The sequence below is a fragment of the Flavobacterium aquidurense genome (assembly GCF_002217195.1).
In the GTDB taxonomy this organism is placed as follows: Bacteria; Bacteroidota; Bacteroidia; order Flavobacteriales; family Flavobacteriaceae; genus Flavobacterium; species Flavobacterium frigidimaris.
The window spans coordinates 1-57,671 of record NZ_MUGR01000046.1; the positions used below are offsets into that span (position 1 = coordinate 1).

Below are 57,671 nucleotides of genomic sequence, written 5' to 3' on the forward strand. Positions count from 1 at the left end.
TTTTGTTTTACAAAATCCTGCAGTTATGTGGGAGCCCCGATGACTATCGGGGCCTGTCATCTTTCGTTTGAAAACCCTGTTTCTAACCAAACGGGGTTTTTTGTTTTAATTGGTTTACGGTTTTACCTTTATTTAACCGCAAGGCACACAAAGGAGTTTGAATTGTTTGTAAATGTTAAGTTTGCAAAGACTAGTAGTCATAACACTTTAGAATTTTAAAAATTATATTTCTAATTACCCGTAAACTGCGTTAGGGATGGCAGCGGTATCCTTTTGTGGAAAACTAAATTTTTTCGGTGTAAACCGATAAGCCTATCGCAAAAGATTTAGCGGACAGCCCAGCCCGCACGCAGGGAAACGCCCAAATAAATTTACATATAATTAGCTTGTACAAAAATACATTAGAACTTAAGGTCAGAAACGAAACCCTGAGAATGTGTTATTTGAAAAAAAGTAGCTACTTATACGGATAAAGCAATTCTCAGCGAAGTGCTGTTATACTAAAAAAAATGATTCAAAATAATTCGGGGCAACATCAAACATTCGTCTTTTTTCATTAGAATTTCTATCTTCGATTGAATTTTAATTTGTAAGTATGAAACTTTACATTGTAATTTTATTGTTTATAGGTTTTTCGGTTAGTGCACAAAAGCATGATGTGCAGAAAACTATTGAGATTTTCTTTGACGGGTTTCATCAAAAAGAAACGGCAAAAATGCAATCCGTTTGTTCTTCTAAAATTATTTTGCAGTCAATTAGTGAAAGTGAGACGAAAGGCAGTAAATTATCTGATGAAACAGCGGGGGAACTATTTAAATCTATTGCTTCAATTCCGTCAAATGTAAAATTTCAAGAAAAATTTTTAAGTTACAATATTCAAATAGATGGAACGATGGCTCATGTTTGGGCGCCTTATGAATTTTATTTGAATGATAAGCTAAGTCACACGGGTGTTAATACCTTTACTTTGTTTAAAGAAAAAGGGAATTGGAAAATTATCTATTTAATTGATACAAGACGTAAATAAATTTTTAAATTACTTCATTAAGATAGTAATGACAAACATCTGTCAACAAACACTCTTCGCATTTAGGTTTTGGCCTGCAAGTCTCTCTTCCCAGAAATGAAATTACCATTCCAATTTCTGACCAAATTGATTTTGGTAACGCTTGCATAAGATCCTTTTCGACTTTATTACCATCTTTATTTTCTTTTATTATTCCAATTCTTGGTGCTACACGAATTACATGTAAATCTGCAATAATACCTTCGGCAGGTTGATGGGTTTCTCTTAAAATAACATTTGCAGATTTTCTGCCAATACCTTTTAACGCTGTCAATCCTTGCATTGTCAAGGGGATATCTTCATCATTTTTGATGGTTTTAGCAATTTCAAGAAGCCATTGTGTTTTGGTTGGATAATTCCGAACCTTACTTATATAGGGAATAAAGGTCTGTGAATCGGCTTCGGATAAACTTTTGAGTGTTGGGAATTTTGCAAATAAAGCAGGTGCAATAGTGTTGATATTTGCATCAGAATCCTGGGCAGATAAAACGACCATGACCAATAACTGATAAGTATTTTTGTAATCTAACGGATGATTTTTTCCTTTATATTTTTTTAGAATGGGATTTAACTTAGTTTCCCAATCTGATGTTTCTCGAAATAAATTCATCTCGGTATCGTTTTAAATTCAATTACAAAAATATAACTATCACAAAATTAAGTAGTTTTGATGAAATCAAGGATCTTTTTTATAACATTTTGGTTACCAAGTATTTTTCTGTGTCCTAAACCTTCGGTCAAAAATAAAGTTCCATTTTGTAAGTGTTTATGAATATGAATTCCTGCTTCGGCAGGCACTTCAGGATCATCTTTATCATGGATTACCAAAACTGGAATTTGAATTTTTTGAGCCGCACGATAAGCGGAAAAATCATCCATTTTTACCTGGTACTTATCCTCAAATAGAAAACGAAGACGTTCGCTGAATTTTTGGTTCAATCCAAGTTTGAAAATAAATTCATCTAAAATATCCTGTACAATGTCTCCGCTGCCAATAACAATAGCTTTTTTTACTTTTAAACCATCTTTGACAGCATTTAGGACAGACATTCCACCTAGTGAATGTCCAATCGCAATTTCGAAAGGCCCATATTGTTTTTCTATTTCCAGAATAGAGGCAATAAATTCAGACATTATCGTTGTATTTCCTTCTGATTTTCCATGTGCGGGAGCATCAAAACTTACAGTCGAATAGCCATTTTGCAAAAGTGCATCTGCTATTTTGAATAACTGTGTTCCGCGGCCGGACCAACCATGGACTAATAAAATTTTCTGTTCACTTTTTCCATACTGGTACGTCAGGATACTTTTATTAATGACGGGTACCATGATTCTATTTTTGCCACTTTTGTTATCCATTTCATACTCTCGTTTAGGAATTTTATGTTTTATAGGAGTTGTAAAAAGCTTTGCGGCAAATGTTGTAGCGAACTTAGGGGATATAAAAGCGAGTATTTTACCAGAAAGTATAATTACCTGTGGAATTTTTAATGATTGAGTAGGATTAGTAACCTTTTTTGCCATATTAATAAATTTTTTCTGAAGCTGTAATTTCACTTATTTTTTCCTAAATTTAGGAAACATAAAAGTAAGATATTAATGAATGCTTACTGAAAAAAATAATTCACAGATTAGTTTTATTAATACGTTTATAAATTTCTACATGGAAATATTTCATATTAGTGCAGAATGCTATCCTATGGCTAAAGTTGGCGGTTTGGCTGATGTTGTTGGGGCATTACCAAAATATCAAAAGAATGCAGGTCATGAGGTTCGCGTTGTTGTTCCTTGCTATGACACAAAGTTCAGGAATGAAAATGATTTTGAACGCGTTCATCAGGGAAGTATATCTCTGGGTGACTTTGATTTTCCGTTCAGTATCTTAAAAGAGATAAACGATAAGTTAGGTTACGAATTGTATCTGATAGAAATAGAGGAATTGTTTAACCGTTCAAACGTGTATGGTTATGAGGATGATATAGAACGATTTTTATCGTTCCAAATAGCTGCTTTAGATTGGATTTCGAGTAGAAATACTATTCCTGATATTATTAATTGTCACGACCATCATACCGGATTGATTCCATTTATGGTTAAGTATGCGTATAAATATGAAAATTTAAGATCAGTCAGAACAGTAATCACGATTCATAATGGTTTGTATCAGGGATGGTTTGGTTTTGATAAATTACATTATTTACCTGAATTTGATTTAATACACGTTGGTTTTTTAGAATGGGATCATTCTATTAATTCTCTGGCAGTAGGCGTAAAATGTGCACATGCAGTTACGACTGTATCACCAAGTTATCTGAATGAAATTAATATCTCGGCAAATGGGTTAGAAGCCTTGTTCAGATCTGTAAGAGATAAATCAAAAGGAATTTTAAACGGAATTGATTTTGAAGTGTGGAATCCGTTTAAGGATCAAATGATTGCTGAAAATTATTCGGTTGAAACGTCAGAAAGTGGAAAGCAAAAAAATAAAGAAAAATTATGCGAGCAATTTGATTTAGACCCTGCAAAGCCATTATTTAGTTTTATAGGCCGTTTATTCGAAGAAAAAGGGGGAGATCTGTTGCCTCAGGCTTCTGCTTTGGCTTTATCTGAAAATTACGAAAATATTAATATCCTGATTTTGGGATCGGGAAATTCTGCTATAGAAGAACAATTAATTCAATTGCGAAATGATTATAATGGCAATTATAGTGTTTTTATTGGTTACAATGAAGAGCTGGCGCATTTGATATACGCTGGTTCCGATTATATTTTAATGCCGTCGAGAGTCGAGCCTTGTGGTTTAAATCAGATGTATGCTTTGCGTTATGGTACAATTCCAATCGTGAGGAGAACGGGAGGTTTACGCGATACTGTAATTGATTTTGGTGATAACGGAAATGGAATTTGTCATGACCAGGCCTCGGTAGGAGATATCTGTTATTCAATAAATCGTGCAGTAAAACTATATGACGATAAAATAAATTTCTATAAAATAAGAAAAATGGGAATGGGAATTGACCATTCCTGGGAGCGCGTTTGCCAAGAATATATCGAGATATACACCTTAATAATTGAGAAAAATGAAGTTTAAAAAGAAGAATGTAGTTGCCATTATTTTAGGAGGAGGACAAGGATCACGTTTGTACCCATTAACAGAAACCAGATCAAAACCGGCAGTTCCAATTGGCGGGAAATACCGATTGGTAGATATTCCGATTTCAAATTGTATCAATTCGGATATTTTTAAAATATTTGTTCTGACGCAATTCAATTCGGCATCTTTGAATGCGCATATTAAGAACACATTCAATTTTAGTATTTTCAGTCAGTCATTTGTAGATATTTTAGCTGCAGAACAAACTCCTGATAATCCAACATGGTTTCAGGGAACTGCAGATGCTGTTCGACAATGTATGTCGCATTTTTTAAAACACGATTTCGATCACGCATTGATTCTTTCCGGTGATCAGTTGTATCAAATGGATTTTAATGAAATGTTAGAAGCTCACATTGCTGCAAATGCTGAGATTTCTATTGCAACTTTGCCGGTAAACGCAAAAGATGCGCCGGAATTTGGAATTCTAAAGACAAATCACGAAAGTTGTGTTGAAGCTTTTATCGAGAAACCTGATGCATCTTTATTGCCGCAATGGGAGTCTGAAGTGAGCGAGCAAATGCAGGAAAAAGGTAAAAAATACCTTGCTTCTATGGGAATTTACATCTTTAATAAACCATTATTAGAAGAATTAATGGCGAATCCGGAGACAAAAGATTTCGGAAAAGAAATTATTCCGCATGCTGTTGGAAAACATAAAATCCTGAGTTATCAATATGAGGGATATTGGACAGATATTGGGAATATTGAATCATTTTTTGAAGCTAATATTGGTTTAACTGCGGATATTCCTGAGTTTAATTTATTTGATAATGAGAATAAAATTTTTACAAGACCGAGATTACTGCCTCCGTCTAAATTTAGAAATTCAATTATAAATCAATCTTTAATCTCTGAAGGCTGTATTGTTAATGCCAAAGAAATTAAGAGTTCTGTAATTGGTATTCGTTCCAGAATTGGAGTAGGTACTGTTCTTGAAAATTGTTATGTCATGGGGAACGATTTTTATCAGGATCTTGATGAGATGAATCATGAAAGTACGATTAATAAAATTCATGTGGGAATAGGTGAAAATTGTTTTATAAAGAATGCTCTGGTCGATAAAAATGTTCGTATTGGAAACAATGTTCATATTAATGGAGGAAAACATTTGGACAATTTTACAAATGAGCTGTATAGTATAAAAGACGGAATTGTTGTTATTAAAAAGGGAGTTGTTCTATCGGATAATTTTAGAATTGAATAAAATACATTAATTGTTGCCTTAAAAACCAAATATGAATAAAGTTATCACGCATTCTCTTTTTACTGATTTTGATATTGATTTATTCAAAGCAGGCAAACACTTCAAATTATACGAAAAGTTAGGAGCGCATTTAGTTGAAGTTAACGGAGTAAAGGGCGTTTATTTTGCAGTTTGGGCGCCAACAGCACAATCTGTTTTGGTTGTTGGTGATTTTAATTATTGGACAGAAGGTGAACATTTGTTGCAAGTGCGTTGGGATTCTTCCGGAATTTGGGAAGGATTTATCCCTGATATTACAAAAGGTTCTTTGTATAAATATAAAATTCAATCCAGTATAGACGGAGTTGTAACTGAAAAGGCTGATCCTTTTTCTTTATACTGCGAAAAACCACCTCATACAGCATCTGTTGTCTGGGATTTAGATTATAATTGGAAAGACGAAAACTGGATGCAATCGCGTAAGGAGAAGAATGGTCTTGATAGACCATACTCTGTTTATGAAGTACACTTAGGTTCATGGAAACGCGGTGATAATAATCGTTTCCTGACGTATCTTGAACTGGCGGATGATTTGGTAAATTATGTAAAAGAAACGGGTTTTACCCACGTTGAATTTATGCCTATAATGGAATATCCTTATGATCCGTCGTGGGGTTATCAGTTGACAGGCTATTTTGCTCCGACTTCACGTTTTGGAAAACCACAGGATTTTATGGTGCTGGTTGATAAATTGCATCAGGCCGGAATTGGAGTAATATTAGATTGGGTTCCATCGCATTTTCCTGATGATGCCCACGGTTTAGGTTTTTTTGACGGATCACATTTATACGAACATCCGGATCGCAGAAAGGGATATCATCCGGATTGGAAAAGCCTGGTTTTTAATTATGGCCGTAATGAAGTTCGTGCTTTTTTAATTAGTAATGCTGTTTTCTGGCTTCAGCATTATCATGCTGATGGTTTACGCGTTGATGCTGTAGCTTCGATGTTGTACCTTGATTATTCGAGAAAAGAGGGAGAATGGGAACCGAATATTTATGGAGGCAGAGAGAATCTGGATACTATTAGTTTTCTTAAAGAGTTTAATGAAGTAATCTACGCTAATTTTGATGGAGTCCAGACAATTGCTGAAGAAAGCACTTCGTTTCCTATGGTTTCGAGACCCACTTTTACAGGTGGTTTAGGCTTTGGAATGAAATGGATGATGGGCTGGATGCACGATACACTAAAGTACTTTCAGAAAGAAACGGTTTATAGAAAATACCATCAAAACGATTTGACGTTTTCGATGACGTATGCGTTTACTGAAAATTTCATGCTTCCATTTTCTCATGATGAAGTCGTCTATGGAAAAAAATCGATTGCCAATAAAATGCCCGGCGACGAATGGCAGAAATTTGCTAATTTAAGACTCCTATATGGTTACATGTTTACTCATCCCGGAACAAAATTATTGTTTATGGGATCTGAATTTGGACAGAGCGACGAATGGAATTTTGAAAAAAGTTTAGACTGGCATTTGTTGCAATATGACTATCATTCCGGTATAAAAAAACTGATTACAGATTTAAACCAATTGTATAAATCGCATCCTGCATTGTATGAAAAACAGTTTTCGGCAGAAGGTTTTGAATGGATCAATTATTCAGATCATCAAAATGCGGTTTTATCTTATATCCGAAAAGGGAATGATCCTGATGAAAATGTGATCGTGGTTTGTAATTTTACGCAAGTAATTCGGGAAAATTATAGAATCGGAATTCCGAAAAAAGGCAAATTAAAAGAGATTTTTAATAGTGATGCAGTACTTTATGGTGGAAGCGGGATAGGAAATGCTAAAACTTTAAAAATTGAAGCGATTGCTTATGACGGAAGAGATCATTCTGTCGCATTAACTTTGCCTCCTTTAAGTGTTACAGTTTATTCGTATTCATAAAAAAATCAGCAGTTATTTATTGCGGTAACAATTTGTCAGTTTTAAGTTTTAAAATTGTCGAATTGTTATTTTTTGAGCAATAATTTAAGAGTCGTTCAGAAAAAACGTTTTCGTGAATAAACCTTTTATTGATAGCGGTTTAGGAGGTTTTTTTGTATGTTTGAAAGAGAGACAGAGTTAGAATAATTAATTTATTTAGTGTTATGATTACAAATACATCATTAGAATATAAAGGAGATTTATATCCTTCAAAAATTGTTTCGTTTGAGCATGAAGGAGATTCAATTTTTTTTAATACAGACAACAAAGTAATCTTAAAAGTTACTATTCTCAGAGACAGTTTAATTCGGTTTCGTTTTACTACAAAAGGATATTTCAGCAACGATTTCTCATATGCAATTGATAAAACGCAGCTTCATGGTTATAATTTTTTAGAACTTACAGAAGAAGAAACTTATTTTCAGATCAGGACGAGCAAGGTAAAATGTAAAATTCAGAAAATTGATCTTCGTTTGTCTATTTATGATTTAAACGATGTTTTAATTCTCGAAGATGAACTTGGTTTTCACTGGGAAGAGAGTTATGAATATGGCGGAAATATTGTCAAAATGAGCAAGTCTTCCAAAGACGGGGAATGCTTTTACGGACTGGGAGATAAAGCCACTCAAATGAATCTAAAAGGCAAAAGACTCGAGAATTTTGCTACAGATCAGTATGCTTATCAAAAAGAGCAAGATCCGTTGTATAAGGTTGTTCCATTTTACATCGGTTTACAGAACAAACAATCTTACGGTATTTTCTTCGATAATACGTTCAGAACTTTTTTTGACTTTTGTCAGGAAAGAAGAAATGTTACGAGTTTTTGGGCTGAAGGCGGCGAAATGAACTATTATTTTGTTTATGGGCCTCAAATGCAGGATGTAGTCACGACGTATACCGATTTGACGGGAAAACCGGAATTACCTCCATTATGGGTTTTAGGATATCACCAGTGCAAATGGAGTTACTATCCGGAGAGTAAAGTAAAAGAAATTACTTCAAAATTCAGAGAGTTAAAAATTCCTTGTGATGCCATTTACTTGGATATCGATTATATGGAAGGATTTCGATGTTTTACCTGGAACAAGGAATATTTTCCTGACCCAAAACGAATGGTAGCAGAATTAGCCGAAGACGGCTTTAAAACGGTTGTCATTATCGATCCCGGAATAAAAATAGATAAGGATTACTGGGTGTATCAGGAGGCCTTAGAAAAGGATTATTTTTGCAAAAGAGCTGACGGTCCTTATATGAAAGGCAAAGTCTGGCCGGGAGAGTGTAATTTTCCTGATTATACAAATCCCGCAGTCAGAGAATGGTGGGCTGGATTATTTAAAGAATTAATTTCAGATATTGGTGTAAAAGGAGTTTGGAACGATATGAATGAACCTGCCGTTATGGAGGTGCCCAATAAAACTTTCCCAATGGATGTTCGTCATATTTATGACGGAAATCCTTGCAGTCATCGAAAAGCACATAATATTTACGGTACTCAAATGGCAAGGGCGACGTATCATGGAGTGAAGCGATTTGCTTATCCTAAACGTCCTTTTGTAATAACACGCTCGGCATATTCGGGAGCACAACGTTATACATCCTCCTGGACAGGAGATAATGTTGCTACTTGGGAGCATTTATGGATTGCGAATATTCAGGTGCAAAGAATGTGTATTTCCGGAATGGGATTTACAGGTTCTGATATTGGTGGTTTTGCTGAACAGCCAACCGGAGAATTATATGCACGCTGGATCCAGTTAGGTGTATTTCATCCTTTTTGCAGAACACATTCTTCCGGAGATCATGGCAATCAGGAACCTTGGGCTTTTGATGAAGAAGTGATTAATATTACCAGAAAGTTTGTCAGTCTTCGTTATCAGTTATTACCTTATTTGTATACCATGTTCTGGCAATATATCGAAGAAGGAATTCCCATGCTGAAACCATTAGTATATTATGATCAGGATGACACGCAAACGCATTATCGTAATGATGAATTTATCTTTGGAAATCAAATATTGGTATGTCCAATCCTTGAACCTAACGCTGTAGGTAGACGTATGTATATCCCAAGAGGTGAATGGTATAACTATTGGACGAATGAATTTTCTACTGGAGGAAAAGAAGTTTGGGTAGATACTAAATTTGATGAAATTCCACTTTTTGTAAAAGCGGGTGCCGTAATTCCAAAATATCCGGTTCAGCAATATGTTGGCGAACTTGAATTTGATGAATTAACGCTTGATTTATATTTTAAAAACGGTAAAGAAAAATCAGTAGTTTATGAGGATGCGCAAGACGGCTATGATTATAAAAAGGGACGTTACAGTTTTTTATCTTTTAGAACAATTGGCAAAGAAAAGGAATTAATCATTCAGCTTCATAAAGAAGGTAAATATGATACACCTTACAGCAAATACAAAATCAACTTAATAGGTTTGCCATTTAAAGTGACAGAGATCGAACTAGACAATGAAAAAGTAGTATTTGATTCCGCTGCTTTTGAAGAGAATCACTTCTTAATTGTTGATAAAGAGTTTAATGAACTTCATATTATTGGAGAGTAAGTAAATTTTGGTATTTTCTTATTTAATTATGTAAATCATAAATTAATAATAATTGTATTTTTGTGTGTTTCAAAAATATATCGATCATGAAAAAACAATTAATATTAGGGATTTTCACAGCTGTTTTGATAGCTGGTTGCGCTACTAATCCCGTTACAGGAAAGAAAAACCTTAATTTCGTTTCAAACAGCGAATTGTTTCCTTCCTCTTTTCAGCAGTATAATACTTTTATAACAGAAAATAAAGTTATAACAGGAACTGCGGATGCCAAAAGGGTAGAAACTGTCGGAATGAGAATTAAAGCTGCCGCAGAAAAATATTTGACATTTTTAGGTCAGTCGCAATACTTAAAAGATTACCGTTGGGAGTATAAATTGGTTGATAGTAAAGAAGTGAATGCCTGGTGTATGCCTGGCGGGAAAATTGTTGTGTATTCGGGAATTTTACCTATCACTCAGAACGATGCAGGTTTAGCGACTGTTATGGGACATGAAGTGTCTCACGCATTAGCGAATCACGGAGCACAAAGAATGAGCGCTGCACAGTTACAGCAAATCGGCAGTGCTGCATTAGACGCTGCAACCAGCAACAAATCTGAAGCAACAAGACAAATATTTGCTCAGGCTTACGGAGTTGGTTCTGAAGTAGGAGTGATGCTGCCGTTTAGCAGAAGTAATGAAACTGAAGCAGATAAAATAGGATTAACCCTAATGGCAATTGCAGGTTATAATCCGGATGATGCCATTGCATTCTGGACGAGAATGTCAGCTAAATCAGGCGCTGCAGGTACACCTGAATTCATGAGTACACACCCGTCTGACGCAACAAGGATTGCTAATATAAAATCGTTGATTCCGGAAGCAAAAGCTACAGCATTAAAAGTGGGGATTATAAAATAAAGAACATTATATCATTCGATACAAATTATTAAAGCTATTCTTTTTAGGGTAGCTTTTTTTATGTAAATATTATTTTAAAGTGTTGATAATTTATTAATCTACGATTTATCAGATTTTTATTTGATTATCACAAAAATTGGATAAATTCGTAAGCTGTTAACAAAACCATTTCTATGAAAAACTTACAAAAAGGAGATAAAAAATTATTAAATGCCTGGGCTTTTTATGACTGGGCAAATTCAGTTTATACACTAACAATTGCATCTGCAGTATTTCCTATTTTTTATGAAGCTTTATTTGCGGACCGTGATCATTATATTGATGTTTTTGGAATGCATCTAAAGAATTCAGCTTTAATTAGTTTTATCACGGCGATGGCATTTTTGGTTGTTTCTGTTATGTCTCCATTATTATCAGGAATTGCTGATTATGTTGGGAATAAAAAATCGTTCATGAAATTTTTCTGTTATTTAGGAGCTACATCCTGTATCGGATTATATTGGTTTGACCTGGATAATATTTATATTGGACTGGCTTTTTATTTTTTGGGACTAATTGGTTTTTGGGGAAGTTTGGTTTTTTACAATTCTTATTTACCGGATATCGCTTTTGAAGAGCAACAAGACAGTATTAGCGCTAAGGGATATTCGCTTGGTTATATTGGAAGCGTAGTTTTATTGCTGATCAATCTTGCAATGATCATGAAACCAAAGCTTTTTGGAATCACGGGAACAGACGGCGAGGCAGCAATGAAAGCCATGAGGTATTCGTTTGTAATGGTGGGTGCCTGGTGGATATTGTTCAGTCAGTATACGTATTATTATTTACCAAAGGGAAGAAAAGAACGCACTGAAAAACTAACAAAAACAGTTGTGTTTAATGGCTTCAAAGAATTAAAGAAAGTTTGGGCATTGCTACAGCAAAATATCCCATTAAAACGTTATTTAGGAGGTTTTTTTGTTTCAAGTATGGCAGTACAAACCGTATTGTTGGTGGCTACCTATTTTGGAGCCCAAGAGATTCAATGGGAGTCTAAAGACGAAGCTACAATTGGTTTGATTGTTAGTATTTTACTAATACAGCTAATTGCGGTTGCAGGTGCGGTAATAACGTCAAAAGCATCATCTAAATTTGGTAATATCCCAACCTTGATCTTTATTAATTTTATTTGGGTAGTATTCTGTGTGATTGTTTATTTTATTTACCTGCCAATCCATTTTTACATTGCAGCTACTATTGCAGGATTTGTAATGGGAGGAATTCAGGCTCTATCACGTTCTACCTATTCGAAATTATTACCTGAAACAGAAGATACAGCTTCATTTTTTAGTTTTTATGATGTAGCTGAAAAAATAGGAATTGTAATTGGAATGTGTGTTTACGGGATTATTGACCAACTAACAGGAAGTTCCCGTTCAGCAATTGTTATTCTTGGAATATTCTTTATTACAGCTATTTTTCTATTGAGAAGAATACCAAAAAAGGCACTTTAAATACTAAAGTGCCTTTTCAGGGATTTAAGTTGTCACTAAATAAGACAAACTTGTATAATTTGATTGATGATGATTATTGTTTTTTTAGGACTATACCTTTGAGATATTTCCTGAACCTGAAACCTTTACATCTCTTTTTTCAGGATTTCCTGTGTATTTGATATTTCCTGAACCTGAAACTCTTGCAGTTAAGCTTTCCTTGCAGTTAATTTTGCTGTTTCCGGATCCGGAAACTGTTACATTAACATTTTTTGATTGTAAATCTGCAGTATCAATATCACCGGAACCTGAAAGTTTAGTGGTAAAATTAACTGCATTTCCTTTTAAACGTACATTTCCTGAGCCACTTAGATTTAATTCTAAATTATTGGAATCTACTGCTAAATTAAAGTTACCAGAACCGGATAATCTGGCAAGAAATGCATCATTTTTAATAACGTCTTTTGACTGAATATTTCCTGAACCTGACAAAGTTACTTCAGCTATTTTTTCAAATGGTATCGTTACCTGTATCTTTTTACCGATACTAGATTTTATGTTTATGCCTTTTTCAGTGTAAATTTTCAATACATTCCCTTCAACTTCAACTTTTATGGCAGATAGTAAATTTTCTTCTCCCTTGATGATAATTTTTCCTTCTTTTCCTGCTACTAAATCTACATCAAAAGAACCGGAAACTTTTATCGCATCATAGTCTGCTGTTGTTCTCGTTTCGGTAACGACGGTCCCATTTCCTTTCTTTTTATCGTTGGATGACCATTGTGCATTTGCAATAAAAGTTACTAAAAATGCTCCGCACACTAATAATTGAATTGATTTTTTCATTTTTTTGATTGTTTTGATTATTATTTTTGACTGATTTTTGAAACTACTGTCTTTTGGTTAGTATGACATTACCATAATTAGAATTAACAATGACTTTACTTTGTCCTTTTTTCTTGTTGTAACCGCTTAATCTTTTCGCATTATTTTTAATTTCACTAACAGAAACCTCCAGGGAACTATCACTTTTTATACTTCCATATCTGGTGTTAATATCAAAATCAAAAGCAAAGTTGGTGTTGTATCCCAAGGATATGTTGGTATATCCTGTATTAATGTTAACATTCTTTGGTTTTTCATTAAGCGATTCCACATTTATTTTAGAATAAGTAGCGTCGATATTCAGGTTGCTGGAAATTTCTGCAATTGATATAGTTACGTAATTACTGCTCCCAACAAGTGAATTTATTTTTTGAAATTTGAAAGTACCATAATTTCCTTTGCATTTAATATTCTGGCCTTCCAGCAATGATACGTCAGTATAATTTGCGTCAATATTTAAATTTCCGGATTCATTAATTTTTATTCCTGAATAGCGCGCTTCAATGTTTCCGCTTTTAATGTACTCGATAGTAGAGTTCTGACTGTATCCAATTTCGACTCTATTGCTGTCACCATTAAGTTTACCCAATATAATCTTGCCATATTTACAAGAAATATCAGTGGTAGATTCTAAAGTAAGAGTGGTAATATTCCCGTATTTATTGTTGAGTTTTACGGTGCCGTTTTTTGGGATTTTTATTACGTAATTAATTTCAAAACTATTGCTGCTTCCTCTGCTTTTTACGGATGAGCTGCCAAGATTTGTAACGGCAGCAACTAAAGACTTAAGAGCGGTAATGTTAACATCAATGCTGTTTAATCTTTCGTTGACCCAGTTTTCATTCCCGCCGGAAACCTTTATGGTGATGTCAAGATCGATTTTATCCTCATCCCAGGTACTTACAGTTATGTTTCCGTATTTGTTATCGATATCAATTCCTGCATTTGAATTGACGATATAAGTTTTTTTAATGTTTTTTTGTTTAGAAATAAAGCTGTCATCATTTGAAAATCCTAATAAAGGAATCAAAAGAAATAAGACTAGTATGTTATAGTGTTTTTTCATGAGTAGTATTTTTAAATTTTTCATTTTCTTCAATGCGCTGCAATACCGTTTGCAAAAAGGAGATTCGGGTTTGCAGGTTGCTGATCATAGCGTAAATAATTTGCTTGTTTTCGCCATTTTTCTGAACTTCTTTTATGATTTTTGCATAATCAGCATCAAAAACTTTCATTTGTTTTAAAGCGTCATTTATAATTTGTTCATTTTCCGGCGAACTTTTTTCTTTTAATTTAACTAGCTCATTGTCAATTAAAATACTGAATATCGAATCGGTTCGTTGAGTTTCTTTTGATGCAAACTTAAATTCTGTGGGTTTCTCTGTGTTGTTATAGAACAGAGATATCCCAAGCAATACCACAATTGATGCAGCGATTGCCCAAACAGCGTGATTCTTTTTCTTTGGTTGTCTTTTGTTTAATTTATTTAAGAAGTCAACCTGATGGTCAGCATTCATTCTTTTTACATCCCATTGATTCTCAAATTTTTCAAATAATTGATCTAAATCGTCATTTTCCTTTTTCATATATCTAAAATTTATTTTTAAGCGGCGAAGGTGTTGTTGCTTTTTTATTGGTTTGTGCGCACAAACTTTTTATTTTCGGCAATATCATATCTCCTCTATTTTTTTTCGTAAACTTTCTTTTGCCCTACTTAATGTTGTCCGGCAATTAGCATAACTTATATTTAAAATTTCGCAAATTTCTTCCTGATCATAACCTTCAATATAAAAGAGCGTTAATACCATTCGGTAATTATCTTTCAAACTTAAAATTGAATCTAAAACTTGTTTCACTTTAAGCGAATTCAAATCTATGTTTTCAGAAAAGAAACCTTCGTTTTCTTCTATTTTATATAATGTTTTGCTCAAATCTTCGACCTGAAAAGCATTATTCTTCTTATAAAAGTCAATACTATAATTGACAATTATTTTCTTTAACCATGCTCCAAAAGCGACTTCTTGTTTATAGTCATTTATTTTTGTAAAAGCCTTAAGGAAACCTTCTTGCATGACGTCTTGTGCAAAATGTTCATCTTTTACAATACGGTAGGCCACATTGTACATGGCTTTACAGTAACGATTGTAAACTTCGAATTGTGCTTTCTGATTGTTTTCTTTACAAAGCGCGATTAATTCTTCGATATTTTGGTTAGTTATATTCAAGTAATGATTGCTAGTTTTATATAAGGACAGTGCTTTTTTTGATTTGTTACACTTTTAAAAAAAATAATTGTATTTTTTTTAAGACTATAATTATCTTAGGTAATGATTCTCTCAGTTTGATTTCAAAACTTTCTTTTTTGCTTTTGGCATAATGATTGTCTATTTTTACCGCCTATCTTATAAACGAAAGACTTGGTGTAGTTTTACCTAAATGTACTATAACTAAGATTAGGTTTTAAGTTACGATTAAAAATTTAATGACAAAACGACTTATATACTATTATGTCAGACCATAAAATACTTACTATTGACAATCTGTCACTTCAGGAATTTGATTCTGAAGCAGAATTAATTCCATTATTAACTCCAGAAGACGAAGAGGAAATGAACAATGAAGAGCTTCCGCTTTCGTTACCTATTTTACCTTTACGTAATACCGTTTTATTTCCGGGAGTTGTTATTCCGATTTCAGCGGGAAGAGATAAATCAATAAAGCTAATTAATGATGCCAATGCAGGAGGAAAAATAATTGGAGTTGTTTCTCAAATTAATGAGGAAGACGAAGATCCTTCAAAAGATGATATACATAAAATTGGAACTGTAGCAAGAATCCTGCGCGTTTTAAAAATGCCTGACGGAAATGTTACGGTTATTTTGCAAGGAAAAAAACGTTTCGAAATTGACGAAGTTACTTCAGAAGATCCGTATATCACAGCAACGATCAAAGAGGTTTCAGAAGAACGTCCGGAAGAAAATGATACTGAATTTACTGCTATTTTAGATTCTGTAAAAGAATTAGCGATTCAAATCATAAAAGAAAGTCCAAACATTCCTTCAGAAGCTACTTTTGCGATTAAAAACATTGAAAGCCAATCGTTTTTAATCAATTTTGTTTCTTCTAACATGAATTTATCGGTAAAAGAAAAACAAGGTTTGTTATCGATAAACGGATTAAAAGAGAGAGCGCTTGAAACCTTACGTTATATGAACGTGGAGTTGCAAAAATTAGAATTGAAAAATGACATTCAGTCAAAAGTACGTTTTGATTTAGACCAGCAGCAGCGTGAGTATTTCTTACACCAGCAAATGAAAACCATTCAGGAAGAATTGGGAGGCGTTTCGCAGGAAGAAGAAATGGACGAAATGGGACTGAAAGCGAAAACAAAAAAATGGGACGAAAAAACGCAAAAGCATTTCGAAAAAGAATTGTCTAAAATGCGTCGAATGAATCCGCAATCACCTGATTTTGGAATTCAGCGTAATTATTTAGAATTGTTTTTAGAATTGCCTTGGGGTGAATATTCTAAAGATAAATTTGATTTAAAACATGCTCAAAAAATATTAGATAAAGATCATTTTGGACTTGAAGAAGTTAAGAAAAGAATGATCGAACATTTGGCTGTATTGAAACTTCGTAACGATATGAAATCGCCAATAATATGTTTAACAGGACCTCCGGGAGTTGGTAAAACCTCGATTGGACGTTCAGTTGCCGAAGCATTAGGACGTGAATATGTACGCATTTCATTAGGCGGTTTACGTGACGAAGCAGAAATTCGCGGACACAGAAAGACCTATATCGGTGCAATGCCAGGTCGTATTATTCAGAGTTTGAAAAAAGCGGGAACATCAAATCCTGTATTTATTTTAGACGAAATAGATAAACTTTCCAGCGGTAACAGCGGAGATCCTTCTTCTGCCTTATTAGAAGTTTTAGATCCGGAACAAAACAATGCTTTTTATGATAATTTCCTTGAAATGGGATATGATTTATCTAAAGTAATGTTTATTGCGACATCAAATAATATGTCTTCGATTCAGCCGGCGTTGCGTGACAGAATGGAAGTTATTAAAATGTCAGGTTATACGATCGAAGAAAAAGTTGAAATTGCCAAAAGACATCTTTTTCCTAAGCAATTAGAGGCTCACGGATTAACGACTAAGGACTTGACAATTGGTAAAAAACAATTAGAAAAAATCGTAGAAGGATACACGCGTGAATCCGGAGTTCGTAACTTAGAAACTAAAATTGCCCAGGTTATTCGTAACGCTGCAAAATCAGTCGCAATGGATGAGGAATACAATAAAAAAGTAACTGACGAAGATATCGTTAAAGTTTTGGGTGTGCCAAGATTAGAACGAGATAAATACGAAAATAATGATGTTGCCGGAGTTGTCACAGGTTTAGCCTGGACAAGTGTTGGTGGTGATATTTTGTTTATTGAGTCCTTAATTTCTGAAGGAAAAGGCTCATTGACGATCACCGGGAATCTTGGTAATGTGATGAAAGAATCAGCTACAATTGCTTTAGAGTATATTAAAGCCAATGCTAAAAAGTTAGGTTTAAGTGTAGAATTGTTTCAGAAATACAATATTCACCTGCACGTTCCGGAAGGAGCAACTCCAAAAGACGGGCCAAGTGCCGGTATTGCGATGTTGACTTCCCTGGTTTCGTTATTAACTCAAAAGAAAGTAAAGAAAAGCTTGGCAATGACTGGTGAAATAACTCTTCGAGGAAAAGTATTACCAGTTGGCGGAATCAAAGAAAAAATCTTAGCAGCAAAAAGAGCTAATATTAAAGAGATTATTTTATGTCACGAAAACAAAAGTGATATTGATGAAATTAAAGCAGAGTATTTAGAAGGCCTGACTTTTCATTACGTAAAAGAAATGAGCGAAGTTTTAGCTTTAGCGATAACAGATCAGAGTGTTAAAAATGCTAAGCAGTTGAAATAAATTTCAATTAAATCTCAAATAAAAATTCCNNGGAATTTTTATTTGAGATTTTTTTATTTTTTGTCGTTATATAATTTTATCTTTATAGTTGCGTTATTTCCATATAGTAATCCGTTCAAAAGCAGGCAATATGATTGGTTTGTCTCTTTTAAATTAAGCTTTGGAATGTTAGTTTTATCAATTTAGTTAAAACATAAGTTGAATTATATTTGATCTTAATAGTTTTAACGACAATGGGTTACGGTTTTTTGAGCAAAGTAATTGATTTACAGTTTTTCTAAATAATTAAAAAAAATAATGTAAATTTGGCGCAGTTAATTCATGATATTGAATCGCAGTTTACAAAGTATTCGATAATACAGAAAAAAATCGCCGTTAGAAATTGCAGTTGATTTTATAAAGAATTAGAATATGTGCCTTGCATTGAAAATTTTCTTTAGAGAATTTACAGTAATGAAGTATTTCTTTTTTGAACCCTGTTCGCGGAGAAACCAACATTTATAGATCAATAAGTAATGAGATAGTTTCATTAAGTTTAGATTTAAAAATGAATAAATTAAAGTTTAATTATTCGTATTCAAGATACACATTGGCAGTTAATACAAGTCTTTTTGGTCTAATCTTAAATTTTCAATAGTTATATGAAAATAATCAGTTTGTTTTTGTTTGTGACTGTAGGGTTTTTAACGGGTTCAAAACACTACTATAAAGAAGAAGTGATGACTACTCTGGAAGTAGAAAGAATGAATACCAGAGTAAGTGAAATAAGAAACATGATTAGTATTGATCCTAAATACAATACTAAAATTGCTTTTTTTGTTGATATGAGAATACCTTCAGGTAAAAATCGTTTTTTTGTTTATGATTTAGTAAATAATAAAATAATTGACCAAGGGCTTGTTGCTCATGGTTCCGGATCTGAAACCGGAGTAAAAGGAAGCCTGAGATTTAGCAATACACCAAATTCAAATTGTACAGCATTAGGCAGATACGCTATAGGGAAATGTTATAAAGGAGGTTTTGGTAAAGCATATAAATTAAGTGGTTTAGACGAAACCAATAACAATGCCTTATCGAGAGCTATCGTTTTGCATTATTACTCTGCAGTTCCTTATGAAGAGCAGGATTATTATATTAGCAATAGTCACGGATGCCCAATGGTTAATGAGCAATTCTTCAAAAGAATCGAAAAAATAATAAACACTTCTAAGTCAAATATCGTTTTGGATATATATTATTAGAAAACTTCACATAATAGAAAATCAATAAAATTTAAAATTACCATTTTGAAAAAAATTACCGTTGCTATTGATGGATTTTCATCAACAGGAAAAAGCACTTTGGCCAAACAATTAGCGAAAGAGCTAGAATATGTTTATGTAGATACCGGGGCAATGTACCGCGCAGTTGCTCATTATGCAATGCAGAATCAGTTCATAGGAACTGATTTTTTTGATAAAAAAGCACTGATTGAAGCATTACCAAAAATTCAGTTAGAATTTAAATTCAATGCTGAACTGGGATTTGGTGAAATGTACCTGAATGGTGAGAATGTTGAAAAACAAATTAGAACCATAGAAGTTTCCAGTTTTGTGAGCAGAGTAGCAGAAGTTTCTGAAGTGCGTTCTAAATTAGTAGAACAGCAGCAGGAAATGGGGAAGAACAAGGGGATAGTTATGGATGGTAGGGATATAGGAACGGTTGTTTTTCCTAACGCTGAGCTTAAAATCTTTATGACTGCCAGTGCTGAAACCCGTGCGCAAAGACGTTTTGATGAATTGCAGCAAAAAGGTGACAATGTGTCGTATGAAGATGTTTTGCAAAACGTAGTCGAGAGAGATCACATAGATACACACCGCGAAGATTCTCCTTTGGTGATTGCTGATGACGCGATAGAAATAGATAATTCCTACTTAAATAGAGAAGAGCAATTTTCAGCTGTTTTAGAATTGATAAATGATGTTGTTAAAACAGTTTAATTTTTTGCAGAAACCATTTTTAGTGGTAGTTTTACCGCTTCATTTATTTAAAAAGACAATTTCATCATATGGGAATTAAAAACAGGTTGATTATAATGAGCTTTCTTCAATTTTTTGTTTGGGGAGCCTGGCTTATAACAATTGGAAATTATTGGTTTGGAACGAAAAATTGGGAAGGCACCCAATTTGGTCTTGTTTTTGGAACTATGGGAATTGCATCTTTATTTATGCCCACTCTTACCGGAATTATTGCAGATAGATGGATAAACGCTGAGAAATTATATGGTTTTTTACATATCGTTTATGCATTGGTTTTATTTGGAATCGCACAAGTTACCACGCCTGATAATTTTATATATGTAATGTTTGCCGCAATGTGTTGTTATATGCCAACAATTGCACTCAGTAATTCAATTTCGTATACGTCATTAAAATTAAATAATAAAAACATCGTAAAAGATTTTCCGCCAATTCGGGTTTGGGGAACCATAGGTTTTATTGCCGCTATGTGGATTACTAATTTGAGTGGAAGTAAAGCGACAGAATATCAGTTTTATATCGCCGGAGTTGGCGCTTTAATTCTTGGTGTTTATGCTTTTACATTGCCAAAATGTGAGCCACAGCGATTGACAAAAGAAGACGCTACATTAACAGAGACTTTAGGTCTGGAAGCTTTTAAGCTATTCGGAAATTATAAAATGGCTTTGTTTTTTGTGTTTTCTATGTTTTTAGGAGGTGCCTTGCAATTAACAAATGCTTACGGTGATGTTTTTCTGGATGAATTCAAGCATTTTCCTAAATATGCAGATTCTTTTGTAATTCAATATTCGACTATTATTATGTCGATCTCTCAGGTTTCTGAAACCTTGTTTATTTTGGCAATACCGTTTTTCTTAAGACGTTTTGGAATCAAACAAGTAATGCTGATTAGTATGCTGGCCTGGGTTTTACGTTTTGGATTATTTGCTTTTGGAGATCCTGTGGGAGGTTTATGGATGATTATTATGTCTTGTATTGTGTACGGAATGGCATTTGATTTCTTCAATATTTCAGGTTCGTTATTTGTAGAAAGCAATACTGATTCTAAAATTCGTTCATCAGCGCAAGGGTTATTCATGATGATGACGAATGGAGTAGGGGCTGTTTTAGGAAGTTTAACGTCGGGTTGGGCGATTGATCGTTTCTTTACAAAATCGTTTCATAACACAACTGAATTAGCCGGTTTTTTGCAGACAGACAGTACAAATTCTAAAATGTTAGATTTTGTAAAAAGCCATGGCAATACAGTTTCTGCTGATGGTATTTTTGGCAGTGAAATCCTGATGAAAGACTGGCATAACATCTGGTTATCATTTGCAGCATATGCTTTGATTATCGCTATTGCTTTTGCGGTTTTGTTCAAGCATAAACACGATCCAAAGGAAATTGAGAATTTAAGTCATTAACAACTTATTATATATTTAAAATCCCGTTTTCAATTGTATTGAAAACGGGATTTTTATTTACTGGAAGTTTATTTCATGGCATTCAAAATGACGCTGACTTTTTCAATAACAGCACCGATATCTTTGCTATTTCTTGAATGTCATTATCTTAACGTAGAAGTAAAGATTTGATTTTTATATTGAATTTGAGTACTATAATGCAATTTATTATATAAATTGGCTTTGGGTAAAATAAATGTGTTAAAAATGAAATTTGAGTTACATTTCGATAAAGATATTTATAATAGTCAAATGGATTTATTGTTTGATTTGGCCTGGAAAGACAAAATAGCTTATTATAAAAATTCGCAATATTTTGGTATATTGTTAGCTTTTATTGGTATTGCTATGATTTATAATCGACCTAATGTATTTGGAATCGGTTATGTTTTTGTGTTTTTCGGACTATCTAATCTTATTTCTTTTGTTTATTATTATTTCAAAATAAGATCTTTTTATAAAAGAATGGAAAATGTTAAAGTAAAAGAAATTAATGATTTTCATTATGTGAAATATATGAATTTAGAATTTACAGAAAATGCATTAATAGCAACTTCTGGCGATCATTTTAATCTTATTCAATGGTCAGAATTCATGGACTATATTGTCAAAGAGAATAATTTGATATTGATAACTAAAGATTACGAACCTTTAATTTTAAGTGAAATTGAAGTTGGTTCAGAAAACTTTGAAGAAATAATATCTTTTGTGAAAGCAAAGTTTGAAGGTAGAGTGAAAAATAGTTAAAATTTTGGCAAAGATAGTTGCTGATAGTAAACCCGACAGGTTTTAAAAACCTGTCGGGTTTGTTAGTAATAAGATCTTATGAAAATCTAAAAACCTTCTAATATAGCCCCGATAAAGTGGATATCCTTTTATGGTGGGGTTCACCATAAAAGATAGGACTGAAAGCGGGACTTAAGGTATTAAAAACCCTTAAATTTGCTGCTCCTGAACAATAGGCTGATAATCATATCGAATTGTTTTGCTATTACAAATAAATGTATTAATTTTGCAAACCTTTTGGCAGAGAAGAGTTTCCATTAGGTATCAACTATTTATGTAAAACAACTTCTGTTTTTTCTATCGCTTTATGAAACTCAAGAAAAGCAGAATACAAATTTTTTATCAGCATGTCTGAACAATTAAAATCACAAGAAGAGTTTTTAGCAAATTTTAACTGGCATAACTTCGAAGAAGGTATCGATGCAGTAGATGAGAAAAACTTACAAGAATTCGAAGACTTAGTATCAAAAACTTTCATCGCTACAGACCAAGAAGAAGTAGTTGAAGGTGTAGTTGTTAGAATTACAGATAGAGACGTTATCGTTGATATCAATGCAAAATCGGAAGGTGTTATTTCTTTAAACGAATTCCGTTACAACCCAAACTTAAAAGTAGGTGACAAAGTAGAAGTATTAATCGACATCCGTGAGGACAAAACAGGTCAGTTAGTATTATCTCACAGAAAAGCACGTACTATCAAATCTTGGGATAGAGTTATTTCTGCAAACGAAACAGGAGAAATCGTTAATGGTTTTGTAAAATGCAGAACTAAAGGTGGTATGATCGTTGACGTTTTCGGAATTGAAGCTTTCTTACCTGGTTCTCAAATTGACGTTAAGCCAATTAGAGACTACGATGTATACGTAAACAAAATGATGGAATTCAAAGTGGTAAAAATTAACCACGAATTCAAAAACGTTGTTGTATCTCATAAAGCGCTTATCGAAGCTGATATCGAAGTACAGAAAAAAGAAATCATCGGTCAATTACAAAAAGGACAAGTATTAGAAGGTGTTGTTAAAAATATTACTTCTTATGGTGTGTTCATTGACTTAGGTGGTGTTGATGGATTAATTCACATTACTGACCTTTCTTGGAGTAGAATCAACCACCCAAGTGAAGTTCTTGAATTAGACCAAAAATTAAACGTTGTAATCCTTGATTTCGATGATGAGAAAACAAGAATTCAATTAGGATTGAAACAATTAAACGCTCACCCATGGGATGCTTTAGATGCTAATTTAAACATTGGTGATAAAGTAAAAGGTAAAGTAGTTGTAATCGCTGATTACGGTGCATTTATCGAAGTTGCTGAAGGTGTTGAAGGTTTAATCCACGTTTCTGAAATGTCATGGTCAACTCATTTACGTTCTGCTCAGGATTTCGTAAAAGTTGGAGATGTTGTTGAGGCTGTTATCTTAACTTTAGATAGAGATGACCGTAAAATGTCATTAGGTATCAAACAATTGACTCAAGATCCATGGACTGACATTACTTCTAAATACCCAGTAGGTTCTAAACATACAGGTATCGTTAGAAACTTTACAAACTTTGGTATTTTCGTAGAATTAGAAGAAGGAATTGATGGATTAATTTACATCTCTGACTTATCTTGGACTAAGAAAATCAAACACCCATCTGAATTTGTAAATGTTGGTGAGAAACTTGATGTAGTAGTATTAGAATTAGATGTTGAAGGACGTAAATTATCTTTAGGTCACAAACAAACTACTGCTAATCCTTGGGATCAATACGAAGATTCTTTCGCTGTAGGAACTATCCACAATGGTGAAATTTCTGAAATCGTTGACAAAGGAGCTACTGTAGAATTCGGAGATGATATCGTTGCTTTCATTCCTACTCGTCACCTTGAAAAAGAAGACGGAAAGAAATTGAAAAAAGGTGATACTGCTGATTTCAAAGTAATCGAATTCAACAAAGAATTCAAAAGAGTAGTTGCTTCTCACACTGCTATCTTCCGTGAAGAAGAAGAGAAAAATGTGAAAACTGCAACTGAAAATACTTCATCTAACTCTTCTACAAATGCACCAGCTGCAACTTTAGGAGATAGCAATGATGTATTGGCTGCATTGAAAGCTAAAATGGAAAAAACTGAGAAAAAATAATTCTTAGTTTCCTCTAAATAGAAAGTCCCACAGCAATGTGGGACTTTTTTTTGTGGTCTTTGTTTTTGATTTTCTTTGCGAGATGGTACGCGGATGACACAGATTCGCAAGCTAAAACACGGATAAAAACGGATTTTTGATTTAATGACCGCGAGAAAAAGAACAATTTTGTATTACAATGCAAGGTTGTCAGTTCGAGCGAAGTCGACAACTTTTCATGAATTGGAATTTGAAATTTTGCTATTGAAATTCATTTTTTTCAGGAGCTATTTCCTGCTTTCCGCTTCAATCTTTTTATTTTTTAAAGGAAAAAATAAAAAGGATTTCCACTTCAATCAGGGCTAGGGCAGTCGTTATTAAAAGATATTATCTTGTAGCTAATAATTTTTCTTCTTCAGGAGTAAATTCATTTAGAATACTGTAATTCTGAATGTTTAGTATCTTCATTTCATCTAAAATATTAACTAGATTTCCATAATTAGATTTTTGGCTTGGTTTAATAATTACAATTAAGCCATTTTTAGGTTTTCCTAAGCTTTTAGAATATTCAAGGACAATTTTGCTTCTGCTAACTAATTCTTTTCGAATCCCATTTTTACTATAATTCACTTTTTTTGGGGTTTCAATTGGGAAATTTACTAGTCCTGAGTAAGTTACTATTTCGTCATTTTCGTCTAGTAATATTGTCAATAGACGGTTTTCGTCTATATGCCTACAGCTAAAATATTCGCCGCAATCATCACAACCCGACATTCCATATTCTAAAACTTTTGGTTTTGCTAATTCGCCAACGACCATAAAAAAGATGATCAATAGGAAAGAAACACTTATCATTGCGGTTAAATCAACTCTTGTACTTAACTTTTTACTTCTTACTTTTTTAGGTAGATTTTGCATTGACTTTATAAATTAATTAAATTATTTAGTCGCCAATAAATTTGTTTCTTCCGGAGTAAATTCATTTACAATTGCATAAGTATCAATTTTAGCAATTGTCATTTCATCCAGAATATCTACTAGATTTTTATAATTGCATTTTTTACTAGGTTTTATAATTACGGTAATTCCTCTTCCGGGTCTGCCAAGTGCTGCAGAATATTCTAACATTGTTTTATTTCGGGCATGAAGCACCTTTCTGATTCCATTTTCACCATATATTGTTTCTTTGGGAGCAACAATAGGTACCTGTAAAAGTCCTGTATACGATACTAATTTATCATTTTCACCTAATAATATTGTAACTGATCTATTTTCTCCATAACAACCGCCACTCGATCTGTCTGTAACATCATTATCTGGCAAACTCAAATCCATTATTTTTTGTTTTCTCAATTCAATAGTCACCATAAAGAATATAATCAGCAAAAAAGAAACACTCACCATTGCGGTTAAATCAACTCTTGTACTTAACTTTTTACTTCTTACTTTTTTAGGCAGATTTTCCATATATGATAAATTGATTTACTAAAGTTAATAATAAAATTAACATATCGATGAACCTGAATTTAAAAAATAGTTCAAAATAATTTTGAGCATTAAACGCTTGTTTTACAGAGTTATTTAGAGATATTTCAAAGTTTTTGAAACTTTTTTAAAGATTTAATAAAACCAAAACGATTATTACCGCGTAAATGAGCTTATAACTTAAAATATTAATTATGAAAACTAGAAAATTTTTAGCCGTAGCCATCTTAGCATTAGGATTTGGATTTACATCATTTGCACAAAAAACTGTAATGGTTGGAGGAGCTGCAATGTACCCAAACAAAAATATTATTGAAAATGCAGTAAACTCGAAAGACCACACGACATTAGTAGCTGCTGTAAAAGCTGCCGGATTAGTTGAAACACTAGAAGGAAAAGGACCATTCACCGTTTTTGCCCCAACAAATGCAGCGTTTGATAAATTACCAGCTGGAACTGTTGAAACATTATTAAAACCTGAAAACAAAAAAATGCTTCAAACAATCCTGACCTATCATGTTGTTGCAGGCAAACTAAATGCTTCTGATATTGCCAAAGCAATTAAAGCAGGTAAAGGTAAAGCAACTTTCAAAACTGTTAGCGGTGGTACTTTGACTGCGTGGATGAAAGGAAAAGATTTATACATCAGCGACGAAAGCGGAAATAAAGCTAAAGTTACCATTGCTGATGTGAACCAGTCTAATGGTGTAATTCATGTAGTTGATACAGTATTATTGCCAAAAAAATAATATCTGTTAAACAAAAGCAGCCAAAATTAAAATTCCAAATTCCAATTTAAAACCTGGGATTTGGAATTTTAATTTACTAGAACATTGAAAGCTTATCTTTTTGCAGTTAAAGTAGATCCCACTGAAGCAATTACAACGCAAAGAACAGCTAAGATCTGAGAAAAAGTTAAATGTTCCTGCAAAAATAGAAAAGCACAAATAGATGCTGCCGCGGGTTCTAAGCTCATTAAAATACTAAAAGTACGGGGAGGAAGCTGCCCTAAGGCTTTCATCTCAAGTGTAAACGGAATTGCACTAGACAACAATGCCAATGCGATACCCATACCAAGAAATTTTGGGGTAAGATTTACTAATCCGTTTTCATGAAGACCAAATGGTAAAATTAGAATAGCGGCAAATAACATTCCGGTTGATACCGCCTGACCGCCATTCATAATTTGAGAAATCTTTCCGCCCAAAACTATATAAGATGCCCAGAGCACACCAGCCAAAAGCGCAAAAAAGACACCTAATAAATCTAAGCCGTCACTTGTCCAGGGAGCGATTAATACAATGCCTGCTGCCGCAAGTAAAACCCAGCAATAATCGATCAAACGTCTGGAGCCAATAATAGCAACTAGAAGAGGGCCAATGAATTCGAGTGTAACCGCTAAACCAATTGGGATTCTTTCGATCGCCAGATAAAAAATTAAATTCATAGCACCTAACGACAAACCGTAAGGAACAACAATTTTCCATTGTTTAGGCGTGATTGCTTTTAGATTTGGCCGGTATGCGATTAATAAAATGATTGCAGAAATTCCAATTCGTAACGATGCAGTGCCAGCGGCTCCAATGGCAGGAAATAAACTTTTGGCAATTGCAGCTCCACATTGTACGCTGATAATCGCTAGAAGCACTGCGTAAATAGGAGGGATATTGAATTCTTTATTTTTCATGAGATAATTGACGAGATAAGAAATACCTATACTAAAAGCATTTCCTATTTCTTAAGATAGTGTTGTTGAAACTGAGTTCAACGATATTGATGTAAAAGTTTTTTTTTAAAATTATTCCAAAGCTCTTTTAGTTACAAAAGCACGATAACCAATAATAGCCATTTGCCATTTTTTTGCTTTAGAGATGTCCAGACCCTGTTTGGTAAAACTAGGTAAAAGAACTTTATTTATTTTGGCTAAAAGTTTGTACATGGCAGATTAATTTTCGGCAAAGATATAAAAAAAGACTTTGCTGTCAGGCAAAGTCTTTTTTTGGATATTTTTCTAATGTATTAATTATGAATTAATTCCGTTTACAGCGATTGATTTATGATTTTTTAGTTAGAATCTTTTCGATCTTGTCCAGCATTTCTTTGGCATTCGAATTATCGGGATCCAACTCTAATGACTTTTTATAATTGTCTTTTGAAACTTCGAACTGATTATTTCTAAAATAACCATCTGCCAGACTATCAAATGCATTTCCTGATTTTGGATTTTCTGTCGAATTCAATTCCAGAACTTTGATGCCATCATTTAGTCTTCCGTGCTCCATCAGGGCATAACCAATAACATTTAAGCGGTATTGAAAATCCCAGTCCGGATGATTCTTTTTTACTGTCAAATAATTTTGTTTTGCTTTTTCGATATCCAATTTCAAAAAGTTCTGATTGATCTTTTCACCGGCAAGATAATAATCGTCTGTTAATGTTTTATCTACAATTGCGGCAACATGATTGACTACCTGACTCTGAACATACAAAGAAGAATATTTGTGTCCGTTTGATAAAAATATAATCGTTAGTTTGTTATCAGGAAATTTTCTAAAAGCAGTTTCATTACCACCGGTAAAACCGTAAGATAAAATTTTATTTACAGGAACAATTTCCCACCCATAAGCAAAACGATCCGTATTGTTGGTAAATTTAAAAGGCTCCCACATCAAATATTTCGTGTCCTTTTTCAGGTAAACATCTTTATCCAGATTTTCATTCCATCGAATAAAATTCTGCAGTGTAATGTTTAGTCCATTGGCAGAGTGCATATCAAATCCGGAGTTTAAAGTATTTCTTGCGTATTTTTTAGTTTCAGTACTATAATTATATCTTGGTGCACTATTCGGGACAGTTTCCCCAAAATTTGACGAAAAATAAACGCCTGATTTTATAGATGCAAATTGATTCTGTAAGATATAATCTTCAAACGTCAAGCTTGTGATTTTCTCAATAATCTTAGTCAGAAACAAATAATTGGTTTGATTATAACTGTATTCATTTCCTGTAACAAATTCCATTGGTTTTTTTGACAATATTGTTAGTTTTTCGTCAAATGGTAATGTAATTGCGATATCCTCAAACATAATAATATTAGGCAAACCAGAAGAATGTGACAGCAAATTTTTAACCTGTATGGTTTGCCATTCTTTTGGGAGATTGTCAATGTATTTTGAAATAGGGTCTTCTAATGACAATTTACTTTTATCAATTAGCTGAAAAATTCCAACGTTTGTTATTAGTTTAGTTGTAGAGAAAAGTTTAAAAGCAGTGTTTTTATCCACTGCTTTATTTTCTTCCAGAGACGCTTTTCCGAAATACTTTTCATAAATAACTTTTCCATCCTTAATAACCGCTAAGGCAACTCCCGGAATTTCATTTATTGCTATTACTTCTTTAATGTAACTGTCAATTTTTTGTTCGGTTAATTTGTCTTCGCTTTTTTGACTAAATGACAAATTAAAAACCAATAAAAGAGATGCTGTAAAAAACATGTTTTTCATATGATATTTGGGCTATTTTTTTAAATTAAGATTTTTGGCTTTCTCTTTCCATTCGTTTAAAATCTTTTTGATGTTCCTTCATGTTTTGCTCATATACTTTCATGTCTTTTTCAAATTGCTCCATCTTTTTTTCAAAATCAGGTCCAAATTGCTTTTCGATATTGGCGCTATATTTTTCCATTTCTACATCAAATTTATCCATTGCAATTCCAAATTTCTTCATTTCTTTATCGTATCCAAGTACTCGCTTCGCCATTATTTCGTCTACTTGCTTTTGATAAGCAGCCATTTGTGGTTCAAAGGCACTCATTTTTTTATCAAATTCCTCCATCTTTTTTTCGAAATTTTTCATCGCAACTTTATCGTTATGATTTTTTGGCGCTACCGGAGGTTTTGGCATTTTGGTTCTATCCGGTGGCGGCGGAATCATCAACTCTTTTGGCAATACAGGCGCTACCGGAGCAATAGGTGCTGCTGATAATGACTCTGTTGACGGAGGCGTAGGCGGAACTGGCGGATTAGCCATGTTCTGCTGACCATTATATTTTCTAGATTCTACAATACGATTTCCAGTTTTCACTGACTTATTAATATCACCATCTGTAACGAGGACAACTTCTTTAGAACCATTAGTTTTGGTCGTAATTACAATACCGCAACTTTCGATAGCGTGATCACCATTAATTTCAATATTTTGTGATTCTCTGGTTCCTTTTTTAATATCTACTTTAATAGCAATCAACTCCTTGTCAGAGTTTCTTTTTACATTCGATATCATAACATCAACATTATGATTTTTCTTTAGTTTTTCAGCAATTTCTTTTAGTTCCTGATCTGTTGTCGTTTTTTTAATTTTATAAATATCAATTTGACTGTCTTTTTCAACAACTTCTTTAAGCTCTTTTCTCTGTTTTTCCTGTGCTATTATTTTGATCTGAAATAAAAGCACGAAAGCTACAAGTGCAGGAATTACGGCATAATACTTCCAGTAATTTCGTTTTTTTGATTGATTTTTGTTTAACATGACAATTCGTTTTTTGATTAATGATTGATAAAAATGATTGGTGATGGCAACACAACTTTCATGTGTTGTAATTTTTAAAAGCGTGTATTGATAGGCTTTTTTATCGGATATTTTTTTAGCAGCTTCGCTATCTGCAATGAATTCAAGATTTTGCAGAATGGCTTTTTTGTACAGCCAAATTATTGGGTTGAACCAAAACAATACACAGAATATTCTTGATATTAAAACATCTAAAGTATGATTTTGATCGCTATGCACTTTTTCATGTTCTATAATATTCTCTAATTCTGAGGCCGTAAACATTGATGAGTTGTAAACGATATAATCAAAATAAGAAAACGGAGCAATATTTTCGTTAATATCAACAAATTTGAAATCAGCTTGCTGCTGTACTTCTTTACCCTTTAAAACAGCATTTAAACTATAAAAATCAATAGCAAATTTTATTAGTAAAGCTAAAAAGCCAATGGTGTAAACGGCAAGTATTATGTAATTCCTGTTAATTTCAAATGTTTCGTTTTCGATCGCATGAGTAATGTAAACTTTTGAATAATTAGAAATTGAACTTACAGTTGAATTTTCAACGGGAGCGGGGTCAATCCAGACAATTTTGGTATAAATTAAAAAAGGCAAAACTACTGAAGTTATCAAACCAGCCAATAAAAACCATCTGCTGCTATTGAAAAAAGTTTCTTTACTCAATAAAAAATAATAAGCACAGTAAAACAATACTAATAATCCGCTCGATTTTGCGATAAAAATGAAAAGTGGCTCCATAAACTCTATTTTACTTCTATTGGACTTTCGATCATGGCCAATATTTCACGTAATTCTGCTGCTGAAATTTTTTCTTCTTTGGCAAAAAACGAAACCATATTTTTATACGAACTATCAAAATAGTTATCGATGGCAGTGTTCATGTACTTTTTGCTATACGACTCCAGAGTAACTGTTGCATAATACTGGTGCGTATTTCCAAATGCATTATGTGCTGCAAATCCTTTTTCTTCCAGGTTACGCACAATAGTCGAAAGTGTATTATAATGCGGTTGATCTTCAGTGATTTCAGACTGAATCTCTTTTACGAATGCTTTTTTGAGCTTCCATAAAATTTGCATGATTTCTTCTTCTTTATTGGTGAGTTTTTGCATTTTCGTTCTTTCGAAATTTAAACAATGCTACTGATGGGTTTCTATTATAATAACACCATCTTTTCCTTTGTCTCCATATTTGGCTATTGCCATATCTCCTTTTAAAACATTCATAGTTTTAATGTCTCCGGATTTATAATTGTCAAAACTAAAGCTCGAAGGCATCTCAACTCCATCGATAATTACAAGTCTTTTTCCGTTACTGTCATTTTTACCGGAACCTGAAACAATAATTTGGGCACCACCATTACTGGTTGTTATTTTTGTAGTGGTATTGTTGTCTGAGCCTGTTGTTATAGTAGTTTCAGTATCATTGTTACTATTAGTGCCAGTTTTTGTACTAACATTAGAATTAGTGCTATCATTTGTTTTTACTTTAGTTTTTTGTTGTTTAATAGTCACAGTTTTTGAATCTTTGCTTGTTGCATCAGCAGTTTGAATACCTACTTTTTTACTGCCATCGCTTTCTGTAGTAACTACTATGGCGAAATCTTTGATGGTCTGATTTCCTCCTGTTTGAATAGATTGTGATTGCTGATCTCCATTTTTAAGATCAATTTTAAGTGATGTCAGATCGTTTTCAGCATTTCTTTTTATTTCAGAAGCATCAAAGTCAATATTATGAATTGATTTCAATTTTTCTTTGATTTCTTTTAATTGCGAATCTGTAGCATTTTTTTTGATTTTGTAAATATCTACAGATTTAATTTTCTCAGAAAGTTCTTTTGTAACCTGCTGTTTTTCTTTTGCTTCTATTTCAATTTGAAATAAAAAGACAAAAGCCACAAGTGCAGGAATTACAATACTAAATTTCCATAAATTTCTCTTTTTTGATTGATTTTTGTTTAACATAATGATTCGTTTTTTGATTAATGATTGATAAAAATGATTGGTAATGGCAACACAATTTTCATGTGTTGTTATTTTTAAAAGTGTGTATTGATAGGCTTTCTTATCGGATATTTTTTGTGCAGCTTCATTATCAGCGATGAACTCAAGGTTTTGCAAAATTGCTTTTTTGTAGCCCCACATAATCGGGTTAAACCAAAACAAAACACAAAATATTCTTGATATTAAAACATCTATAGTATGGTTTTGCTCGCAGTGCACTTTTTCATGTTCAATAATACTTTTTAATTCTGAGGATGTAAACATTGATGAGTTGTAAACGATATAATCAAAATAGGAGAAGGGAGCAATATTCTCTTTTATATCAATAAATTTAAAATCAGCTTGTTGTTTAACTTTCTTACCTTTTAAAACAGAATTTAAACTATAAAAATCGATTGCAAGTTTTATCATTAAAGCTATTAGCCCAATAATATAAATCGCGATTAGAAGAATATTCCAATTAATGTTAAAAGAAGAATTGCTATCAACTTGCGGTGTAAAAATGGGCTGGTTTTGAGCTGTAAGAAGAGTAGGATCTACCAAGACTGTTTTAGTATATACTATAAAAGGTAAAATTATCGACGTGAATAAACCAGCTAATAAAAACCATCTGTTACTAGTGAAAAAAGTCTCCTTGCGTAATAAAAAGTAGTAAGCACAGTAAAACAAGACTAAGAGCCCACTTGATTTTGCGATAAACATAAAAAGTGCTTCCATAATTAATTATTTTTCTTCTTTAGGATTTTCGATCATAGCTAAGATTTCACGTAATTCAGCTGCTGAAATTTTTTCTTCTTTAGCAAAAAAGGAAACCATATTTTTATAAGAGCTATTAAAATAGTTGTCAATAGCAGTATTCATATATTTTTTACTGTAAGCTTCTAAAGTAATTACAGGATAATATTGATGCGTGTTTCCAAAGGCGTCATGACCAACAAAACCTTTCTCCTCAAGATTGCGCACAATAGTAGATAATGTATTATAATGAGGTTGATCTTCAGTAATCTCTGCCTGAATTTCTTTTACGAATGCTTTTTTGAGCTTCCATAAAATTTGCATGATTTCTTCTTCCTTGTTTGTTAACTTTTGCATGTTTTCTTATTTTAATTCAAACCTACAACTATTTTTCTAGTTACACAACTATAAAAATAGTTATTTAACTAAAAAATACGTTTGATCAGTTTTTCTGTATAGAAAAGCTTCGCGCAACTCGTTAAACTTTGAGTCGGAGTGAGAACAAAAAAATGAACAGAAAAGCGCGCAAAGATTTTAAAATTAGGTAGTTGTTATAAAACCGAAAAGTTCGCAAAAGCTTTATAGTGATCAAGCTTTTGCGAACTTTATGTTTTCTGACACTTACTTACCAGATAAAAAAATAACGCATTTTGCGGTAAAACTCGCGAAGTAATTGTATCCCAATAGAATTAAAACCTATGAAACTTTCTCTCTAAGCAGTGCTTTTTTAATCCACAAACAACAAAGTGTTGCAATAACCCCAATGCAAGCCATGAAAAGCCAATTGATTTGATAACCCAATCGGGAGATAATTTCGAAACCGACTTTTGAACTTATAATATGAGCCAGACTAAAACTCATTGTGTAGAGTGCCATATAACGGCCTTCCTGACCGCGGGGTGCACGGCTTAATGCAAAAGCATTAGAAAACGGAAAAGTTAGAATCTCACCAATCGAGATACAAATCATACTGATAATAAGAATCCCTGCCCAAACATTAATCAGTAATAAAAAGAAGCTCGAAGCCATAACAAATGATCCCAGAATAATGATCCTTATCTTAGGAAAACCTTTTCTCTCCATAAAACCAACGGTTGGCATTTCGAGTGCAAATATTAAGAGTCCGTTTAGCGTCATTAATAAACCGGTTTGGAATTCGCTTAAGCCAAATTTTTCATTATGATACAAAGGCAGAGTCGTAAAAAGCTGAAAGAAAATCATAGCGGTGATAAAACTCACAAATAAGAAAACCCAAAAAATCTTATCATGAAAAACTGATTTTATATCTGCAGCGCTTTCGGTTTTGTCTTCATGAACTACTTTTTTCTTCTCCTTCACCAACAGGGCGAAAATCGAAATCGAAATAATACACGATGCGCCATCAATCCAGAATAATCCGGAATACCCAATTCCCATAATAATTAAGCCTCCCAAAGCAGGTCCGGCAGCGAAACCAAGATTTACTGCTAAACGTACTAAAGTCAAAGCGCGGGTTCTGTTTTCGGGTTTGGCATAAGCGCCCAGAGAAACAAACATTGCCGGCCTGAACATATCTGCAATCGTCATTAGAGCAAACATTGCGATACATAACGTCCAAAAAGTGGTAATATACTGAATAAAGAAAAGCGAAACTCCGCTGGTAAACAGACTAAAAATCATGATTTTGTAAAAACCAATTTTATCAGATAATTTTCCGCCCAGCCAGGAACCTAACATTGATCCTAAACCAAATGCAACCATAATCCAGCCGACCTGATTATAAGTAAAATGAAGGTCTTCTTTTAAATACTTAGATAAAAAAGGAAGTACCATTGTCCCGGCACGATTGATAAATGTAACAATTGTAAGTATCCAAATTTCTCTTGAAAATCCTTTAAAATTATTGATATAGTGACTAAAGGCAGTTTTGAGCATTATAAATATGTTATTTGCAGCAAAGTTAGCAAACTTTGTACAGATCATCGGTTGCCTCTTTGTTACTTTTAAACTATTTTTGCTCAAAATTTCTAAGATGAAAAATGTTATTGCTTTTCTAGTGTTATTACTAGTGAATTTTTGTTTTGGTCAAAATAAATTTGATCAGAGTGAAGCTGAAAAATTTCAAAAGAAAATAAATTCAGAATATGCTGATCCTAAAGAAAGCCCGTTGATGGAAGAAGATTTGAAAACTTTTAAAAGTTTAGATTTTTATCCTGTAAATGGAAAGTATTTTGTGAATGCCAAATTCGAAAAAGCAAAAAAAGAAAAGGTGTTCGAAATGAAAACTACCGGAACAAGAACGCCTAAGTATATAAAATACGGAACTTTATATTTTACTATAGATGGTGTTGACCTAAAATTGAATGTATATCGCAATATTGAGCTTTCGAAAACCAAAGAATACAAAGATCATTTGTTTCTTCCGTTTTCAGATTTAACAAGCGGCAAGGAAAGCTATATCGGAGGAAGATATATCGACCTGAAAATCCCGAAAGGAAACACGATTGCAGTCGATTTTAATCAGGCATACAATCCGTATTGCGCTTATAATCATAAGTATTCCTGTCCGTTAGTTCCTTTAGAAAATGATTTGAACGTTGCAATTAAGGCTGGAGTAAAAACATTTCATTAATGGAATTCTTTAATTTTCATACCCATCAATTCACGAATCGATCGGCTATTTTGGAATTAGTGAATCAATATCCAAATGAGTTTGACGCTTCGATTCCGTTTTATTCTATCGGAATTCATCCGTGGTATATTAAGGAAGATCAAATTGATGAAGATTTGAGAATTATAGAAGAAAAATTGCAAACCAAAAATTGTCTGGCAATTGGCGAATGCGGTTTAGACAAGCGAATTGAAATTCCGTTAGAACAACAAATTATAGTTTTTGAAAAACAATTGGCTTTGGCCGAAAAATATAAAAAACCGGTTGTGATACATTGCGTAGCTGCTTTTCAGGAAGTAATTGCGATTAAAAAGAAAATGAAAATATCGGTTCCTATGATTATTCATGGTTTTTCGAAAAATAGTCAAATCGCCAATCAGTTGATTAAGGCAGGATTTTATCTTTCATTTGGAAAATATTTACTAAGAAATCCAGATTTAAAGACTGTTTTTGAAAATATTCCGAATGATCGTTTTTTTCTGGAAACAGATACTGTTGAAGAAAATATTAAACAAGTTTATGATTTAGCAGCAGAATATAAAAATATAACAATCAAAGAATTGCAAGGGATTATCTCAAGTAATTTTAATAATGTTTTTCAGGACAAGAACCTGAAACATGAAACAATTTAAACTAAAAAAACAATAATTTAGGATATGGCAGAGTGGACAGAAAGAGCCGAGCTTTTATTTACGAAAGAAGGATTACAAAATTTGCAAAACTCAAATGTTTTGGTAGTAGGTTTGGGAGGAGTAGGGTCATTTGCTGCTGAATTTTTGGCACGGGCAGGAGTAGGAAGCATGACAATTGTAGATGGAGATGTCGTAGATATTACGAATATCAACAGACAATTACCTGCATTACATTCTACTGTTGGACAACCAAAAATTACTATTGTTGGAGATCGTTTGATGGATATTAATCCGGAACTGAAGCTAACACGTGTACAGGAATTTTTATCCCCTGAAAGGGCTTTTGAAATCGTTGCTCCTGACTTTGATTATGTTTTAGACTGTATCGACAGTATTACTCCAAAGTTGAATTTAATTATTGGGGCAAAACGCAAAAGAGTTAAGATCATCAGCAGCATGGGTGCAGGTGGAAAAATGTTGGCTTCTAAAGTAAAAGTAACAGACATATCGAAAACGATCAATTGCTATTTTTCTAAAGCCATTAGAAAACGTCTGAAAGCAGAAAAAATAAATAAATTAAAAGTAGTTTTCTCTTCTGAAATTCAGGATGAAAAGAGCTTAAAACTAACGGACGGGAAAAACTTTAAAAAGTCGTTTTATGGCACAAATAGTTATATGCCCGGCTTATTTGGTCTTTATGTTGCCGAAACCGTGATTAGGTATTTGTTGAAAAAAGAGTGATTAAGATACTAAGGTTCTAAGTTGCTAAGTTGTTAAACTAAAAAAAGCTTAGAGACTTAGTAACTCAGAATCTCAGAGCCTTAAAAAAAAAACTCAAAACCTTAGTACTTTAAGAAAAATGATAAAAACAGTAATTTTTGATATGGATGGCGTAATTGTAGACACTGAACCTGTTCACCGTTATGCTTATTACAAACAATTTTCAGAATTAGAAATAGAAGTAAGCGAAGAAATGTATACTTCATTTACCGGATTTTCGACCCGTAATACGTTTCAGACCTTAAAAGGATTTTTTCCGGCAATCAAACATGAAGTCGAAGATCTGATTCAAAGAAAGAGAAGCATATTTAATGATGCTTTTGATACTAAAGAAGATTTATACTTGCTTGAAGGTGTCGAAGATCTTATTAAAGATTTATATGCGAGCGGTATACAATTGATTTTAGCTTCGTCAGCTTCAAAAGTAACAATCGATCGTGTTTTTACCCGATTCAATTTGCATCAATATTTTACGGATATTGTGAGTGGAGAAGATTTTCCGCAATCGAAGCCCAATCCGGCCATCTTTTTGCATGCAGCTTCATTATCAATTGCTCCAAAAGAAAACTGTATCATCATAGAAGACAGTACAAATGGGGTAAAAGCAGCGAAGGCAGCGGGAATATTTTGTGTTGGTTATAACAGTCATCATTCGAAATTGCAGGATTTATCTGAGGCAGATATAATTATCAATCATTTTGTCGAGTTAAACGCCCGAAAAATATCACAATTAAGGGGCTGAATTATATAAAATTTAACATTTGTTCGGTATTTGAATTTGTAAATTTGAACAAACAAATAAACTTAAACATGAAAAAACTACTTATTGCATTGGCCATTGTCTTGGCTCCTTTTGCTACAGAAGCACAGATAAAAACACCACAAGCGAGTCCTAAAGGTTATATCAAACAGACAGTTGGTTTAACTGATGTTGAAGTTACTTATTCAAGACCGGGAGCGAGAGGCAGAGCGGTATTTGGAAATTTAGTTCCGTTTGGTAAATTATGGAGAACGGGAGCTAACGAAAATACAATCATAAATTTTAGTGATGATGTAGTAATCGATGGTAAAACATTGAAAAAAGGAAAATATGCAATTTATACTATTCCAAAAATAGAAAGCTGGGAAGTGATTTTTTATCTTTCTACTGATAACTGGGGATTGCCTGAAAACTGGAGCGATTCGTATGTTGCTTTAAGAACTACTGTAAAAGAGGATGCTTTACCAACTCCTCTTGAGACTTTTACGATTGGAATTAATGGATTAGATCCAAATTTTGGATATTTAGATATGGCTTGGGAAAACTCTCATGTGGCTTTGAAATTTGAAGTTCCTACTGCGAAAATTGCAACAGCAAGTATCGAAAAAACATTGGCAGGACCAACTTCTAGTGACTATTTTGCTGCAGCTACTTATTTGTTTCAATCAAATGGAAACATCGAAACAGCGAGAACTTACATAGACAAATCATTGGATATGAGTACTGAAAAACCATATTTTATCCTAAGATTAAAAGCACAAATCCAGGCAAAGCAAGGTGATAAAAAAGGAGCTGTTGAAACTGCAAAAGCATCACTTGCTGCTGCTGAAGCTGCTAACAATCAGGATTACGTAAAATTGAATAAAGACAGTATTGCTGAGTGGAGCAGATAATTCTTTAAATTTAAAAATATTAAAAATCCAAATTCCAAAGCTTTTATAAGTTTTAGAATTTGGATTTTTTTGTTATCTAAATATTTTTGTAGAAACTAATTCATACTTGGCGGTTCCGGAATCTTGATGCTTCTTTTGATTTTCTTTACGATTAACAGATAAAAGGTGATTCCGCCCAGAATGATAAGCAATGCAATTTGCAATTGCCCTAAACTATTGTTTTTGCTATACATGGCGTTAGCGCTTGCTAATTTTGCTTTTCCTTCCTGAATCTGAATTTGTGATAAAGACTCTAAAGTCGTTAAGGCATCGTGGCTCAGACTAGCAATCTTGCTCCAGTTTTTGTTGGCGACCTGTTTGTCTATTTCTTTACAGGAACTTAAAAGAATATCAAAATACTGTTTTTCTTTATTGGTCAAAACGGTTTTTGCATATAGATCATCGATATTATGAATGATGCTTAAAGTATGAATGATTTCATCCTTTTTGATATTATCGCTTAAATCTAGTTTTTCAGCCTCGGCTTTTATAAAATGAAGCTCTTTTGAATATTGAAAAATATAATGCGCCACGACCAATCGATCTTTATAAATCTCGTTAATGTTTTTGTTTACGTTTTTTGAATTTTGCAGCGTATTAAAATTCCCCAGCAAAATCAATAGCATCACAATAAGTAAAATAAAAGCGGCCTTCGTCTTATTGCTATATTTCTTCAGGTCCTTCATAGTGATGTATTTTTGCTAATTTGTAAACAGTTAGTTTCTCAAAGATAGAATTTTTGATGTAGAATAAAAATGTTTTAGCTTTTACCATCTTTAGCAAGGTTTTAAAGTTTGATAATGATATTTTAAAACTTTAATAAATAGAGCAGTATATTTTAGCATTATAATTTTAAGGAGCCATTTACTTTGTCAGTTCGCTATCGCTCGTGCAATGTCATTAAGTTAAGAAAAAATAGCTGAAATACTGTACCGAATAAATCTCACGCAAAGTCGCCAAGCCGCCAAGTTTACGCCTAAAACCTTTGCACTTTTGCGTCTTTGCGCGAAAAAGAATTAACCATTAATTAGATCAAAATAGCTTAATTTAATGACATTGATCGCTCGTGTCCAGCTATCCGTTTCTATCCGGGCCTGGCAATCTCATTTTTTAAGAAAAATTATCTAACCAAATTTTGTTTTATCAATTGCATCGTTTGCTTGTTTACAATATCAGCTCCACGTCTTAAAAAAGGAGGATTTGTACATTCTCCGTAACTGATATAAACAATATGGCTATCGTCCTGAAGATTTTTATTTTTTTCTTTTTCTATCAATGAACTTTCCATTCCCATAATCAAAATAACAGGATTCTTTTCATTGTACAATTGTGTTGCAATGCCTCTTAATCTTTCTTCTGCAACCATTTGAATATTTTTCTCAGGATATTGCAATAGAAACATACAATACATAAGAGAACACATCTTTATATTTTTAAATGCAGGGTACTTTTCCAAGATCTCAGAACCTTGATTTAAATTTTGAAAACACTTTGTAAAAAGCTCATTTGCGATCGAATTATCTTCAATTTTAATACTGTCAACAGCATTTTGACTTTTTACCTGAAAGCCTAAAATTAGCAGTAGGAGGAAAAGAATATTTTTCAAATTTTTCACAGAATACTGTATTTAATCCAACAAAAGCTTTTCTTACTCCAAAACCACTTCTTCAGTATGAGGCTCTTTCCTGAAAAACAGAAACTGCATTAACAAAGACAAAATAATAGTCAGCATTGCTCCAATAAAATTAAGCCATAAATAACCTAATTTTTCCTGACCGCTTGGGTAAATGGCAATCGTAAAATAGAAAATAATAAATATTGTGATCTGGCTGATAATGGCGCTGATAAACATTGCTTTTGCTTTTACACGACGAAGATAGAATCCCACTAAAAAGATCCCCAAAACAGTTCCGTAGAAAATAGACCCAATGATATTCACCAATTGAATTAAATTCTCAAACAACGTACCCACGCAGGCAAAAGTATTGCTACAATTCCCCAGAATAGAGTAAAAAACTTGGTAGCATATAGATAATGCTTTTCGGATTTTTCGGTTTTCAGATTACGTTTATAGATGTCTATTGCTGTTGTCGATGCCAAAGCATTTAATCCCGAAGCGGTCGATGACATTGCAGCGGAAAGTATTACGGCTAACAATAAACCAATAAGTCCTTTTGGCAGATAGTTCAATATAAAGTGAAAAAACACATAATCTTTATCATTTGTTTCGCTGCGCGGATCAGCTCTTAAAATGATTTCTTTAGCGCGATCTCTCAGGTCTTTTTCTTTATTTGATAATGTTACTAATTCCTTTCGCAAAATTGGATTATCAAAATCCTGGTTCAGCTGATCGATGTACAATAAATTGATTACTTTTTTATCTTCGGAAAGCGTGCTTAATTTTTTCTCTAAACCGTGATATTCTTCTTTATAGGCAGATTTTTCAATTACAATTTTATTGTTCGGATTAAAATTTAAGGGAACAGGATTGAATTGGAAGAATACAAAAACCATAACTCCTGTTAACAGAATAAAAAATTGCATTGGTACTTTTAAAAGTCCGTTCATAATCAGTCCCATTTGGCTTTCCCTTACTGATTTTCCGGACAAGTAACGTCCAACCTGTGACTGATCAGTTCCAAAATAGGCAAGGGCGAGGAAAAAACCTCCCGTAATTCCGCTCCAGAAAGTATATTTCTCTTCCGGATTAAACGAGAAATCTACGATATTCATTTTATCATTCGCACCTGCAATATGCAATGCGCTGGTAAAAGTCATATCATTTGGCAAGTAATGCAAAATCAGGAAAAACGTAATAAACATTCCGGACATAATCACGAACATCTGTTGTTTCTGTGTTACGTTTACTGCTTTTGTCCCTCCGGAAAAAGTATAAATAATCACGAGAACACCAATCATGATATTCATTAAAGTCAAATTCCAGCCCAAAAGTGCCGACAATATAATCGCAGGCGCATAAATGGTAAGACCTGTTCCTAAACCTCTTTGCACTAAAAACAGAATTGCAGCAAGTGAACGTGTTTTTAGATCGAATCGCTTCTCTAAAAACTCGTAAGCGGTAAAAACTTTGTTTTTATGGTACAACGGTATAAACGTGACGCAAATAACTATCATCGCAATTGGCAATCCGAAATAGAATTGTATAAAACCCATTCCGTCATGATACGCTTGTCCGGGAGTAGATAAAAAAGTAATTGCACTGGCTTGTGTCGCCATTACTGAAAGCCCTACAGTATACCAGGGCGTTTCGTTATTGCCCAGAATAAAATCCTCGACATTTTTACTTCCTTTGGTTTTCCAGGATCCATAACCCACAATAAATAAAAGTGTAACAATAAGTACGATCCAATCAAATAGTTGCATAGGTTATGAGTATAGTTGCATGATTAAGAAAAAAATAAGGATGTAGATAGCATTGGCCACCAGAACATACGTATAGCTTTTTTTCCATTTTTTTGTTTTTTTAGCTTCCATTTTGAATGTTTTTATTTCTTTAATTCTTGTTTTGGAGCTTCTACAGGCTGTTTTAGCGAAATCATATTCGATAACAATCGATATGCGCCGGCAACACCTTCAGGCAATTCTCTAAAAAAGCTTAAACCTGTGTAAATATAGTATCCTTTTCCGTATGGCGCTACCAATAAAGCACCATCTTTAGCAGATTCGCCTTTGTCATGAGACGATAGAATAGGAGTAAACGCAGGATCGTATTGATTAGGATAATACAGACCTTGCTCTTGTGTCCAGCCGTCAAAATCTTTAGAACTGATTTTATTAGGTGTATTCAATATAGGATGATGTGGCGCAAGAAAAGTGACTTTGGCATTTTCCTCGGTCACACGGTCATTAGATATTTTAAGAGGATATGGGGCAATTTGATCGGTTACAGTTTTACCGTAAGTATTGTACTGTACAATCATATTTTTACCACTTTTTACAAAATTGAAAAGTATGTTTTGTTTGTTTGCCAAAGCGTTTACGGTATTATAAGCCCGGATTCCCGTCATTACAACATTAAAGGAATCCAGTTTTTCAGGCGTGATTTCTTCTGGTTTTATGATTGTTACTTTATATCCCATTTGAGCCAGGCTCTCAGGAACTTCATCGCCGGCACCCATAATATAAGCAATTGCATCTCCGTTTGTTTTTAAGTCAATTCGAATGCATTTTGATTCAGACGGTTTGAGAACCATTTGTTTGGTAATGTGACTGTAATCAATAATAGTAAGATCTTTATCAAAACGTTTATTATCTACAACAGCAATGCTTTTAACGACTGCTTCTTCCTGATTTACGGGAGGAGTAACTTCAAAATAAAAGATCTGCTCGTTTCCTTTTTTATCTAAAGTAAAAGGGATTTCTTTTGGCGAAATACTCCAGCTTTTAGGAAGTTCTAACTGTAATTTTCCTTTTATACCATTTTTTCCGGCACGCACTTTTACAGGAATCATTTTACTGGTGGTAGTTCCAAAAATAAGTACTTTTTCTAATATCGAAGTCGTAACTTCCGGAACAATGTCCAGAAAATTATACATTTCGCCTTTTACGCCATCATTATATTTATATACGACAGTACGCTCAAACGGAATTTCGACACCATTTATTTTCAGATTAAAAACAACTTTAACCTGTCTGATAATATCAGGAATACCAATGTTTTCCTGATTCGAAACTGTATACATTCCAACGCTTGCTTTTTCTTTGAGCCAATATGGCTGAGTGTATTCAATACTGTTTGGTAATTGAATCTGTAAGTTGATTTTCTGATCGCTATTATTTTTTAATAGGATATTCTGAATTGTATTTTTATTGTCCGGTAATGAGGTAATGCTTGTCAATTGCATTTCGACAGGAGATCTGTTAATGGCTTCAATACTCAATCGTATCGTACTACCCGGAGTTGCTTCCTGTTCAGTCGCAACGGCTTCTAAATATAAACCGGAGGACGATGCAATGATATTTTTTATTGCAGCTGATTTCAACGCTTTCCAGTGATCGTCTTCTAAAGCTTCGATCATCACATAAGCTTTAACTAAATCCGGAATACTTGCCGACGGATTGCTAAAATCATATTTTGCAATAATAGTAGTGATTAGGTCTCCAATTGGTTTACCGTTTTTAACACGGTTCCATGACGTATCAATTCCTTCAAATATATTGTCACGTTCTTTAGGATTATCGCCATTGATAAGCTCCAGATATTCAGTTTCTTCACCACGGACACCAGTACTTCCGAAACCTTGTGACTGATGACGGCTGCGGCTTAAAGCAGCAATTTCCTGATTCGATTTGCCAATTCCGGTATAATAAACTCCGGTTTCAAGCTTTATAAATTTTGATTTATTAGCAGCATCAAATTTTTCCTGACTTCCGTAAAACCACCAGGATGGATTAAAAAACGTACGCTTTACCTGCCACGATTTTACATATTTTAATTGTTCAGGATATATTTTGGGATCGTTTGTAAGCTTGAAACTTTCAACACTTAACATCGCTGACGCAGTATGATGCCCATGTGTTGTTCCCGGTGAGCGATGATCAAACCTGTTTATGATGACGTCCGGCTGAAATTTTCTGATGGTCCAGACAACATCCGCAAGTACTTTATCTTTATCCCAGAGCTCTAAAGTTTCATCTGGATTTTTTGAATAACCAAAATCATTGGCACGCGAAAAAAATTGTTCGCCGCCATCAATTTTTCTGGCCTCGATGAGTTCCTGAGTTCTTATAACACCCAGTAATTCACGCAATTGCGGACCAATCAAATTCTGGCCCCCGTCGCCACGAGTCAGGGACAAATAACCTGTTCGTGCATTCATTTCGTTTGCCATGTATGAAATTAAACGCGTATTTTCATCATCCGGATGGGCCGCCAGGTACAAAACCGAACCCAAAAAATTCAATTTTTTTATTTGATTGTAAATCTCTACAGAACTTAATTTTTGTGGTTGTTGTGCAAAAGAAAGGGAAATCCCTGTTAAAAAAATAAGAAGAATTTGTATCTGGATTTTTCGCATAGTGTACTTTGGTGTTTTGAAAGAGCTTCAAAAATACTAATTATATCTTTGAACAGTATTTAAATGAAATGTTAATGTTTGGTTATTGATTTTCTTTTTTAAGAAAATTGGTTCAAAAAAATAGCTGTCTGATAAAAATCTAAAAGCTTTTAAGAGAATTAAACCTATGGTAAAGAAATAAAAAAAGAGTATCAGTTATTGATACTCTTTTTTATGAAAATTTGATATTTAGTATTGATTATCTTCTTCCTGAACCATGTCTGCGGTCATCATCATCATGTCTGTCGTGCTTGTTGTGTTTGTCGTGTTTGTTATAATGTTTATTATCATAATGTTTGTAATCTCTACGATCATTACGACGCTCATTATAACCGTAAACTTCTCTTGGTCTGTAAGGTCTTTGAGGCGCACCATGATATCCTTTGTAATATCTTACTTTATGACGATCGAAGTAGGTGTAAGGTGTTCTCCCGTGGTAATCAGTAAGAACTACTTTATAACCTCCGTACAAATCATAATTACTGTATTGTCTTGGTAAACGACTTGTTCTAACCCATCTTCCTCCTCCAAAATAAATAAACTGAGATGCTCTAACATCGTAATACGCTTCAATATCCGGCAGATAATAATATTCCATTTCGGCATATCCTGCAGGTCCCCAGGCTGGAGGTGATCCTATGTTAACATTTATTGATACTTGGGCTTGCGTGGTACTTGCAACCAAAAGAAATAATCCGGCGATTGCTATTCTTATTGTTTTCATTTTGTTCAGTTTTAATATTAATGTTATTCCTGTTTAGGGATATTCATATACTGTGCCAAAAATGAAAACAAAATGTATTTCAACGGATAAAATTGGCGTTTTAACGAGTTTGAAATTGCTTGTAAAGCCGTAAGTTTTTGATTTTTAAAAGATTCGCTAAACTTAAAATTTGGTTAAGAAGAATGTTTTTTCTTATTTATATTCTACAGTTCTTGGTTTTGCCAGCTCAAAATTTTGCAATCCATAATCCGTGGTTTCAAAAGTATTTGTTTTAAATACATTATCGCCCTGATAAGGAATTGTTGGGTAATACGAGATCGAAAGCTGAAACGAACTAAATACTAAATAGTCATTACTGATCAGTAAGCCTAAAGTTACTTTTTGATACGCTTTGTTCCTTCCCATTGCATTATCGGGACTTCCTAATACTGCTACAGTATAATTAAAAAACGGATTCATACGAAATCCCCAAAGCGCATGTGGAGCATATGTTTGCGTCTGCAATGACAATAACATCTTGTTGGTTCCGTAAATAGCACTATTAAAACCAGCCAAACCATTCTGATCGTTTATATTCAGCTGATCACCAATAATATCCTCACGATTCAAACCAATAACTACTTTAGGATTAACGAACTGTCTTAGTTTCCAGGATCCTATGCTGTAAAGTTTGGTAAAATAATTGGTTTCCATCGAAAAAGCCGTCTGATATGTCTTAGATTGATGAAAGAATGTTCCGGCTTCAAAATTCATACTTAAGAATCCCAATCGGTAGTAATTTCCAAAAGAAAACTGCGCACCAACATAAGGCCGCCAGAACGTGTTTTTGTATTGATAACCAAATGTAATTCCGTAAATACGTCCAATAGGGACATCTTCCGTTTGTCCGTTTCTGAAAATATAGTTGTCCTTTATAAATTTACGTCGGTTAAGTCCAATTCCGGCTAAGATAAATTTTTCATCAGAATAGAATCGGGTAGGGTCATAGAGATCAGAAGGTGATTCACTATAATCTACAGTCAGAAAACGAGCGCTGGCAACCAAATTGGTTATCCCGCTTTCATCCTCGAATACTTTAGAAGCGTGTCCTGCCCATAAATCGTAAAAATTATTTTTAAAAGGCTGATACGCATAAGACATATCTGGCGCCTGTAAAGTATCTCTTCTAAAGTTCTGTCCTATATAAACACCGCCGGCCCATTTGGTCAGAGGAGAATAGAAAAGCCGTTCGACATTTATGCTTTTAGTATAATTGTTGTCGAGGTCCATTTTATAAAACAAAGTAGTTCCGATATACGTGTTTTTGATATTAGGAACGGTATAGGTAACTTCATTGGCATTTCGGCCATCATCAAACCGATTCGTAAATTTATATTCAAGTTGTTGGCCTGAGCCAAAAAAGTCTTTTTCTTTTACTCCTAAAGAAACCTGATTGCTGGAAATTGAAAACTTGGGAATAGTACTCCAGGAATCCAGAACCCGTATCGTAACATCGACAGAATCTGAAGCGACACCAACAATTTTATTTGTAATTCTTACCGCTGTTACATATTTCTGAGAACGTATCAAACGCTCTGATTCCTGAACTTTATAAGTGTCGTAAACAGCATTTCTTTTGAACAATAATAAATTAAGAATGGCTATTTTTTTTGTTTTCAAGTGCAATCTGTTTCCCGTTCTTTCTCCCCAATTTCTGGGCATTTGAGTGGTATCATTAACAGAATGCCCAAAAGGATCTAAGGTCACAATATTGATATTGCGAATGATTTTTCCGCTAAAGTCAGTGGTGTCATTTTGTACCAGAATTTCTTTTTTTCGCGTTTTGCTTCCTCGAAAAAATAATTTGTGGACTGTTTGGGTGAATTTATTTTTTTTAGAATAATTCTTAATCCTGTTATATACCTGAATACTGTCCTTTTTATCGTGCGCATCTTTTGTTTTATCTGTCTGAGCATACGTGCTTTGTAAGCAGAAGCATAATAAAAGTAAAGCTATTATTTTTTTGTTTACAGACATTAGATAATTGGTGATGACTAAAGGTTGATTTTGATATGAATATAAGAATTTTCCAGAACTTTTTAATGTTGAAATGCTATTTAGTTTTCAATCTTAAGTTTTCGGATTCTCCAGGTAAATTTTTTAGGCATATGATTGCCCATTAAATATCCCCAGGGTTCTAAGGATTCGATTCTGTCGAATATAATTTTTAGAATGGCTAAAAGCGGAATGGCTAAAAACATGCCCGAAATTCCTGCAGCAGCTCCTCCAATAATAATTCCCATTATCGAAACAAATGCATTAATTTCAACTTTAGAATTAATTATTAACGGTACAATTATATTATTATCTATAAACTGAACAATAATATTTACAATTAGGATGCCGAGAATAATAGAAGTTTCCGGTGTTCCCGTAAGAGAAGCCATAACGGTAATGATTCCGGCAATTAGAATACCAATGTAAGGAATCATATTCAGGATTCCGGTAATCAATCCCAGTAAAATAAAGTATTTTACGCCAATAATCCAAAGTCCTAAACCGGTTAAAATCGAAACAACAATCATTTCAAAAATTAAACTCAGTATATAATTGTTGATCGAAACTTTTATTTGTGATAAAATATCCTTTAAGGCTGAATGATCTTCTTTATTGACCAATTTGGCCAGAAATAAAACAAAGTGATCTTTATATAAAAGAAATAGAAAAGTATAAATAGGGATGATGGTGCAGTCTAAAAGAAGATCACTAATAGATACTATAGCAGATCCAATCGTAGCTTTTCCGTTTTGAACAGAATCTTTGGTTACAGTGTCAAGGTACTTTTTCTGTTCTCCTATACTGACATGGAACTTATCATTTACAAATTTATGAATGTCTGTTATAAAGGAATTGGCATTCTTTTTTATCGTCTCAAAATCATTGGCAATATCACTAACCTGATAAGAGATAAAAACTAAAATACCAATAATAAAAGCTGCAAATACTAAAATACAGCAAGCTGCGGCCAAATGGCGGGGAAATTTTAGTTTTGAATGTAAAAAGGTAAAAATCGGGACTAATAATACAGCGAATAAAAACGCCATTAAAACAGGCGTAATAATATCTTTTCCGATGCAAAAAATATAAGCAAAACTGATTAAGCTAACTAATATTAAGGCAAGTTTAGCATAAAATGGTAATTTTACGGAATGAGTCATTTGTTTGGTGATTTAATAAAACTAGTAATTGGTAAAACAAATATTATATTTTAATTAAGAAATATCGTTTTAGCTTTTTGTCAATAGTTTATAAAATTCCCATTATGATTGAGAGGATTTGTAAATATGTGTAATCTACGGAAAAGTTTTTAACCGCAAATTTCACAAATTAACGCAAATTTTGTTTTGCTATTTCGGAAGGGAATCTAGTTGGAGGGATTTGTAAATCTGCTTTATATGCGTAATCAGCGGGAAAGTTTTTCGCCACTAATTTCACAAATTAGCGCAAATTTTTTTTACTATTTCGGATGGGAATCTAGTCAGAAAGATTTTTAAATCTGCTTTATCCGTGTAATATGCGGGAAACTATATTGCCTTGAGCTGAGATTACTTTGCAAATTTTGCAGTAAAATTATGCGAAATATGAGGGTATTTAAGTTAAATGCCTCTAATCGAAAAACTCTTTTTCCTCATAATGTGCCTGCATAATCGAAATGCCTTTTTGCAATAATAAATTGTTTGGAAAAATAATTCTTTCGCCTTCTTTTGTTCGTAAATTCACATGAAAAGCGCTGATGTCTTCAATTTCGGCTTCGATAGGAAAGTCCTTATCATGAATTTTAATGGTGTCTCCGATCCTAAACGGAAAGGAGAAAAATAAAATCATTCCTGAAGTAATATTGCTTAAAATCGACCATTGCGCAAACATGGCTACTCCAATTACAGTTGCAATTGAAGAAACGGTTATAAAAATATCCTTTGTTTCGACACCCCAGATCACAATAAGGCTGATGGTAACCAGTATGTTCATCAGGATATGAATATACTTGATGACGAGATTGGTTCGGTGTTCTAATAATTGGCTTGTACTGGCGTAACGACGGATTAGTTTAGCAATAATAACTCTCAATGCCGCCAAAGCAAAAAGGAGCACTACAGTGCTTAATATCTCGTGACTATACTCTTTGAAAGAAAACATAAATAATTTTTTTACACTAATGTACTCAAATATTCGTAAACTTTAGCTGTTGGCAAGCCCATAACATTTGTATAAGAGCCCTCGACTTTTGCAACTGCCATAAAACCAAACCATTCCTGAATACCATAAGCACCGGCTTTATCATAAGGTTTGTAATTTTCTATGTAATATAAAATAGCTTCGTCTGATAAATCTTTAAAAGTAACTTTTGTAACGTCATTTATAACAGTAGAAGTAAAGGTGGTTCTAAAACATACTGATGTAAAAACTTCATGTGTATCACCGGACATTGATTTAATCATTTCAAAAGCTTCTTCAGCATTTTTCGGTTTTCCTAAAGCTTTGTTTTGATGCCAGACAATGGTATCGCTGGTTATTAAAATTTCATTTTCCTTAAGCTCTGCGTCAAAAGCACTTGCTTTTAGCGCCGCTAAATAATCAGTAATTTCAACCGCTTTCAATTCAGGCGGATATATCTCCTCAATTTCTTTTAATCTAATCTCGAAATCAAGATCTAAGTCTTTAAAAAACTGTTGTCTGCGAGGCGATCCCGAAGCAAGAATTAAAGTATATTTTTTTAGTTTTTCTTTAAGCATTGTATTTGATGTTTAGGGAGATAACCATAATAGATAAAATCCCGAAGAATAAAATTAGTTTTAAAACGGTACTCAAATGATGGAAATCTTTTTTAGATTTTGCTGTAAATATTTTTACAATAAAGTATAAAAGAGGCGCCAGAACAAAAGCAAAAGCATAAAATGTTGCAATATAAAGATTGTTCTGAATAAAATATTTGTTGATGTAAAGCAAACTTAAAAGAAATGGAATAATTGCAAAGGCTATAGCAATTTTTGACGTTCTGCTAATCCCTATCGCAATTGGCAATGTATTAATTCCCTGGTTGTAATCGCCATTTACATCTTCTATATCTTTAACCATTTCATTAAGAAAACCAATCATGAAAGCAAATAAAGCGTAATCTGTTAATATGGAGAATAAACTGGCCATCTGTGCCTGATTTTCAGAAGTGATTGCAGGAAAAACATCAAAAACCCCAATAATAAGAATGCTTACTGAGAGCAATAATGCGATAACAAAATTACCCAAAATCATGATCTGTCTTAGCGTAGTGGCGTAAAAATAAAGAAGTGAAGCAATTAAAATAAAAAGAGAAGCAAAACTGGGCTTTAGGATAATATTCGATAGAAGAAAACCAAGGGCAACCCCTGTAATATTAAGACCTATGTAAATGTTATACGCTGTCGTTTCAGAAATCCCTTTATTAATGACTACAGCTTCAGGTTGATTGATTGTATCGGTTGCGACATCATAAACACTATTAATTACATAACCTGCTGCCGCTAATAAAACAGTACTCAAAACCAATATTCCGTATTGCCAGTCATTTAAAGCCAAAGGTATATTTTGCTGCTTTAAAAAAGCATAACGAAATAATACTTGTATAAAAGCAAGCATTATAAGATTTTTATAGCGAATGAGTTTTAGGAATTTCATTTTTTTTAAGTGACAAAGGTTCAAAGGTTCAAAGGGGCAGAGGTCCAAAGGTTTTTTTTAGTTGGAATCTTTGTGAAATTTCAAGTTTTACAAACATGGTATTGATATAACTGAAACTTGTGGCTTAATCGTGTTTTCCGTTAAAATATTCCATCCATTTTCCCTGTACTTTCATCACTTGCTCAATCACGTCACGTGCGGCGCCCTTTCCACCTTTTACGTGTGAAACATAACGGCAAATATTCTTGATTTCAGGACTTGCATCTTGTGGACAAGTTGGTAATCCAACTAATTTCATTACATGAAAATCAGGGATATCATCGCCCATATATAAAACCTGTTCCGGTTGAATGTTATAAGTATCAGTATATTCCTTAAAGGTTTTTACTTTGTCAGGAGTTCCTAAATGAATGTCCGTAATTCCAAGATTTTTTAATCTCACACGAACACCTTCATTGCTTCCTCCGGAAATAATGCATACGTTAAAACCACTTTCAACAGCTGCTTTCATTGCATAACCATCACGAATATTCATGGTACGAAGCATTTCTCCTTCATTGGTTACAAAAACCGAACTGTCTGTAAGTACGCCATCAACATCAAAAACAAAAGTTGTGATGTCGTTCATTATTTCTTTAAAATGTTTTGCCATTATTTTGTATGGATTGTGTTAGTATTTTATAAATATTTTTTTGATTCACGTTGGTCAAATACTCCAAATGCGCCTCTATTGTATTAGAATCGTGGCGTTTTGCGGGACCTGTCTGCGCATCTATTGGATCAAGTGTATTTATTTTTTCGGCCGTTTCCTTAATCAAAGGTTTCAAAACTTCAAACGGAACCTGATGTTCTTCACAGATTTCCTGCCCGATTTGATACAGATGATTGGTAAAATTATTGACAAAAACAGCCGCAACATGCAACGCTTTTCTTTGATCTGAATTAATAGCAAAAACAGCATTTGAAATGCTTTTGCCTACAGTTTCCAGAACTCTAAAATCAAAAGTATTTTCAGCTTCCAGACAAAGCGGAACAGTCGAGAAATCAATTTCTTTGCTTTTAGAAAATGTCTGAAGCGGATAAAAGACACCTTTTCTGTTTTTTGAATCCAAAACATCCAGCGAAGCCGCGCCCGAAGTATGAACTACAATTCGGTTCTGAAAAGGCAATTGTTTCGAAACGTCTGCAATAGCTTTGTCAGAAACAGCGATAATGTATAAATCAGCTTCTTTTAAGTCCTCAAAATCACTAGTAATTTTATCAAATTCAATCAGAGAAGCTAAAGTTTCCTTTTTTCTCGAAAATACCTGTACAATTTCAACGAGTTCACTTTTAGTGAAAGTTTTTATCAGATGTTGGGCAACATTGCCGGAACCAATTAACGTAATTCGAATCATAGCGCAAAATTAGCATTATTTTTTTTAAAGAGAATAGTCATCGAAAAGTTTACCCACAGATTACTCGGAATAGATAAAATTTTCATCGGGTTTTATTTTGTTAATGATATGCAAACATTATTACCTACCTAAATATTAGACAGGCATTGATTTTATAATGTAATAAAACAGTGTTGTAGTCCTAAAGAACTTTTGAATCCGTCATTAATGCGGAAGTCCATATAAATATCGACTTTACAGGTTTGTAAAACTAAGCGTACATTTTTGCGAATTTAACTCAATTTGCCAGCTGTTTTTTAGTTTTTATTAACAAAGTTCAAATATTGGAACTCAACATTTTTAAGTACTTTTGTGCCACTTTTATACAATGTAATTCCTCAAAAATGGATAAAAAAATATTCTCTTTTTTGTTTTCTACACGATTAATGTCTGTTCTTTTTTTAACATTTGCAATCGCAATGGGTATTGGTACTTTTATCGAAAGTAAGTACAATACAGATACAGCCCGAATTTTAATTTATAATACATGGTGGTTTGAAGCTATAATGGTCTTTTTTATGATCAATTTCTTCGGAAACATCAAACGTTACCAATTGCATAAAAAAGAAAAGTGGGCAACACTTTTACTTCATATTGCTTTTATTTTTATTCTCTTAGGTGCATTTATTACACGATACATCAGTTACGAAGGTATGATGCCAATTCGTGAAGGTGCTGCCGAAAATCAGATTTACTCAGACAAGACATTCCTGACTGTTTTTGCAGACGGCGAATATAAAGGGCAAATGAAACGCAGGGTTTTTGACAAACCGTTGCTGTTTTCGCCTGTAACCAATAACGATTTTACACTTTCAGGTAAATTTGACGAAACTCCTTTCGAAGTGAGTTATGTTAACTACATCATGGGAGCAAAAGAAATTATAAAACCGGACCCAAAAGGAACTTTATATCTTAAACTGGTTGAAGCGGGAGCTGGCGGACGTGAAGAACATTTCCTTAAAGAAGGGGAGGTTCAGAACATTCATAATGTATTGTTTGCTTTGAATAAGCCTACTGATGGCGCCATTAACATTAATACAACCGGTGAAAAATACACCATTCAAACCCCTTTTGAAGGAGAGTTTATGCGAATGGCTGACAAATTAAAAGGAGCTGTGACCAAAGATAATGTGCAGCCTCTTATGATGCGTTCTTTATACAGTATTGGTGATATCCGAATTGTTTTTCCGGATCCTGCAGTAAAAGGAATTATTGATTATGAGTCGAATAACGATTATAAAGCAAAAACGCATCATGATGCCTTAATTGTAAAAATTAAAGCGGAGGGTCAGGAAAAAGAAGTAAGACTTTTAGGTTCTAAAGGTAGTTTAGGAGATCCTCAAACCGTAAAAATTGGTAAAATCGAGTACAGTTTATTTTACGGAAGTAAAGCTTATACATTACCTTTTAAAGTAAAATTAAATGACTTTATCGCAACAAAATATCCGGGAACAGAGAAAAGTTATTCCGCTTTTGAAAGTAAAGTAACGGTTCAGGATTCAACTGAAACATTTGATGCTGATATTTATATGAACCACGTTTTAGATCATAAAGGATACCGCTTTTTTCAATCTTCATTCGATCCCGACGAAAAAGGAACAGTATTATCTGTAAACCATGATTTCTGGGGAACATCTATTACTTATTTAGGATATTTCATGTTATACTTTGGTTTGATGGCTATTATGTTTACCAAACATTCTCGTTTTGCTGATCTAAAACGCAAATTAGATAATGTAAAAAAGAAAAAATTAATTACGATACTGGTTTTAATGCTAAGTTTCAGTGGCTTCGCTCAGGCACCACACGTTCATACGCCTGGTGATGGTCACGAACATAATCATAATCATGCAGCAGATCCTAACGATCATGCCAATCACGTAACTGCAGCGCCTAGCCAGAAACAAATAGATTCTTTATTGACTATCTATAAAGCTCCGGAAGCACACGCTGCGAAATTTGGCCGTTTGATTATTCAGGATGCAGGCGGCAGAATGAAACCTATTAATACTTTCTCTTCTGAATTATTGAGAAAAGTAAGCCAGAGCGATACTTATAACGGAATGAATTCTGATCAGGTTTTCTTGTCAATGACACAATACGCTCAGGTTTGGATCCAGGTTCCGCTTATTTATCTGAATACAAAAGATGATAGTATTCGTAAAATCATTGGCGTAGACAGAAAAGCAAAACTGGTACCATTTATAAAGTTCTTTGACGAAAACGGAAATTACAAATTATCTCCTTATTTAGATGCAGCTTACAAAGCAGGAAATCCAAACAGCTTTGAAAAAGATTTTATCGAAACCGATAAAAAAGTAAATTTAATGGAATCTGCATTAAGCGGAAGTATCCTTAAAATTTTCCCGATTCCTAATGATCCAAACAATAAATGGATTTCTTATTTAGAGCTGCAAAATGCAGGTTTAAAAGGTATGGATTCTACTTACGTTAAGCAGATTTTACCAATGTATTTCAGCGCTTTAAACAACGGTTCGATTTCAAGGGATTTTAAAACAGCAGATCATTTGGTCGAAAGTATTGATGGTTTTCAAAAGAAATTCGGAAGTAAAGTGCGTCCAAGTGATCAGAAAATCGATCTTGAGATAGCGTATAACACCTACAACATTTTACCTAAAATGTTCTACTGGTATTCTCTTGCCGGAATCTTTATGTTGATTTTTACGTTGTTTAGTATTTTCTTCGACAAAAAGTTTTTACGCATTACAGTAAATGGTTTTCATATTTTAATCGGGGTAATATTTGCATTTCATACAGTTGCATTAATAGCCCGTTGGTACATTTCAGGTCACGCACCATGGAGTAACGCTTACGAAGCAATTGTTTATGTTGCATGGGCAACCATGTTCTTTGGATTGGCTTTTGATAAAAAATCAAAACTTACCGTTGCATCGGCAGCATTCGTTACTTCTATGATCTTTATGGCGGCAAATGCCAACTGGATCGATCCTGAAATTGCGAACCTGCAACCGGTTTTGAACTCGTATTGGTTAATGATTCACGTTGCAGTAATTGTAGCAAGTTACGGACCATTTGCATTGGGAATGATTTTAGGTTTTGTAGCGTTGATATTGATTTTCTTTACCAACGAGAAAAACAAAGCCAAAATGGATTTGAACATCAAAGAAATCACCTATATCAACGAAATGGCCCTGACTATTGGTTTGATCATGTTGTCTATTGGTAACTTCCTTGGAGGACAATGGGCCAACGAAAGCTGGGGACGTTATTGGGGATGGGACCCAAAAGAAACCTGGGCTTTGATCTCGATTATGGTGTATGCCTTCGTTATCCACGCACGTTTTGTACCTTCGTTAAGAGGACAATGGTTCTTTAATTTAATGAGTATGTATGCGTTTGTTTCAATTTTGTTTACGTATTACGGAGTAAACTTTCATTTAGTCGGACTGCACTCTTATGCAAGCGGAGACGCACATTCATTGAGCTGGACCTGGTATTCATTGGGAACAATTTCATTAATTGGAATTCTGACCTATCCAAAATACCGCAAGTATTATAAAAAGAAAAAATAAATAAAAAGAGTTTTATTAATTCACAAAAAAGGTTCAACCGTCATAGTTGAACCTTTTTTTATATTTAATGATCAATTTCTTAATGTTTTAAAAGTAAGAAAATGACTATTTTTATGTATTTTTGCATTTGCTAATAAAAAAGAGAAAAATGAGCGAAAATTTAAAAAAATATTTTAAAAATAGTGACTTAGAAAAAACAGGAGGCGGTTACTATGTGACAGAAATAGAACTTGATAATAAAGTATTCGAAATTGCATTAACTATTTCCACCCAACTTAAAAACGTTGATAAAAACGAACTTGAAAAAGTAGAAAACTATATTGAAAATTTAAAAGTTCATCAACAGGATATCACGGATCTTCTTATAGAAGATTTTAAAGCCGGAGGAGAAACACGAAATTATATAGATCTTCATGTTAAATTGCTGGATGAAGAAGATATTGCTGATTTAATTCAGGATGCAGACAAAAAATTAAGCATCGAAGAAAAATTATTATCAGCTTTAGACTTAATGACTATTGATTTTATTCCAGAAAAGAATAAGGAAATGGATATATTTGCAGTTTATGATTATATACTGGGAGCATGTATAACTGATTGTATACTAACTGTATATATCAATAAAGATAATACGGTTGTAATAACAATAGACAGCTGATAAAAGGATTTTTTGATACTAGGAAGGTTCAATTTATGTTGAACCTTTTTTTGCAGCACTATTAATAAAAACAGAGCACTGAGAAAAAAAATGTAAAGATTGTAAAATAAAATTAGTGACTCAAACAGGTCTTAGCAACTTGGAAAGCACCTGATATTAAAAGAAAAATCTTTTTCTAAACCAAAAAGCCACATTGACCAGGGCAATCAAAGCAGGTACTTCGACTAAAGGCCCAATCACGCCGGTAAAGGCCTGACCGCTGTTAATACCAAAAACACCAATAGCAACAGCAATCGCCAATTCAAAATTATTTCCGGTAGCAGTAAAAGCGACTGCAGTACTTTTAGAATAGTCAGCACCAAAATATTTTCCGGTAAAAAAGCTAATGACAAACATTAATCCAAAATAAATCGTCAAAGGAACTGCGATGCGAACAACATCCATCGGAATT

50 protein-coding genes and 1 pseudogene (1 of these 51 running past the window's edge) are annotated in these 57,671 nt (G+C 33.5%); 22 read left to right on the forward strand and 29 right to left on the reverse strand.

Annotation, left to right across the window (positions count from 1 at the left end; translation table 11 throughout):
- A partial coding sequence (locus B0A67_RS25065; RefSeq protein ID WP_207557369.1) for a hypothetical protein occupies positions 1–219 on the forward strand: 219 nt, incomplete at its 5' end.
- Positions 220–595: 376 nt separating this feature from the next.
- Positions 596–1,027, forward strand: a complete 432-nt coding sequence (locus B0A67_RS21165; protein ID WP_072964494.1) for a nuclear transport factor 2 family protein — start codon at positions 596–598, stop codon at positions 1,025–1,027.
- Positions 1,028–1,031: 4 nt separating this feature from the next.
- Here the strand turns inward: B0A67_RS21165 and B0A67_RS21170 are convergent, their stop codons facing one another.
- A complete protein-coding gene (locus tag B0A67_RS21170; protein WP_072964493.1) occupies positions 1,032–1,676 on the reverse strand; it encodes an endonuclease III domain-containing protein in 645 nt (214 codons plus the stop codon).
- Positions 1,677–1,723: 47 nt separating this feature from the next.
- Positions 1,724–2,590 (reverse strand): alpha/beta hydrolase, encoded by an 867-nt coding sequence (locus B0A67_RS21175; RefSeq protein WP_072964503.1) that lies wholly within the window; start codon positions 2,588–2,590, stop codon positions 1,724–1,726.
- 139 nt (positions 2,591–2,729) lie between these two features.
- On the opposite strand from B0A67_RS21175, the gene B0A67_RS21180 reads away from it, so the two are divergent.
- From B0A67_RS21180 to B0A67_RS21205, 6 genes are all read left to right on the forward strand, one after another.
- A complete protein-coding gene (locus B0A67_RS21180) occupies positions 2,730–4,157 on the forward strand; it encodes a glycogen synthase (protein ID WP_072964502.1) in 1,428 nt (475 codons plus the stop codon).
- Positions 4,147–5,427 carry a glucose-1-phosphate adenylyltransferase gene (locus tag B0A67_RS21185; RefSeq protein WP_072964501.1) on the forward strand — a complete coding sequence of 427 codons (1,281 nt, stop codon included), beginning with the start codon at positions 4,147–4,149 and terminating at the stop codon, positions 5,425–5,427. The genes B0A67_RS21180 and B0A67_RS21185 overlap by 11 nt, the downstream gene beginning before the upstream one ends.
- Before the next feature lie 31 nt (positions 5,428–5,458).
- Entirely contained in the window at positions 5,459–7,363 is a 1,905-nt protein-coding gene (gene glgB / locus B0A67_RS21190) for a 1,4-alpha-glucan branching protein GlgB (RefSeq protein ID WP_072964492.1), read from the forward strand.
- Positions 7,364–7,566: 203 nt separating this feature from the next.
- Complete coding sequence (locus B0A67_RS21195) at positions 7,567–9,966, forward strand: glycoside hydrolase family 31 protein (RefSeq protein WP_072964491.1); 2,400 nt, start codon at positions 7,567–7,569, stop codon at positions 9,964–9,966.
- 86 nt (positions 9,967–10,052) lie between these two features.
- Entirely contained in the window at positions 10,053–10,865 is an 813-nt protein-coding gene (locus B0A67_RS21200) for a M48 family metallopeptidase (protein ID WP_072964490.1), read from the forward strand.
- Positions 10,866–11,038: 173 nt separating this feature from the next.
- Positions 11,039–12,358, forward strand: a complete 1,320-nt coding sequence (locus tag B0A67_RS21205; RefSeq protein ID WP_072964489.1) for an MFS transporter — start codon at positions 11,039–11,041, stop codon at positions 12,356–12,358.
- Between the two features lie 90 nt (positions 12,359–12,448).
- Here the strand turns inward: B0A67_RS21205 and B0A67_RS21210 are convergent, their stop codons facing one another.
- The 4 genes from B0A67_RS21210 to B0A67_RS21225 form a co-directional block, all read right to left on the reverse strand.
- Positions 12,449–13,183, reverse strand: coding sequence for a head GIN domain-containing protein (locus B0A67_RS21210; RefSeq protein ID WP_072964488.1), 735 nt, complete (start codon positions 13,181–13,183; stop codon positions 12,449–12,451).
- Positions 13,184–13,226: 43 nt separating this feature from the next.
- Positions 13,227–14,288: a DUF4097 family beta strand repeat-containing protein gene (locus tag B0A67_RS21215; protein ID WP_072964500.1), complete on the reverse strand. Its 1,062-nt coding sequence runs from the start codon at positions 14,286–14,288 to the stop codon at positions 13,227–13,229.
- Positions 14,272–14,808, reverse strand: coding sequence for an anti-sigma factor (locus B0A67_RS21220; protein WP_072964487.1), 537 nt, complete (start codon positions 14,806–14,808; stop codon positions 14,272–14,274). Before B0A67_RS21220 ends, B0A67_RS21215 begins: the two co-directional genes overlap by 17 nt.
- A gap of 84 nt (positions 14,809–14,892) precedes the next feature.
- Positions 14,893–15,447, reverse strand: coding sequence for an RNA polymerase sigma factor (locus tag B0A67_RS21225; RefSeq protein ID WP_072964486.1), 555 nt, complete (start codon positions 15,445–15,447; stop codon positions 14,893–14,895).
- A 282-nt stretch (positions 15,448–15,729) separates the two neighbouring features.
- Here B0A67_RS21225 and lon point away from each other — a divergent pair, with 282 nt between their 5' ends.
- The 6 genes from lon (at position 15,730) to rpsA (ending at position 24,558) form a co-directional block, all read left to right on the forward strand.
- Positions 15,730–18,183 carry an endopeptidase La gene (lon, locus tag B0A67_RS21230; protein ID WP_072964485.1) on the forward strand — a complete coding sequence of 818 codons (2,454 nt, stop codon included), beginning with the start codon at positions 15,730–15,732 and terminating at the stop codon, positions 18,181–18,183.
- Positions 18,184–18,824: 641 nt separating this feature from the next.
- Positions 18,825–19,424 (forward strand): murein L,D-transpeptidase catalytic domain-containing protein, encoded by a 600-nt coding sequence (locus B0A67_RS21235; RefSeq protein ID WP_072964484.1) that lies wholly within the window; start codon positions 18,825–18,827, stop codon positions 19,422–19,424.
- Positions 19,425–19,469: 45 nt separating this feature from the next.
- Positions 19,470–20,162, forward strand: a complete 693-nt coding sequence (gene cmk / locus B0A67_RS21240) for a (d)CMP kinase (RefSeq protein WP_072964483.1) — start codon at positions 19,470–19,472, stop codon at positions 20,160–20,162.
- Positions 20,163–20,230: 68 nt separating this feature from the next.
- Entirely contained in the window at positions 20,231–21,607 is a 1,377-nt protein-coding gene (locus B0A67_RS21245) for a nucleoside permease (RefSeq protein WP_072964482.1), read from the forward strand.
- A gap of 246 nt (positions 21,608–21,853) precedes the next feature.
- Positions 21,854–22,393 (forward strand): hypothetical protein, encoded by a 540-nt coding sequence (locus B0A67_RS21250; protein ID WP_123887450.1) that lies wholly within the window; start codon positions 21,854–21,856, stop codon positions 22,391–22,393.
- A 386-nt stretch (positions 22,394–22,779) separates the two neighbouring features.
- Entirely contained in the window at positions 22,780–24,558 is a 1,779-nt protein-coding gene (gene rpsA, locus B0A67_RS21255; RefSeq protein WP_072964480.1) for a 30S ribosomal protein S1, read from the forward strand.
- A 366-nt stretch (positions 24,559–24,924) separates the two neighbouring features.
- Here rpsA and B0A67_RS21265 read toward each other — a convergent pair whose 3' ends face one another.
- Both B0A67_RS21265 and B0A67_RS21270 read right to left on the reverse strand, forming a co-directional pair.
- The gene (locus B0A67_RS21265; protein WP_072964478.1) at positions 24,925–25,455 is read right to left on the reverse strand and encodes an ExbD/TolR family protein; all 531 of its coding nucleotides are present in this window, start codon (positions 25,453–25,455) and stop codon (positions 24,925–24,927) included.
- Between the two features lie 21 nt (positions 25,456–25,476).
- Positions 25,477–26,004 (reverse strand): ExbD/TolR family protein, encoded by a 528-nt coding sequence (locus B0A67_RS21270; RefSeq protein ID WP_072964477.1) that lies wholly within the window; start codon positions 26,002–26,004, stop codon positions 25,477–25,479.
- Positions 26,005–26,216: 212 nt separating this feature from the next.
- On the opposite strand from B0A67_RS21270, the gene B0A67_RS21275 reads away from it, so the two are divergent.
- On the forward strand, positions 26,217–26,771 hold the full coding sequence (locus B0A67_RS21275) for a fasciclin domain-containing protein (protein WP_072964476.1): 555 nt from the start codon (positions 26,217–26,219) through the stop codon (positions 26,769–26,771).
- A 92-nt stretch (positions 26,772–26,863) separates the two neighbouring features.
- On the opposite strand, the gene B0A67_RS21280 is transcribed toward B0A67_RS21275, so the two are convergent.
- From B0A67_RS21280 to B0A67_RS21315, 8 genes are all read right to left on the reverse strand, one after another.
- Positions 26,864–27,709, reverse strand: coding sequence for an EamA family transporter (locus B0A67_RS21280; RefSeq protein WP_072964475.1), 846 nt, complete (start codon positions 27,707–27,709; stop codon positions 26,864–26,866).
- A 111-nt stretch (positions 27,710–27,820) separates the two neighbouring features.
- On the reverse strand, positions 27,821–27,961 hold the full coding sequence (locus tag B0A67_RS21285; RefSeq protein WP_072964474.1) for an SsrA-binding protein: 141 nt from the start codon (positions 27,959–27,961) through the stop codon (positions 27,821–27,823).
- 115 nt (positions 27,962–28,076) lie between these two features.
- A complete protein-coding gene (locus B0A67_RS21290) occupies positions 28,077–29,525 on the reverse strand; it encodes a serine hydrolase domain-containing protein (protein WP_072964473.1) in 1,449 nt (482 codons plus the stop codon).
- A gap of 25 nt (positions 29,526–29,550) precedes the next feature.
- Positions 29,551–31,326, reverse strand: a complete 1,776-nt coding sequence (locus B0A67_RS21295) for a M56 family metallopeptidase (protein ID WP_072964472.1) — start codon at positions 31,324–31,326, stop codon at positions 29,551–29,553.
- A gap of 5 nt (positions 31,327–31,331) precedes the next feature.
- Positions 31,332–31,700: a BlaI/MecI/CopY family transcriptional regulator gene (locus B0A67_RS21300; RefSeq protein WP_072964471.1), complete on the reverse strand. Its 369-nt coding sequence runs from the start codon at positions 31,698–31,700 to the stop codon at positions 31,332–31,334.
- 27 nt (positions 31,701–31,727) lie between these two features.
- A complete protein-coding gene (locus tag B0A67_RS21305; RefSeq protein ID WP_072964470.1) occupies positions 31,728–33,308 on the reverse strand; it encodes a M56 family metallopeptidase in 1,581 nt (526 codons plus the stop codon).
- Between the two features lie 6 nt (positions 33,309–33,314).
- Entirely contained in the window at positions 33,315–33,683 is a 369-nt protein-coding gene (locus B0A67_RS21310) for a BlaI/MecI/CopY family transcriptional regulator (protein ID WP_072964469.1), read from the reverse strand.
- Positions 33,684–34,022: 339 nt separating this feature from the next.
- Positions 34,023–35,240, reverse strand: a complete 1,218-nt coding sequence (locus B0A67_RS21315; RefSeq protein ID WP_072964468.1) for an MDR family MFS transporter — start codon at positions 35,238–35,240, stop codon at positions 34,023–34,025.
- A 97-nt stretch (positions 35,241–35,337) separates the two neighbouring features.
- On the opposite strand from B0A67_RS21315, the gene B0A67_RS21320 reads away from it, so the two are divergent.
- From B0A67_RS21320 to B0A67_RS21340, 5 genes are all read left to right on the forward strand, one after another.
- On the forward strand, positions 35,338–35,937 hold the full coding sequence (locus tag B0A67_RS21320; RefSeq protein WP_072964499.1) for a DUF1684 domain-containing protein: 600 nt from the start codon (positions 35,338–35,340) through the stop codon (positions 35,935–35,937).
- Positions 35,937–36,608: a TatD family hydrolase gene (locus B0A67_RS21325; protein WP_072964467.1), complete on the forward strand. Its 672-nt coding sequence runs from the start codon at positions 35,937–35,939 to the stop codon at positions 36,606–36,608. The genes B0A67_RS21320 and B0A67_RS21325 overlap by 1 nt, the downstream gene beginning before the upstream one ends.
- 24 nt (positions 36,609–36,632) lie before the next feature.
- Complete coding sequence (locus B0A67_RS21330; RefSeq protein ID WP_072964466.1) at positions 36,633–37,349, forward strand: tRNA threonylcarbamoyladenosine dehydratase; 717 nt, start codon at positions 36,633–36,635, stop codon at positions 37,347–37,349.
- A gap of 118 nt (positions 37,350–37,467) precedes the next feature.
- Positions 37,468–38,130, forward strand: coding sequence for an HAD family hydrolase (locus B0A67_RS21335; RefSeq protein WP_072964465.1), 663 nt, complete (start codon positions 37,468–37,470; stop codon positions 38,128–38,130).
- Between the two features lie 68 nt (positions 38,131–38,198).
- Positions 38,199–39,041 carry a DUF2911 domain-containing protein gene (locus B0A67_RS21340; protein ID WP_072964464.1) on the forward strand — a complete coding sequence of 281 codons (843 nt, stop codon included), beginning with the start codon at positions 38,199–38,201 and terminating at the stop codon, positions 39,039–39,041.
- A gap of 95 nt (positions 39,042–39,136) precedes the next feature.
- Here B0A67_RS21340 and B0A67_RS21345 read toward each other — a convergent pair whose 3' ends face one another.
- The 12 genes and pseudogenes from B0A67_RS21345 to B0A67_RS21400 all read right to left on the reverse strand — a co-directional run bounded on the left by B0A67_RS21345 (position 39,137) and on the right by B0A67_RS21400 (position 52,969).
- Entirely contained in the window at positions 39,137–39,766 is a 630-nt protein-coding gene (locus tag B0A67_RS21345; RefSeq protein ID WP_072964463.1) for an MCP four helix bundle domain-containing protein, read from the reverse strand.
- Positions 39,767–40,200: 434 nt separating this feature from the next.
- A complete protein-coding gene (locus B0A67_RS24830) occupies positions 40,201–40,503 on the reverse strand; it encodes a hypothetical protein (protein WP_123887452.1) in 303 nt (100 codons plus the stop codon).
- 225 nt (positions 40,504–40,728) lie between these two features.
- A pseudogene (locus B0A67_RS21355) lies at positions 40,729–42,464 on the reverse strand (sodium:solute symporter).
- Between the two features lie 122 nt (positions 42,465–42,586).
- A complete protein-coding gene (locus tag B0A67_RS21360) occupies positions 42,587–45,118 on the reverse strand; it encodes a PIG-L family deacetylase (protein ID WP_072964461.1) in 2,532 nt (843 codons plus the stop codon).
- A gap of 238 nt (positions 45,119–45,356) precedes the next feature.
- Positions 45,357–45,881 carry a hypothetical protein gene (locus B0A67_RS21365; protein ID WP_072964460.1) on the reverse strand — a complete coding sequence of 175 codons (525 nt, stop codon included), beginning with the start codon at positions 45,879–45,881 and terminating at the stop codon, positions 45,357–45,359.
- Positions 45,882–46,073: 192 nt separating this feature from the next.
- The gene (locus B0A67_RS21370; protein ID WP_072964459.1) at positions 46,074–47,897 is read right to left on the reverse strand and encodes a BamA/TamA family outer membrane protein; all 1,824 of its coding nucleotides are present in this window, start codon (positions 47,895–47,897) and stop codon (positions 46,074–46,076) included.
- Between the two features lie 80 nt (positions 47,898–47,977).
- Positions 47,978–49,078: an AI-2E family transporter gene (locus B0A67_RS21375; protein ID WP_072964458.1), complete on the reverse strand. Its 1,101-nt coding sequence runs from the start codon at positions 49,076–49,078 to the stop codon at positions 47,978–47,980.
- Between the two features lie 448 nt (positions 49,079–49,526).
- Entirely contained in the window at positions 49,527–50,057 is a 531-nt protein-coding gene (locus B0A67_RS21380; protein WP_072964457.1) for a mechanosensitive ion channel domain-containing protein, read from the reverse strand.
- Between the two features lie 11 nt (positions 50,058–50,068).
- Positions 50,069–50,653 carry a Maf-like protein gene (locus B0A67_RS21385; RefSeq protein WP_072964456.1) on the reverse strand — a complete coding sequence of 195 codons (585 nt, stop codon included), beginning with the start codon at positions 50,651–50,653 and terminating at the stop codon, positions 50,069–50,071.
- A complete protein-coding gene (locus B0A67_RS21390; RefSeq protein WP_072964455.1) occupies positions 50,646–51,572 on the reverse strand; it encodes a geranylgeranylglycerol-phosphate geranylgeranyltransferase in 927 nt (308 codons plus the stop codon). Before B0A67_RS21390 ends, B0A67_RS21385 begins: the two co-directional genes overlap by 8 nt.
- A gap of 124 nt (positions 51,573–51,696) precedes the next feature.
- Positions 51,697–52,224 carry a KdsC family phosphatase gene (locus B0A67_RS21395; RefSeq protein ID WP_072964454.1) on the reverse strand — a complete coding sequence of 176 codons (528 nt, stop codon included), beginning with the start codon at positions 52,222–52,224 and terminating at the stop codon, positions 51,697–51,699.
- Positions 52,208–52,969 (reverse strand): Rossmann-like and DUF2520 domain-containing protein, encoded by a 762-nt coding sequence (locus B0A67_RS21400; RefSeq protein WP_072964453.1) that lies wholly within the window; start codon positions 52,967–52,969, stop codon positions 52,208–52,210. Before B0A67_RS21400 ends, B0A67_RS21395 begins: the two co-directional genes overlap by 17 nt.
- 383 nt (positions 52,970–53,352) lie before the next feature.
- Between B0A67_RS21400 and ccsA the strand changes: the two genes are divergently transcribed.
- Both ccsA and B0A67_RS21410 read left to right on the forward strand, forming a co-directional pair.
- The gene (gene ccsA / locus B0A67_RS21405) at positions 53,353–56,562 is read left to right on the forward strand and encodes a cytochrome c biogenesis protein CcsA (protein ID WP_072964452.1); all 3,210 of its coding nucleotides are present in this window, start codon (positions 53,353–53,355) and stop codon (positions 56,560–56,562) included.
- Positions 56,563–56,710: 148 nt separating this feature from the next.
- Positions 56,711–57,220, forward strand: a complete 510-nt coding sequence (locus B0A67_RS21410) for a DUF2004 domain-containing protein (RefSeq protein WP_072964451.1) — start codon at positions 56,711–56,713, stop codon at positions 57,218–57,220.
- A gap of 156 nt (positions 57,221–57,376) precedes the next feature.
- On the opposite strand, the gene arsB is transcribed toward B0A67_RS21410, so the two are convergent.
- On the reverse strand, positions 57,377–57,671 hold the final stretch of the coding sequence (arsB, locus tag B0A67_RS21415; RefSeq protein WP_072964450.1) for an ACR3 family arsenite efflux transporter. It continues 767 nt past the right edge of the window; 295 of the gene's 1,062 nt are visible here — the last part of the coding sequence; its start codon lies beyond the right edge, outside the window; its stop codon occupies positions 57,377–57,379.

Bases quoted from the DNA above. Each gene is read 5' to 3' on its own strand.
- B0A67_RS21345 (WP_072964463.1), bottom strand. From the start codon at position 39,766: ATGAAGGACCTGAAGAAATATAGCAATAAGACGAAGGCCGCTTTTATT.
- ccsA (WP_072964452.1), top strand. From the start codon at position 53,353: ATGGATAAAAAAATATTCTCTTTTTTGTTTTCTACACGATTAATGTCT.
- B0A67_RS21270 (WP_072964477.1), bottom strand. From the start codon at position 26,004: ATGGAAAATCTGCCTAAAAAAGTAAGAAGTAAAAAGTTAAGTACAAGA.
- B0A67_RS21310 (WP_072964469.1), bottom strand. From the start codon at position 33,683: ATGCAAAAGTTAACAAACAAGGAAGAAGAAATCATGCAAATTTTATGG.
- B0A67_RS21285 (WP_072964474.1), bottom strand. From the start codon at position 27,961: ATGTACAAACTTTTAGCCAAAATAAATAAAGTTCTTTTACCTAGTTTT.
- B0A67_RS21375 (WP_072964458.1), bottom strand. From the start codon at position 49,078: ATGACTCATTCCGTAAAATTACCATTTTATGCTAAACTTGCCTTAATA.
- B0A67_RS21220 (WP_072964487.1), bottom strand. From the start codon at position 14,808: ATGAAAAAGGAAAATGACGATTTAGATCAATTATTTGAAAAATTTGAG.
- B0A67_RS21305 (WP_072964470.1), bottom strand. From the start codon at position 33,308: ATGGAAGCACTTTTTATGTTTATCGCAAAATCAAGTGGGCTCTTAGTC.
- rpsA (WP_072964480.1), top strand. From the start codon at position 22,780: ATGTCTGAACAATTAAAATCACAAGAAGAGTTTTTAGCAAATTTTAAC.
- B0A67_RS21280 (WP_072964475.1), bottom strand. From the start codon at position 27,709: ATGAAAAATAAAGAATTCAATATCCCTCCTATTTACGCAGTGCTTCTA.
- B0A67_RS24830 (WP_123887452.1), bottom strand. From the start codon at position 40,503: ATGTGTTCTCTTATGTATTGTATGTTTCTATTGCAATATCCTGAGAAA.
- B0A67_RS21250 (WP_123887450.1), top strand. From the start codon at position 21,854: ATGAAATTTGAGTTACATTTCGATAAAGATATTTATAATAGTCAAATG.
- B0A67_RS21320 (WP_072964499.1), top strand. From the start codon at position 35,338: ATGAAAAATGTTATTGCTTTTCTAGTGTTATTACTAGTGAATTTTTGT.
- B0A67_RS21290 (WP_072964473.1), bottom strand. From the start codon at position 29,525: ATGAAAAACATGTTTTTTACAGCATCTCTTTTATTGGTTTTTAATTTG.
- B0A67_RS21235 (WP_072964484.1), top strand. From the start codon at position 18,825: ATGAAAATAATCAGTTTGTTTTTGTTTGTGACTGTAGGGTTTTTAACG.
- B0A67_RS21365 (WP_072964460.1), bottom strand. From the start codon at position 45,881: ATGAAAACAATAAGAATAGCAATCGCCGGATTATTTCTTTTGGTTGCA.
- B0A67_RS21245 (WP_072964482.1), top strand. From the start codon at position 20,231: ATGGGAATTAAAAACAGGTTGATTATAATGAGCTTTCTTCAATTTTTT.
- B0A67_RS21340 (WP_072964464.1), top strand. From the start codon at position 38,199: ATGAAAAAACTACTTATTGCATTGGCCATTGTCTTGGCTCCTTTTGCT.
- B0A67_RS21385 (WP_072964456.1), bottom strand. From the start codon at position 50,653: ATGCTTAAAGAAAAACTAAAAAAATATACTTTAATTCTTGCTTCGGGA.
- B0A67_RS21210 (WP_072964488.1), bottom strand. From the start codon at position 13,183: ATGAAAAAATCAATTCAATTATTAGTGTGCGGAGCATTTTTAGTAACT.
- B0A67_RS21360 (WP_072964461.1), bottom strand. From the start codon at position 45,118: ATGCGAAAAATCCAGATACAAATTCTTCTTATTTTTTTAACAGGGATT.
- B0A67_RS21275 (WP_072964476.1), top strand. From the start codon at position 26,217: ATGAAAACTAGAAAATTTTTAGCCGTAGCCATCTTAGCATTAGGATTT.
- B0A67_RS21165 (WP_072964494.1), top strand. From the start codon at position 596: ATGAAACTTTACATTGTAATTTTATTGTTTATAGGTTTTTCGGTTAGT.
- glgB (WP_072964492.1), top strand. From the start codon at position 5,459: ATGAATAAAGTTATCACGCATTCTCTTTTTACTGATTTTGATATTGAT.
- B0A67_RS21265 (WP_072964478.1), bottom strand. From the start codon at position 25,455: ATGCAAAATCTACCTAAAAAAGTAAGAAGTAAAAAGTTAAGTACAAGA.
- B0A67_RS21215 (WP_072964500.1), bottom strand. From the start codon at position 14,288: ATGAAAAAACACTATAACATACTAGTCTTATTTCTTTTGATTCCTTTA.
- B0A67_RS21185 (WP_072964501.1), top strand. From the start codon at position 4,147: ATGAAGTTTAAAAAGAAGAATGTAGTTGCCATTATTTTAGGAGGAGGA.
- B0A67_RS21380 (WP_072964457.1), bottom strand. From the start codon at position 50,057: ATGTTTTCTTTCAAAGAGTATAGTCACGAGATATTAAGCACTGTAGTG.
- B0A67_RS21395 (WP_072964454.1), bottom strand. From the start codon at position 52,224: ATGGCAAAACATTTTAAAGAAATAATGAACGACATCACAACTTTTGTT.
- B0A67_RS21300 (WP_072964471.1), bottom strand. From the start codon at position 31,700: ATGCAAAAACTCACCAATAAAGAAGAAGAAATCATGCAAATTTTATGG.
- B0A67_RS21370 (WP_072964459.1), bottom strand. From the start codon at position 47,897: ATGTCTGTAAACAAAAAAATAATAGCTTTACTTTTATTATGCTTCTGC.
- B0A67_RS21325 (WP_072964467.1), top strand. From the start codon at position 35,937: ATGGAATTCTTTAATTTTCATACCCATCAATTCACGAATCGATCGGCT.
- B0A67_RS21205 (WP_072964489.1), top strand. From the start codon at position 11,039: ATGAAAAACTTACAAAAAGGAGATAAAAAATTATTAAATGCCTGGGCT.
- B0A67_RS21410 (WP_072964451.1), top strand. From the start codon at position 56,711: ATGAGCGAAAATTTAAAAAAATATTTTAAAAATAGTGACTTAGAAAAA.
- B0A67_RS21200 (WP_072964490.1), top strand. From the start codon at position 10,053: ATGAAAAAACAATTAATATTAGGGATTTTCACAGCTGTTTTGATAGCT.
- B0A67_RS21330 (WP_072964466.1), top strand. From the start codon at position 36,633: ATGGCAGAGTGGACAGAAAGAGCCGAGCTTTTATTTACGAAAGAAGGA.
- B0A67_RS21335 (WP_072964465.1), top strand. From the start codon at position 37,468: ATGATAAAAACAGTAATTTTTGATATGGATGGCGTAATTGTAGACACT.
- B0A67_RS21175 (WP_072964503.1), bottom strand. From the start codon at position 2,590: ATGGCAAAAAAGGTTACTAATCCTACTCAATCATTAAAAATTCCACAG.
- B0A67_RS21295 (WP_072964472.1), bottom strand. From the start codon at position 31,326: ATGGAGCCACTTTTCATTTTTATCGCAAAATCGAGCGGATTATTAGTA.
- B0A67_RS21170 (WP_072964493.1), bottom strand. From the start codon at position 1,676: ATGAATTTATTTCGAGAAACATCAGATTGGGAAACTAAGTTAAATCCC.
- B0A67_RS21390 (WP_072964455.1), bottom strand. From the start codon at position 51,572: ATGAAATTCCTAAAACTCATTCGCTATAAAAATCTTATAATGCTTGCT.
- B0A67_RS21195 (WP_072964491.1), top strand. From the start codon at position 7,567: ATGATTACAAATACATCATTAGAATATAAAGGAGATTTATATCCTTCA.
- lon (WP_072964485.1), top strand. From the start codon at position 15,730: ATGTCAGACCATAAAATACTTACTATTGACAATCTGTCACTTCAGGAA.
- B0A67_RS21180 (WP_072964502.1), top strand. From the start codon at position 2,730: ATGGAAATATTTCATATTAGTGCAGAATGCTATCCTATGGCTAAAGTT.
- B0A67_RS21400 (WP_072964453.1), bottom strand. From the start codon at position 52,969: ATGATTCGAATTACGTTAATTGGTTCCGGCAATGTTGCCCAACATCTG.
- B0A67_RS21315 (WP_072964468.1), bottom strand. From the start codon at position 35,240: ATGCTCAAAACTGCCTTTAGTCACTATATCAATAATTTTAAAGGATTT.